Source organism: Microcoleus vaginatus FACHB-2002, assembly GCF_040004035.1.
In the GTDB taxonomy this organism is placed as follows: domain Bacteria; phylum Cyanobacteriota; class Cyanobacteriia; order Cyanobacteriales; family Microcoleaceae; genus Microcoleus; species Microcoleus vaginatus_C.
In genome coordinates, this window is sequence record NZ_JAMPLN010000003.1 from 230,687 (window position 1) to 288,357 (window position 57,671).

The window sequence follows — 57,671 nt, forward strand, 5'->3', positions numbered from 1 at the left end:
ACGCTGTTCGTCTACTGCAGGCAACTTGCGATTTTGTACAAATTGTGCTATGGTTGCGCCAGTAACTTTACCGTAAACAACGCATTCCAACAGCGAATTGCTGCCCAAACGGTTAGCGCCGTGAACCGACACGCAAGCTGCTTCCCCCGCTGCAAAGAAACCGTCTACTAAACTGTCAGGACTGCTGCGAACTTGCCCGCTAACATTAGTAGGAATTCCCCCCATTGAATAGTGAACAGTAGGGCGGACGGGCATCGGCTGATTTACGGCATCAATTCCTAACAAACGGTGGGCTTCTTCCCAAGCAAAAGGAATTTTGCTCATGATTTTTTCGCGTCCCATGTGCCGCAAATCCAGGTAGATAAAGGGGCCGCCGGCACTACCATCAACATTAATTCCTCGACCGGCGCGAATTTCTATGGAAATTGACCGCGAGGTGATATCTCTGGGCGCTAATTCCATCCGCGACGGGGCATAATTGGCCATAAATCGATCGCCCTCTGAATTAATCAAATAAGCGCCTTCGCCCCGCACAGCCTCGGAAATCAACACTCCCACAGGATACAAACCAGTCGGGTGAAACTGTACGAATTCCATATCTTCCAGCGGCAATCCAGCTAAAGCCGTCATCGCCAAACCGTCTCCCGTCGAGGCGTAATCGTTCGACGTGGTATTGTAAACTCGACCGTAACCCCCCGTAGCAAACATCACCGCCTTAGCACGGACAACCTCAATTTGACCGTCTAGAAGGCGGTACATAACTACCCCCTTGGCTTGGCCTTCTTCCAAAATCAGGCGGGTGACATACCACTCCTGATAGATGTGAACTCCGTAACGGCGCAGATTGTTGACTAATTCGTGGAGGATGGCGTGACCGGTTTTGTCGGCGGCGTAGCAGGTACGGCGGTGGGAATGTCCGCCGAAAGCGCGCTGGGCAATTCTGCCGTCTGGGAGGCGGGAGAAGAGGACTCCCATGTGTTCTAAATCTATGACTACACCGGGGGCTTCGCGGGTGAGGATTTCTACCGCGTCTTGGTCGGCTAAGTAGTCTGAACCTTTTACTGTGTCGAAGGCGTGGGCTTTCCAACTGTCATCGGGATCGACATTTTGGAGGCTGGAGGCCATGCCACCTTGGGCTGCGACGGAGTGCGATCGAATCGGGTGAGTTTTGGCGACGACAGCTACCTTTAAACTGGGGTCAGTCCGAGCAATTTCTACTGCGGCGCGGCAACCTGCTAAACCGCCGCCTACAATGATTACGTCGTGTTCTAGCATTTTTTTGAATTATTTTGAGTGTTCGGCTCAACTTATGGTGACGCAAAGAAAAACTTCCTACCAAAAGAGCAGGAAGTTTTTTAACTTTTGATTTGAATGGAAAATCAAAAGTTAAATTAAAATCTCAAATTGGACTAGCCGGCGCTTTCGGCAGGATTCTGAAGCGACTGATTTCCCGTTGCAGAAGGTTGAGGTTCCGTACCGGGTTCTACAGCAAGCACTTCAATGTTATTTAGCAGAGTTGTAACGAAAGCAAACAGCAAGAAGGGCAGAGACAGCACTAAAATCAAGCCGACGGTTGCCAAGGCGAAGATTTGGCGGGCGCTACTCCACAAGGCGAGTGCCGACGCTAGACTTAGGAAGATGACTATCAGCCAAACAATGATTTGACCGTAAATGTCGCCAAAGGTGAGGGTACATTTAAGGCGATAGTTTTGGATATTATTCATTTTGCTCCTGGCGAGATTGCTATTAAGACTTGTGCAAAAATACTTTGACAGTGCGTCAATCCCCACTGTAGATTTATCAGTTTAGCTACCCTAGCTTGGTTTGGGGGCTATTTTAAGCATTTTTACAGAAGTCGCAACAAGACTTTATAAATTGTTGCTTTCCCTCAATATAGCAACCGCCCGTGTTAGGACACAAGGCGTAAGACATCTGCGATCGCATGGAGTAAGTAATCAAACTCATCTAGCTGTTTACGAATTCGACTTTTGGGCGAAGATCGGCATTGTTCCATCCAAGTTCAAATCAAATGAATCAACTTAACTTTTCTCTTTTGGCGACAGTTAGAGTTCGATATCAGTTGCCACAACCTTCTTTAGTTTTTGTGCCATCTGGCATTGTGACATCACAGAGGTTATTTTTACTCATTTCCGCACCGCTGAGGTCTGCCCCCATTAAGTTAGCTCTACTCATGTTGATATCTACCAATCTGGCTGATTTTAAAATAGCATTTGTTAGGTTAGCATCAACAAGTTTGGACTTCACAAGATCGGCATTACTGAGGTTTGCCTTAATTAAAGTTGCTCCTTCCAGGTTGGTCAGCCTTAGAGAAGCCTTCGTTAGATCGGCTCCCGTTAATTGAGCCATTTCCAAGTTAGCATAACTAAGGCTAGCATTAGTTAAAATGGCATTATTCAAATTAGCTCTATATAAATTAGCATCATTCAGCCTAGCGTTAGTTAAAATGGCATTATTCAAATTAGCTCTATATAAATTAGCGCGATTTAACGTAGCCTTGTTAAGATTGGCGTTTCTCAAGTTAGCACCGCTGAGATAGGCAGGAGAAATATAGATTATGTTCCCCGCACGATAACGGTCAGGACTCAGATCTGCCTCGTTAAGGTTTGCATCTGCGAGATTTGCACCTATAAGCGATACTCCCTTGAGATCGGCCTTAGTTAAGTTAGCTTTTTTCAGGTTGGCATAAGTCAGTCTAGTTCGAGTTGTTTTATTACACTTTAAAATAGCTCCAGATAAGTTGGTATTTTCTAAGTTAGCGCCCGTCATATCGTTGCCTTTAAGATTGGTATCTGTCAAGTCAGCACCGCTCAGGTTAATTCCTTTCATGTTGACATCTCCTAAGTCAGCAGATCTGACATTAGCACCGCTAAGATTAGCATTGACAAGATTAGCTTTGTACAAATATACATTTTCTAAGTTAGCTCCTGCCAAATTAGCCCCCTCCAGACTCGCACCTTTTAATTTAGCGTTTGCTAAATCGCAACCTTTGCACTGTTTTGTTTCTAACAGTTGCTTGATGTGTTCCGGGTTCGCGGCCTGAGCTGGGTTTGTCAAAGTCAGGGAAGCCACAAGTAGAGCAGTAGCTACTGGCAACCAAGCTAGAAAGCTTCCTGTTTGGTCTTGTCGCTTTAGCCATAGGGCAATAATTTTTAAGCAATCGAGCTTGATTGCTGGAATGACTTTCTGGGGTAGATCGTAGCTGTAGGGTTTTGCCATGAGTGGTGCGATCGCTCTGCAACAAACAAGATCGTTCTTAGTTTACACCACAATTGTCTGAGGAGTTGCTATACCAAAGAAGCTGGGTTTTTTCGATCGGTATTCAAGGAGCGAATGCAATTTTTATTGAAAAAACTCAGTGTCTGACTATCCCATGCGTCCTGAACTATAAAGCCCAGGTAGATGGGAAAGTCTACTTTTTGAGGGAGCCCGGACTTGGTAAAGTAATGTTAAGCTGCGTGGGAATGGAATCAACCTTTATAGCGTCGCACCTGTCTTTTCGCCCATGTCTTCAGAGAGCAAATTGCTGATTTCGCGCTGTTTCCTGGCCGGTTTGGGAACGCAGACGTTTGTGTTCCGCGAAGACCGGATTCCCCAAGAGAGTCCGGTGCTGGTGGTGAGCAATCACCGCAGTTTCTTAGATCCTGTGCTGCTGACGGCGGCTTTGGGTCGATCGATCCGCTTTGCTTGTCATCATTACATGGGTCAAGTTCCGCTGATGAGGGAAGTTGTCACGACTTTCGGCGCTTTCCCCTTGGAAGCACCGGAGCACCGACAGCAGCATTTTTTCTCTCAAGCGACAGCGCTGCTGCAAAGCGGGGAGATGGTGGGGGTGTTTCCAGAGGGTGCAGAACCGATGGTGAAGCTGACTGGACCCAATACTGTGGGGAAGTTTCAGCGAGGATTTGCTCATTTGGCTTTGCGGGCTCCGGTGCGGGATTTGGCGGTTTTGCCGGTGGCGATTAGTTCTTTTGAGGAACACTCGGTAAGATCGGGTGTACCGCTCAAGTTGTTGAGTTTTTTTGATCCTTCGGAACCGCTGTTCGATCGCTCTGGGTGGCATCCTGTGATAATTTATCAGCGAGTTAATGTTTTAATCGGCCAGCCTTACTGGATTACTGCCGAGAGACAGCAGCAATATCAAGGCAAAAAAGCCAAAGCAGTTGTGGCTGAACTCACAGACCACTGTCAGGGAGAAATTGCAGAATTACTCCAACGAGGTTGTTTGTAAGTTTGTAAGTTTGTTGACTGTTGGCTGTTGACTGTTGACTGTGGGCTGGTGTCAGATTTCCAATCTAAAATCTAAAATCTAAAATCTAAAATCGATTGACTTGAATCATGGCAAATGCTAACAACAAGGTTCGTTTCCTAACCCCCAAACCGCCGAAACCAGAGCGCCCTTTATTTGTATTTCTGCCCGGTATGGATGGCAGTGGTTTGCTGCTGAGGCCCCAAATTGCTAAATTAGCAAATCATTTCGACATTCGCTGCTTAACTGTACCGGCTGACGACATGGCTAGTTGGGAGGTACTGGTTAGCGAAACAATAGCCTTAATTGAAGCAGAAAAGCAAGCCGGAAAGCCGAAGCGGCCGGTTTATCTGTGCGGCGAGTCATTTGGGGGCTGTTTAGCGATGAAAACTGTTTTAGAAGCTCCTAAATTGTGCGATCGATTAATATTAGTCAATCCAGCTTCTTCGTTTCGACAGCAGCCTTGGGTGCAGTGGGGCTCGTACCTGACTCAGTGGCTGCCAGCCAACCTTTATCCGCTGTCGGTAATAGGTTTATTGCCGATATTAGCATCACTAGGAAAGATTGGGCGCGACGATCGCCGCGCTTTGCTAGAAGCGATGCAAGCGGTACCGCAAAACACGTCTGTGTGGAGATTGGCGTTAGTGCGATCGTTTAATGTTGACGAAAATCAGTTGCGCGGCATCAAACAGCCGACGCTAGTAATTGCTAGCGGTGCCGATAGGCTGCTGCCTTCTCTAGTAGAAGCGAAGCTTTTAGTCAAGGTAATTCCCAAAGCTGAAATGGTGCTGCTGGCTAACAGCGGTCATGCTTGTTTGTTAGAAACAGATGTTAACCTTTACGGGATTATGCAAGCTCGCAATTTTTTGACAAAATCCGAAGAAAATCGGTCATTAGTCAGCAGTCAATAGTCAATAGTCATTTGGCATGGGGCATTGGGCATTGGGCATCTCCGAAAAACCATCTTATTGGCATCAGCAATTACCAATTATATTATGTCCGGTCAATCGATTACGGCTACAGTGCGAGCTTCTAGCTCGCGAGCGAGACGCTCGCACTGGACAATAATTATCAGGATTACCCAGACATGATGTTATCAATTACCAATGCCCAATTCCAGATTCGCAATTCCCAATTCCCAATTCCCAATTCCCAATTAACTAATTAAGATTTAGCCATTTTTGAGCGTTAAGCCGCTGGACGACGCCAAACACCATGAGGTCTAGTGTCACCTTGCGCTCATCTATCAAAAAAGGCTCTAAAGTGCTAGTTTTGGTATTATTTTCAGCGCAGGAAAACGCCCTTTGACTTTGAATATTTTCTTGAGGAAAATACAGGTTAAATTGGCGCTGACCTTCTTGAAATTTACCAATTACCTGCCAGCAATCGCCGGCGGAACTCATGCCGGCAATGGGGAGTTTTTGCTTTGCCAAACTCACCTCTAAATCCTTAACGCCCTGCTTAGTCAAAGCAGTTTGCAAAGCGGGCAAATAATCTTGTTGAATAAATTCCGCAAAGGGCTTGTCTTCAACAGCAGGTGCTTTTTCCTTTTTAGCTTTAGCTGGGGGCTTGTCGCCTTCGGCCTTGGCTGCGGGCTTTTTAGCAGCCGGCTCAGGCTTGTCAGTGCTGGGCAAGTCGGTTGTCTCGGCTGTGTCGGAACTCGGGGGGTTCTCGATCGCAGCACTGGGAGTTTCCGATTCGCCAGCGGTAGGATTTTTCGGTTCTTTCTTGGCTGCGGGTTTTTTAGCAGTCGGCTGAGGCTTGTCAGTGCTGGGAAAGTCGCTTGTATCAGGTTCGTCGGAACTCGGGGCGTTCTCGATCGAAGCACTGGGAGTTTCCGATTCTCCAGCGGTAGGGTTTTGCGGTTCTTCTGGCATTAAGGCTTCCTTTTAAAAGTGATCGGTAAAAGGAGTTGTGAGTGCAGGTGGGGGCGATCGACTTTTTTGATCGCCGAAAGTTTTTATCGAAAACCAACCTGAGAAAATTGCGATTCAAAAAAATTTGAACTCAACACACTCAGGGCGATCGCCCCCAAACATCACAACTCCTTTGGTTATTCTAAATCTCAGCGACAGCTCGTTCAATCAAACGGCGGGCGAGAGTTTGAACACCCGTGTGTTCGTAGTAGTTGGTAGTCATATCCAGGAATGCGCCCACGTAGTCCACCTTGTCGGCAGAAATGTCTACAAAATTCTGCAAGTGGCCGAGTACGTTTTGGGGAGTCAAACCTCGATCGCTCACAAAAGAGCTCATCCAGCCAGAAACCGAGTTAAAGCTTTCGCCAATAAAGCCGAGTTGGCCTGCAGGAGATCCCCCAGGAATCATGCTGCCGATCGCATTAAATGACGGATTGGATTGCAAATCGCTGGGGGAGAGCCTCTGAATCCAAGACTGAGTTGCCATGATAAAGTCTGGGCCCAAAGGAATCAAACCGTCAAAACAAACCAAAGCAGCCATCCGCATCAGGGATTCGCCGCCGTAGTCGCCCAAGGATGCGGCAAAATCGCCGATGCTGTCGCCGGGGATGCCATTGATTTGGCAAAACGCGAGCAACTCAGTGACTAACTTCAGAGAAAGGTCGATCGTTTGAGCTTTTTCCGGCTTGGGAGTGATATTGCCCAGCATGGACAAAAACGGCACATTTTGGGCGACTTTGTTAGCGAGGGCGGCAGTGCCCAAAGCCTTGTCGGCGTTGTCAATAGTTTGGTAGAGCCAGAGAGCGCGCTGGTAGCCCTCAGATTTATCGTTGTAGAGGTAGATGGCGCGCTCGCCAATTTGCTGAATCAGTTCTTCGTCTGTTTCGCCAGTAACGGTGCGAATGGTATTTTCAAAGCCAACTAAATTGTTCCACTCACCAGGAACCACAAAGTCAAGCGCTCGCAGGGCTTTGACAGTCATGTTGTCTTTAGGCAGTGTATCGACTAATTCAAAGACTGTTTTGCTCACAAAAAACTCCTTTTGCTGGAACGAAAATCAAAGGTATTACTTTTGGCAGATGGCAAGAACTTCACAGTCTCATGCTGGCAGACTTAGTTCTAATAGCGCCAGACTATAGTCGGGCGCGGAGTGTGACAAGAGACATTGCTACTTGACGCGGGCGAGGCCACTGAGGTTAAATTTTGACAGCCAAGCTTCGCGATCGCTCGCGGTAAAAGAGGAAGTGCGGGATTGAACTTTTACCTGATAGCGATTTGCCACTAAAACAGCGGTAGCATTAGCACCCTGATTAACGGCGGGATAGCCACTGATTTGCTTGGTACTTTGCTTAAATTTTGCACCTGCGTTGGGGTTGCCGGCGATGTCGTTAATCGAGAGCATCGCAACATTTTTTCCGTCTTTGTTCAGCTTAGCTTCCGCAAAACCGGATTTTTCTTGAGCAAAAACGCGATCGAATCCACCGCCAGAAGCCGGGAAGTATTTATTTAACTTACCGCCTGCAACTGCCTTATTGGGCAGGTTTTGATTACTAGCACTTGATTTATCAGCAGTTGTCTGCTTGGCTTTACCAGGTTTTTGGGTGCTTTCCTGCTGAGCTTTGTCCCAGCGTGATGGGGCTTGGGTTTGACCGCAGGCGGTCACTAACAGCAGTACCGAGATCAGGAATGGAGCTAAGATGCGGCGTGCGGGGAAAAATTGCATCGCTGTCTCCTCATTAGTAGGTTTCCATAACAATTGTGGCTTAGAATTTGGCAATTTGTGTGCTCTGAGCGGATGATTTGTCTTCTTTGCAAAAAAATCCTCTGTCTGCCGACAGAGGATTTTTTTGCAATTACGAGTTTTGAAGGAAGAAAACTGAAAGATTGCTCCACAGATAAATTCTGGGGATGGGGGTAAAGAAACTAAGTTTTCTGATAGCCAGCAATCTCAAAACAATTTTTGCTGATTTTCCCTAGATTTATCTAGAAATTTCAGAGCAATTGTTCGTCAATCATCTTACTTCGGCTTTCCAACTTAGGTCCTACTTTAGGGGTAAGGATCAGGCGTCGCTTTCAATGTAGATAAACAACAAACCCATTACCACAACCGGCATCAGCCAGGTAATTAGCGGAATCAAAATCCAAGGCAAGAAAGAAGCAGCGTAGGAACCTGTCATATCAAATTCTCCAAACTAAAGTTAGTGTGTTCCAACAGGGATATTTGGGAGTGAAGCCTAATTGTTGACTAAACCCCGGAAAATGGCATCGATGCCGTTAAAGTTTTCGAGTAAGAAGTAGGCAACAAAAACGCCGCCCATCCCGCCAATGAAGAAACCACCGGTAAACTGGCTCCACCCCTCAGCATTTCTGAGGGCATCAGGGGTCATGGGATTAGCGCTAGGGTAGCTGGTGTTGTCTTGTTTGAAAGAGACTAAACCGTAAGCAGACATACCTAGTGTGCCAAGCAGAACTAAGACGAGGGCTGTATATAATCCGCCGAGATTAGCTGCTTCTGGATAATCCCGCAGGGGTCCGAAGACGATTTGGGGGCCGACAAGGAAATAACCGTGTGCCAAACCGATTTCTAGGCCTCGAATTAGGGGCGAGAGTCCTTTGCGGTAGGCGGGCAAGTTCCCAATGAATGCTTTTGTGAAATCAGAAGCACTGATGGGAGTTGCTAGATGACCCGTGAACGGATCGCCGTTAAAGGGTTTAATAAGCTCTGCATCTCTGGGATCTGCCATATTCTGTTTGTCCTCGCAGTTTAAAAAGTTGAGGCGTTCAAGTCATATTTTACGCAGGGACGTGTTTCCTATTTACATAATTAACGGCGAGCTTTAGAAAAGTTCACTATTCTTTAGTTTTTGGAAGAATTTTTCTTTTGCCCCTTATACCAGAAAGCGAGTCGATCGGGCGACACTCCGAGGAAATAAGCGATGATTACTATTTGATTAATAGCGGTGGTTTTGATGACCCCAAGCTGCTGCCAGCGACGGGAGGAGGTCAGGACTGGCTGGGGTACTATTTCAATGCGGCCTTGTTTTTTCAATCGGCGCACGAATTCAAAGTCTTCCATGAGGGGCAAGTCGGGAAAACCGCCGATTTTGTCAAAGGTAACTGCGTGGAGGAAAATAGCTTGGTCGCCGTAGGGCATTTGCAGAAAGTTCGATCGCCAGTTTACCCCTGTTTCTACCAGCCGGAGGCTGAGCCTGCGGGCGTCAATCTTGAGTTGAAAGGCCCCCCCTACTGCAGACGGGTTAGCTAGTACCCGACGCGCGCAAGAGTCGTACCCGCGAGGCAACAGAGTGTCTGCGTGCAGAAACAGCAATATCTCTCCAGTAGCGACGGCGGCACCTACATTCATTTGGGTGGCGCGGCCTGGGGCGGTGGAGATAACTCGGACGCCAAAAGATTTTGCTATATCTGTAGTACCGTCGCTGCTGCCCCCGTCGGCGACAATTATTTCGACATTTTTTGCCTCAAGGGCGGTGGAGATGACTGGGGCAATTGTAGATGCTTCGTTTAAGACTGGAATGATAATGGAAATTTTGAGATAGGGATTTTCTTGCGACATAAAAAGTTAAGCACCCCGTGAGAGAGAGCGGGTTTTGTACAAAGCTTATATGTTATGGGAGCCAATTTTTTACGCTAGGAGCGCCCCTACATTCGGCCTTAAGGTGGGAGGGCGAGTTTTGTACAAACCCAATCTGTTAGTTGCTCATTTTTTACGCCGGGAGCGCCTACATTAGGCTTTCCTCTGGCAGGGGGGGGTTCCTACAAAGCTGAGCTGTTAGTTGCTAATTTATTTGCTCATTTTTGGCTTTTTCTCGCGCCTGGGACTATTGTCCCAAGCGCTGTCTAACTGCTGCTGAGATTCAGCATTTGGTTAGACAAATACAATTACTATATTATGACTTTGTGGTTTTACAATCAAGCAGTTTTATCAAAAAAAATATGATTATTTCTAATAATTCAAAAAGGTTAAATAGACTTTAGTTATTTCAACATATTAATATCTAAACCGAGGAGATCTTGTGGTCGATCAATATCTGCCAGAGTGGGAAGATAAGCAATATTGAGATGGAGCTTTTGGGCGATCGCCCGCGTACAAGCAAATACTTCACTGGTCCCCCAGTGAATGCCACCGAACAATTCCGGTATCGATCGCCGCAACCCTATCAGATAATAACCTCCGTCTTGTGCGGGGCCCAAAACTAAATCGTGTTGGCTCAGTTCATCAAAAGCTTGTGCCAAGATGTCTGCTTTCAAATCAGGACAATCAGTGCCGATAATTGCAGTTTTCTCAACCCCGGAAGTAAAAGATTTTTCAAACGCTGCTGTCATTCTTGCGCCCAAATCACCGTCTATTTGGTTTTCACAATAAATATCACTTCCCAACCACTCTTGCATCAGTTGTTGACTGCCGCCGGCTCGGTGAATTTCTACGGATAATCGGCGGGATTTTTCGAGAGAGAGAGCGCAGGCGATCGTCCGTTGGGCCATTAAGCGGTGAAGGTTCGCAGCACCTGCTTTTCCCAGCACCGGAATAAGTCGAGTTTTGGTTGTTCCCGGTTCTGGATAGCGAGTGAAAACAATCAGTTTTTCTGGCATCATTTATTGTTGATGAGTTTTAAAGGAATGAACCGCAGAGGAAGAGAAAGAGTTAACTATTACTTCACAAATTATCAATCGATCTTGGTGGGTTAGGCGATGACTTAATTTAATCGTCGCGCCCAACCCAGCATACAATAGATTTACTTAAAAATAGCCAGCGGTTAGCTCATTTCTAGCATTCGCTGGATCGGCTGCAAGGCTGCTAGTTGAATATCTAGGGGCATGGTAATTTCAGGGGTTTGATTTTTGAGGGAGAGATACAATTTTTCCAAGGTATTTAATCTCATGTGCGGGCATTCGTTGCAAGCACAGTTGTTATTGGTTGAAGGAGCGGGAATGAATCGTTTGTGCGGAGCTTGCTTTTCCATTTGGTGAATGATTCCCGGTTCAGTCGCGACAATAAAAGCTTGGCTGGAACTAGCTTGAGAATATTTGAGCAAAGCAGTAGTGGAGCCGATGTAATTGGCGTGGCGCAGCACGGGAGGTTCGCATTCTGGGTGGGCAATTATTTCGGCTTCGGGATTTTCGATTTTGAGTTGAACTATCTTTTTTTCTGAGAAGTTTTCGTGGACGATGCAAGCTCCTTGCCAGATCTCCATGTTTCTGCCGGTTTGTTCCATGACGTAGCGGCCGAGATTGCGATCGGGTCCAAAAATTATCGGCTGATTTTCGGGAATTTGGTTGACAATTTTAACCGCGTTAGAACTGGTGCAAATTATATCGCTCATTGCCTTAATTGCGGCGGTACAATTAATGTAGGAAATTACTAAATGTCCTGGTCGATCGGCTTTGAAAGCTGCAAAGGCTTCGGGAGGGCAACTGTCGGCAAGGGAACACCCAGCATTTAAGTCTGGCAACAATACTAATTTGTCGGGATTGAGAATTTTTGCGGTTTCGGCCATGAAATGAACTCCGGCAAAAACTATGACATCGGCGCTGGTGTTGGCGGCTTTGCGGGCAAGTTCTAGGGAGTCGCCAATGAAGTCTGCGATGTCTTGAATCTCGGAGTCTTGGTAATAGTGGGCGAGAATGACGGCGTTTAACTCTTGTTTGAGGGCGTTAATTGCTGCAAACAAGTCGTGGGGCAGTCGGGTTTGAGTAAAGTTCGGAGCAGGTGCGGTGGTAAACACAGTTAGAATATTCCGGGGAAGGTGGCGAAGACAGCTAAAGTGTATTTTGAATTATAGTTGAATTCACCAAAAACTGCTGGCTGTTCAGTGGAGTCCATCTAAAATCTAAAATCTAAAATCCAAAATATGCTGTGGGAGAGTGCAAAAATTGGTCGCTGTTTCTTATGCTGAGTAAGAAGGGGCTAGGGATCGATCGCAGATGACAAATCACATGAATAAAGCTAAATCTATCAAAATTGCGGTGGTGGGGGACGTTCACGATCGCTGGGAACCTGAAGACGGCGAGGCCCTGAAGCATCTGGGCGTTGATTTGGTGCTGTTTGTGGGGGATTTTGGCAATGAGTCGGTGGAGGTGGTGCGGGCGATCGCCCAATTGGACATTCCGAAAGCAGCGGTGTTTGGGAACCACGACGCTTGGTACACAGCGACTGAGTGGGGCCGCAGTCAGTGCCCTTACGATCGCACTCAAGAAAATTGGGTAAAACAGCAGTTAGATTTAATGGGAGAAGCTCACGTCGGTTACGGGAAGCGTGATTTTCCCGAATTGGGCGTAACTGTGGTGGGAAGCCGCCCGTTTACTTGGGGGGGCTCGGAGTGGAAGTACGGGGATTTTTACTCGGAGTGGTTTGGGGTAGAAAGTTTTGAGGAGTCGGCGCGGCGCATTGCAGAAGCTGCGGCGGATGCCGATTGCGAAAATGTGATTTTTTTGGGTCACACGGGGCCGACGGGGTTAGGAGAGGCTCCTGAAGACCCCTGCGGGCGAGATTGGAAGCCGCTGGGAGGGGATTGGGGCGACCCGGATTTTGCGGAGGCGATCGATCGAACTCGGAGTTCTGGGAAGCACATACCTCTGGTAACTTTTGGTCATATGCACCACAAACTGCGGCACACCAAGCAGGAGTTGCGGAAGTCGCTGGAGGTGAGTGCGGAGGGTACGGTGTATTTGAATGCCGCCAGCGTACCGCGAATTGTGGAGAGAGAGTGCTCGAAACTGCGGAATTTCTCGATCGTCCTGCTGGAAAATGGAGCAGTGTCGGAAGTCTCTCTGGTATGGGTAGGCGAAGATTTCGCGGTAGAAAGAGAACAAATTCTTTATCGGCGCACAGAATCTGCGGCTATTTGTAGTTAGAGACAATTGCTGGTATGATAAAATTTATGCGCCGGGAGAGGTGGCAGAGTGGTCGAATGCGCCTGACTTGAAATCAGGTGAACCGCAAGGTTCCGTGGGTTCAAATCCCACCCTCTCCGTTTAACAATTCTCTTGTCCGTTAAGGGTTTCAGATTCTCTATCCCCTCAAGAGTGCTCTTTTGTGCTCATCTTTGGCTCACTCTTGGTATTTCGCTACAAAAAAACACCCCCGCAGGGATGCTGTTGCTTACCAGGTAATTTTTCTAGCCAACTGAGTTAACTAAAGCCTTCTTCATCCGCCGGGTCGCCGTAGGGATCTTCGCTGGCCGGGATCACATTGCCGAACATTCCAGCATCCGCTACGTAGTCAGCAGGGTCGCCGTAGGGGTCTTCGCTGGCGGGAGTCAGGTTGCCGAACTGTCCGTAGTCGGTACCAGCGTAGTCTGCGGGGTCGCCGTAGGGGTCTTGGCTGGCAGGGGTCAGGTTGCCGTACTCTCCGTACTCAGCCGGGTCGCCGTAGGGGTCTTGGCTGGCAGGGGTCAGGTTGCCGTACTCTCCGTACTCAGCCGGGTCGCCGTAGGGGTCTTGGCTGGCAGGGGTCACGTTGCCGTACTGTCCGGGATTTGAGGGATCTTGGTAATTGCCGTCAGGATCGAATTGCTCGCTGTCGGGCCCGACGATCGCATCTTTTAACTTCCGCAAAAATCCGTCTACCATGATAAAGTTCCTCTTTTTTATGTGTTGAAAAACGACTGTTTTAGATTGGGAATCCCAGATTTAATTGAAAGTCACGGAACCTGCAATCTAAAATCTCAAATGCTTAGACTACTGTGCCGGAACAGGACTTGTAGCTTCCGGCAAGCTAGTAAGGTCACGACCGGTATTTTGGTTGTTGTACCCCTGGAATTCGCGGTAACGCACTGCCTCGGACTCCGGAACTGTAATTCCTCCCGGCGGGGGCGTTACCCAGACCGCGCGATTCTGGGCATCGCGGTAGTACACCCGACCGTTTTTGGAAAGGTAATGTTTTCCCTGCGGCCCCTTTTCTTGTTTATTTTTGTGCTGATTGTAGATGTAGTAAAGGGCTGCTGCTCCAGCTAAAGTAATCCCTACTTTTTGAGCATTGCTCAGTCCTTTTTTCGCTTGTGGGGAAGGAGTGGAGGCGCGATTAGTTTGCACTCCTCCAGCGCGAGTGTTGTCAACAGGAGGCGGGGGAGCGTAGGTTCGCTCGTCAGAACCGCAAGCACTCACAAAGGGAAAGGTCAGCAGCGTTGTCAGCAGCAGAGCCATGAAGCGCGATCTTTTGGGTTCGGGTTTGATTGTGTTCATTACCGCTCCGAATTGTCGGGATTATAGGTAGGGTGTGTTCTGGCGAGGTTGAGGAACCTGAGCTGCTGCCAACCGTTTTTAGATTAAATTAATTTCTCAAAGCAATTTTAACCAAAGTAGTTGCTGAGAACTTAACAGCGCAGGTACGGTATTGCGTTTGTATATTAATCATCCTCAAATCTCTCGAAGATTTGCTCATTCCAGGGATATAAATAAAGTTTCTTTTATTTCAGTCTGCAGGTATATGCAAATGCGCGTCTTCGGGTAAGAATAAATTCCGTTTGTGGACTACTCAAAGCAAAGTGAAGCAGACGGAGGGGGCGAGTCCGAAACTCAAAGCAGCACTGGCTAGGGAAAGGAGGCGAGATTTAGATTAGAAGGAAGAAGGAAGAATGCCTTTCGACTTCGCGAGCGGGTAAAAAGCAGGAAGAAGGAATAATAGCCAGGGTTTGAGCAATTCATATCAATTCCGGTTGCATCGGAATGATTTAACCGCTCTTGACGCAGAGAACGCAGAGGGAGAGAACAGAGAAATGAATAATTCCGATGAAGGGCGGATTTGATATAAGAACATCCTAACCGTCTTGGCGGTTGCTATCTAAGTCCGGCGGTGTTTAATTGGGTTGGGCTGCTTCTGGGAGATGCCTGCATTTTTTTGGGGGAATTCGGGAGAGGTCGATCGCACTATTGCAGAAATCTCTTAACAGCGAGAGGAAGCCGCCCAAGCTTTTCGGAGATTTATGAAAATAAATAATTTATTTACTGCGGGATTGTCGAGCGCAGTTGTATTTACTCCGAGCAAATATCTCACCTTTTCAAATCAACAAAACCAAGTCAAGGAATTGCTGCAAACAAAACAGTGTCGCGAATGCAATTTCAGCAAGACCAACCTAAAAGGATTAGACTTGCCAGGAGTCAACTTGCAGGGAGCAAACCTAGAATGTGCTAACTTATCAGGAGCAAAATTGGCCAATGCCAACCTCAAAAATGCCAACTTAAATAGAGCCAACATCACGGGAGCTGATTTGGGCTGTGCCGGCCTCACTTTCAACCTGGAGGCTAATGAAAAAGAAGCAAATATGGATTTTAATGTCACCGCTGTTCCCGAAAATAATAGCCCAGAAAATGCAGTAGTTGGTTTCAAGATGAAAGCAACGGAGCAAGGAGCGACAATGCGTTTCAACCTGATGGAATGCGCTGATTTCTCAAATGCTAGCTTGCAAGAACCTAAAATGCCAGAGCGCAAAATTCACCATTAGAGAAACTAGCCAATAAAACAACCTCTCATCATATAAAATCCGCAGTTACTAACTCCTCTCCTTCTTCTTCTCTTCTCTTTTCTTCCTTCGCGTACTTTGCGCCTTCGCGGTTCAATAAATAATTCAATATTATTCCACTGCGTTGCGATCGCAACGACATATAATTGCTTGCCAACTGTTCCGCTAAAAAAAAAAAAAACCGCCGCCTGACTGACAGGCGGCGGTTTTTTAAGCAACTAACTGCACGCCTAAAATTAGTGAGCAGAACCGTTACCGTGATACTTGTCGGTATCGTAGAATCCGTTTTTTGTACCAAAAAACAGACAGCAAACGGTGAAAACTGCTGTCAAGACTGCTAAAACTAACTTAACGTCCATAATTTACCTGCTGTTGTTGAGTGAGTGCAAATACTCAGATTGTAGAATCTTTTTGGCTGGCGCGGCCATCTACCAGCGTAGCGCCAGATTTGCTGGGCTGTACTCTGGTGCGGCAGTTTCCTGACGGCGAGACAATTCGGGGAATTATTGTCGAAACCGAAGCTTACGGCCCAGGAGATCCCGCTTGTCACGCTTACCGAAAGCGCACTTCTCGCAATGAGGTGATGTTCGGGCCTCCGGGTATGAGCTACGTTTACTTAATCTACGGGATGTATCACTGTTTTAACGTGGTGACGGATGCAGAGGGAGTTGCTAGTGCTGTGCTGATTCGAGCTTTGCAGGTAGATGTGGTTCCCCAAGAATTCGCTGCAATTCCTGAGAAGAAGCGATCGCGCCTCGCCGCCGGGCCTGGGAAACTGTGTAAGGTGCTCGATATCGATCGAACTTTAAGCGGTTTTCCCTTGGGTGCAGGCCAACCGCTACGGTTGGAACACCGGAGCGAGCACTTTCAGCAAGCTGTGGAGGAGGGTACAATAAATTTTGTGCAAACTACGCGGATCGGGATTTCTCAAGGAATGGATTTGCCTTGGCGCTGGTATGTAGGGAACTGTACGGCTGTGTCACAACTCTAGTAATGTCAAAGGTATCAGCGTAAATTTTGTAGCTTATCTTAGTGAAATTATGGCTTACTCTTCTGAAAATCCGATCGTCCAACTCAAAAAATGCCTAAGCCTGGTTCAGGATGTTAGCACTCACACCGAAGCCAACCGGGCTTTCGAGCAATTGTGTGGGATTATCGATGCTGAAAACCCAATGGCGGCGCAACTTTTGGAGATGTTGTGGGAAGAAGCAATTATGGCGAGGCGATCGGCTTTATTTTGGCAGCAAATGAGCGATGTTGAGAAAGATATGGCTAATAGAATGATGGAAAATATGACGCAAATGCGGCAGAATTATTTGCGGCTGATGCAGGAAATGTAGACAGTAATTGATAAGTCCGTGTTTGTAGTGAGGACTTTAGTCCTCTCCTTATCAATAAAGTTTTCTAAATGTAGGATGCCTCAGCGCTGATATTTGAGGAGGCTCAAATAGTTTGTTTCCGGGGCACCCTACAATAAATTCTGCTACTTCATTAAAGCAGCGCCGCGGTTGTAAAGTTCGCGCGCGTAATCAGTCCAAGTTCCCTGTCCCCAATAGCGGAAACAGCTTGTTTGTAGCAGCAAGTTGTAAAGCAAACCTTGCTGGTATTCAAACTGCTTGGTAACTGAAGCATCTTGCTGCACCAGCGGGTCGTATTTTTTGTGAAATGCAGCGCTGAGTAGATTCATCGGTTCCAAGACATTTTCGTAGCCTTTCACCCAACTCAAATCGTTAGTCCAAGAAGCGCCATCCATGTGAAAATTATGGTCTGTTTGCTTGAGTTGGGCGATCGCACTTTCCACTTTTTCCGGTGTCGCACTATCAGGATCGACTAACTGCCAGATTTTGTGCTGGTTAATCCCCTGACAAACAGGATAATCATCAGGATTAACCCCTGCCGCTTCAATTATCTCCAAATATTCAGTGCCGTTTAAACCCACAACACCGGATTTTCCGCCGCCTTGTTCGCGGTTTTCGTGCCAAGCTTTGAAAAAGGCGCTGGGAAATTCATTCATCATCACGCCGCCATTTTCGCCGTCGGCAATCTGAGTAACTAAAGAAGGAACTGTGACATTGCCAATTTGCTGTTTGTTGCGTCCTTTTGCTTCGTAATACGGCTGCATTTGACCGACCAATTTTGTATCCGAACCTTGGGTTTTAATCAAAGCAGTAATACTGATTGTTTCGCCGTGAGAATTGCGGGCAACTAAACGGTTGGGAATATATTTTTGGTCTTGCGACAATCCCGAACCGTCGGGATTTTCTACAGAATGTTCCTGCACCATCAGCCAGCGGTAGCCGCATTCTTTCAAAGCTTTGATGTATTCGTAAAGTGTATCTGGGTGATTGGGAAAGTGCATTTCTGGGGGCGAAAAACCTTTAACCCGCTTCAGGGCATCTATGCCAAAAATGGCTGCAAAATGATGTTGCCACGCTTGAATTTGAAGTTTAATGTCGGGAATGGGAGTTGAGGGAATGACGGCGTGACTCCACATTGTCCCCAGCCATTCTACGTGGGGTTGATATTGAGGAGCGCAGGTAATCCGCTTGAGATTATCAAAGATATCGTCGCGTCCCATTTGGCGCAATCCCCACAATAAATTGCCCGAATAGTCGAGCATAATTCGCGGGTTGCAGCCTTCAGCAATCAGTTGTGGGATGAATTCCCCCATGCGAGAATAGCACCAAGCAAACACTCCGGCATTGTGGTTGTCTCCTTGGTTGGGATGTTCAAACATATTCTGGAGATTGCTGATCAGTTCGCCGTTTGCACCTGCAGGAATTGTCGGTTGGTGCATATGGAGGGCGCAGGCGAATCCGGCTTGAATGTTTTCGAGGCGCAGATTTGTGGCAGGTAGAAAGACTGGTTCGTTGCTATTGGCTGCGGCATTAATTTCTGCTTCGGAGCCGCAAATATTGGGCAATCCTGAGTTGATTTCTTGTAAAATCGGTAAATTGGGAGATTGTGCGATCGCAGGCATAAATTTTTCTCAACGATTGTGGAGGGGCGTTGTCTGCTATTGCTAAGATAGCTAGATACTTTAACAGTAGCAGAGGATGTCTGCAAAAGATAAATTTCACAAGATAAGTCCGGGAGGGCGGAAGCCCCAAATCTTGGGTAAAATGTTTAACACATTTCACGTAAATAGGCGAGGTAAATTATGAAATACGAAATCAAGCTTTTGGAACCAACGGATTTGTGGTACGTTCAAAATAACATCAATCCAGAAACTAATAGATTTTACCATCCCACTAAAAATATTCCCTTGGTTCAGCAAGCGGAAATTAACTTGAACAATTCGGGAGTAATAATTCAAAAAGGTGCGCTGCATTGGTGTATGGGAAAATTGACTTCCGGTGTTTATAAAACGGATAACCGTTTGAAAGATATGTGGGTATCTTTGACAACGGAAATGGACTACAACGCTCCCGTATATCAAGGAACTGGTACGGTGAAACTGGAACCGAGACAAAAAGGGCATTTTCTGCATTATACGCCGATCGACCTTTTGGATGCCCAGCAGTGGGAGTTGGATGACGGTATATTTCAGTTTTGTTCGGACAATGTAGTTATCGGTGCTAAAAAACTGAAATTCCGACAAATGGCTGCTTCTAATGACGGTAGGTGGAGAATTGCTGTTACAGCTTTGCGCGAGCAAAAAGCTACTGTTTTAGCAGGTACAAGTTCACCGGCTAAGGTTGTCGAGCTCAAACAAGGTGAAACTTTGATAGCTGATTGCGATTTGGTTAAAGGATTTACCAAGGGGATTGAAGAAGATTATCGAAAATTAGGTCATTTTGGCAAAGGGGGTGGAGAGGGTTATGTTTGGTATTATCAGGGGAAAGGTAAATTATTAGTATGTGAAAATGATGCTATGGGTTTAGGTTGAGTTATTTCATTTTTAAAGTAGAGGTTGCTGGAGCAGGGATCGCGGAATTTTATTGGGCAAATATACTAAAAAAATTACGCGAAACTATAGACGCTAGCATAAAAAATCTGGCAACATTATTTTCAGGGTGCAGTTGGATAGAACTGAGATTTTACACCTCTCCTTGGCGGATATTTTATGAATGTAACAAAACTGCTCCTACAGCAGGCGACGCTTAATGTGCTTGTTGCTTTAACAATGGTTCAACCTGGATTGGCAGCGATGCTCGCTGATTCATCATCGGGGGAACCGAATTTGCTGCCACAGCTACTCGCCTACGATCCGCCCGCGCGCGGAGCACCGGGCGATCGCAAAGACGCAGGCAGCCGCGATCCTCACAACTTCTTAGCTTTGATTCCCGCTACAAATTTAGGGTTGACAGCGATCGCACATCCGACTTTTTGGCTGTACTTGCCGGCTCCATTGCCCGATGATATTCCCTTTGAGTTTGTGCTGCGGGACGAACAGCAAGAAGTAGTTTTCCGAACAGTTTTTGAGCTAGAAAAGGCAGCGGGACTTGCGAGTTTTTCTTTGCCGCAAAATTCACCTCCTCTGGAAACTGGCAAGAAGTATCAGTGGTGCTTTTTCTGCGGGAATATCTCCCGCCACGGGTGGGTTGAGCGGGTGGCAATGAAACCAGAAATTTTGGCTCAGCTAGAAACAGCATCTCTAAGGGAGCGCGTTTTTTTGCTTGCTAAACAGGGTTTGTGGTACGAAACTCTCACAGAATTAGTTGCACTGCGCGGCAAACTGTTGAGCCAATTACAGGCAGCTACTTTAGAGGAGAGGCTGCTAATTTATGCTGAAAATGACTTGCGGTATGAAGCGCTAGCAGAGCTATCTGGATTTGAGAAAATATCTTCTCTGGCGACTTTGGAGGCTGATTGGGAGGCTTTATTGCAGCATCCGTTTGTGCGCTTGCACGGGATAGTTTCACCACTTTAACAGGCTTTCCGGCCTGTTCCACAAAGAGTAAGTTTTTTTGTGGGCCGTTGCTCCTAGCCCGCCCATCAGGAACAGGCAAGATGCCTGTTCCACAAAAATTAAGTCAACTAAGCGATGAAATACCCGATATTAAGCGTTTACAATACTTTCAATACAGAGCCGATCGCCCGTTGGTCATTTGATGAAGCAGGCAACATAGCGAGCGATCGCCCCGTACTCCGTCCGGCACGCCTAATTGACAGCGTTCGCCGTGCTGTTGAACCATTAGAAAACGGGTCGCAGGAAAGCCTCTTGCTAACTGGAGGTTGCGTTACTTTCCCAGTCACTCCTTTACTGGAGGTACGCAAAGAAGACTTTTCTGTTTGTGCGTGGATTCGCACAGGAGATTTCCGTATTGCCAAGATTATCGATCAGCGGATTAAAAACTCCGGCCCTTTGCGGGGCTGGTCTTTCTTTATTGATAGAGGCAGAATTAACCTTCTAATAGCAGATGGCAGGATTTCGGTAAACTATTATGACGACCGCCAAGAAAAAGATCTTCCGTCTTTGCCAGTTGTCAACGATAGCGAATGGCATCACGTTGCGGTTGTTGTCGATCGCGATCGAGCGGATGGAGGGCGCTGGTATGTGGATGGCAAGGAAGTAGGTTTCCGGTTCAACCCAACATATCAACAGGGTTCTATCAGCAATAGTATCATCCCCTTAACTATTGGTGGCCAATCAGACGATTTTGGGAACACGTTTCAGGGCAATATAGGAGATGTTCGGCTCTACAAATATGCGCTATCGGCAGCAGATGTGCTGTTGATTTACCAATCGATTCAGTTTCCTATTAGTAAAAAAAATAGGGAAATTTCATCTAGTGGAAGTCCAGTTAGGTTCATAGCACCAAAACTCAAGTACGCACCTTATCAAATTAGGAGACTTACAGAAAGGCGGCACGAACCCGCCTATGCACCTTCCTTCTTAGATAGTGCTAAAAGTTCCCTGGACACCTACTCGCAGACGCTCGTATACTATCAGCAGTCGCTAGATATTCATAGAGACACCGGCAACCGCTACGGACAAGCTAACTCTCTGAACAATATAGGCAATTTTTACCGTTTGCGGGGGGACTACTCGCAAGCAATTGACTATCACCAGCAGTCGCTAAATATTCAGCGAGGCCTGGGCAACCGCAGTGGGGAAGCTGATTCTTTAAATGCTTTAGGCAATATTTACGATGCTTTGGGGGAATATTTGCAGGCAATTGAGTGCCACCAGCAATGCCTAAATATTCAGGGAGAAATCGGCAATCCTCACGGAGAAGCTAGTTCCTGGCGCGATTTGGGGAGTGCATATTATTCCCTGGGCGAATACCAGCGGGCGAGCGAGTGCCAGCAGGAGTCCCTAGATCTGGCGCGAAAAATCAACTCTCAGCATAGAGAAGCGAACTCCTTGAGCGCTTTGGGCCTTACATACATTTCCCTAGGGCAACATCAACAGGCGATCGAATGCTCTCAAGAGTCCCTGACTCTGGCGCAGAAAATCAACAACCGTTATGGGGAAGCCTATTCGTTGGTTACTCTGGGCAATGCTTACAGTAATTTGGGGAATTACTTGCGGGCGATCGAATACTACCAGCAGTCTTTAGATATTCAGCAGGAAATCGGCGATCGCTCTGGGCAAGTGGCTTCCTGGCGAAATCTGGGCAATGCTTACCGCTGTTTGGGACAATGCCAGCGGGCGATCGAATACAGTTGGAAGAGTTTAGAAATAGCGCGCGGACTCGGCGAACACGCGTCAGAAGGGGTAACTCTCAACAATTTAGGGCTTGCTTTCTTTGACTCTGGACAGTTTGCAGAAGCTGAAACATTCCTCCGCAGGGCGATTCAAAAATGGGAAGTCCTCCGGGGAAGATTGGGCAACCACGATAACTTTAAAGTATCTATTTTTGAAACCCAAGCAGCAACTTACCGCCACCTGGAAAAAGCCCTGATAGCCCAGTCAAAAACAGAACAGGCGCTGGAAATTTCCGAGCGGGGGCGGGCGCGGGGTTTTGTGGAGTTACTGACTGCTCGGTTATCTGCTAATTCAGGTGCGATACCCAATATTAAGCCGCCTACTATCGAGCAAATTAAACAAATTGCTAAAGCACAAAATGCAACTTTTGTGGAATATTCGATTTCTTTTATAGAAGAACTTTTTATTTGGGTAATTCAGCCGACGGGTGAAATTGCATTTCGCCAAGTTGACCTCAACTATCAACATACTCCGCTCAAAGAGCTGGTTGCAGACTCTCGCGAGTTGATCGGCATCAGAAATCGCGACTTCAATCCCCCCCTAAAAATTGACCCAGGCGATTTAGTTAAACTCCACGACGATGCCCCTAATTGGGCACCTTGGCAAGTCATATCTGTGGATGAAACTCACAGCATTCTCTGGCTCGGGCAATCCTCTTTTCCCGAAGGATTGACTATTCCCCGACCTGCAATTGATGTAATAGCCAAAGTGCAATCAAGCCTCACCAATCACCCGCGCTTGCAAAAACTCCATCAACTGCTAATTGAACCGATTGCTGATTTGTTGCCGACAGATCCAGAAGCTCGAATTATCTTTATTCCTCAAGGCGAAGTATTTTTCGTTCCTTTTCCGGCCCTGCAAGATGCTGGGGGGAAATTCTTAATTGAAAAACATACTATTCTAACTGCTCCTTCGATTCAAATTCTGGAATTAACCAGCCAAAAACGACAAGAGATTTCTGATTTAGTTGGAGACATTCTAGTAGTAGGAAATCCGACTATGCCCGAAGTTGCTCTAGCACCGGGAAAACTCCCGCAGCAGTTATCTGCTTTGCTGCATTCAGAAACCGAAGCCAAGGCGATCGCCCAATTGTTCCAAACTCAAGCCTTGACTGGCAAATCCGCTACCAAAGCCGCCGTACTTCAGCGGTTGCCAAACGCCCGCATTGTCCATTTTGCCACCCACGGATTGCTCGATAACATTCGCGGGCTCGGCAGCGCGATCGCCCTTGCACCCGATCGCACCGATAGCGGTTTGCTGACTGCTGAGGAAATTTTGAACCTGCACCTCAACGCGGATTTGGTAGTTTTGAGTGCGTGCAATACCGGCATGGGGCGGATTACCGGCGACGGCGTTATCGGTTTGTCTCGCGCTTTAATTTCGGCTGGTACGCCCAGTGTGATTGTGTCTTTGTGGGCGGTGCCCGATGCTCCTACAGCCGATTTGATGGTGAAATTTTATCAAAATCTCGATCGAACGGGCAACAAAGCTCAAGCCCTGCGAAACGCCATGCTGGAGACAATGCAGCAGCATCCAAATCCCAGAGATTGGGCGGCTTTCACACTGATCGGCGAAACATAATTGATTAAATTTTGTAAACAATTGCCAAAACTGCGAAAAAATTAGTTTTTTCGCTGAAAGCTCCACAGAAACTCGATCGCGCCAGGAGCGATAAGTCATGTGTCGATGTAATTTATTCAAAAAAGTCACGCTTGCGATTGAAATCGGGGCAACCACGGGGGGATTGCCCCTACTGCACAAACTTTAGTCCACTCCTAGCGGACTAAACAGTAAAGAGTGTGTTCATACACTTGCTCGCTTTCCCAACTTTGCACCATTAACAATAAAGTCAAAAATTATGACAATATCTGCCGATCAAAAAGCCAAAATTCTGATTGTAGAGGACGACGCCCCCATTCGCACTCTCATCTACCGCTTTCTGAATCAAACATATCAAGTACAATTTGCCGCAGACGGCCAAACGGCTCTCGAAATTTTTGAAGAATTTAACCCAGTCCTTGTCATTTTGGATTGGAATTTACCCGATATTAGCGGCTATCAACTTTGCCAAGAAATGCAGAAGCGCACTAATGTTTTAGTCGCGATTCTCAGCAGCCGCACCGCCAAAGAAGATCGAATTAAAATCATGAAAGCAGGTGCCGATGATTTTATGTGCAAGCCCTTCTGTCTTGAAGAATTGGCAGTTAGAGTAGAAGTCTTGTTGAGGCGGGCAAGATCCGTCAATCCGCCCAACCTTGCCTTCGGCCAATTAGCGATCGATTTAGTGAGTAGGGAGGTGAGATTGAAGGAGCAACTTCTAACGCTGACAGCCTTAGAATTTGAAATATTGTGTTTTTTGGCAACTCATTCGGGTAAAGCTTGCAGCCGCCAACAGCTAATCGAAAAAGTTTGGGGGTGGAAATCCAATTATGCAGCAGAAGAGCGAGTGGTGGACGTGCATATCGGCCAAATTCGCAAGAAAATGGCTAAAGTTGATGCCGCTGTTCCCAATTTTATTCAAACTGTTCGGGGATACGGTTACACTTTCGCTCCGATCGCTCGCAGGGACAGGGTAATTGCTAATTGAATAATCATCATAGTTACGACGGGTTCCTAGGTAGAGCGCGGGAACCAGTTAATTCGCTCTTGTCCCACCCCCTACTCCCCTTTTTAAAGGGAGTAGGGGTTGAGTAGGGGGCAAGCTAAGGGGGCATCTACGGGTAAAGAAAACACGCCATATACGGAATCGAGGGGCTAATCAAAAGACAGCATACTTACTCGATTTCCTAAAGTTTGAACCATTAACAAGAGAGCCAAAAATTATGACGATATCTACCGAGCAAATTTCCCAAATGCTGGTTGTAGAGAATGACGCACCCGTCGGCAATTTCATCTACGGCTGTCTGAATCAGACAAATCAAGTACAATCTGCCGCAGACGGAAAAACAGCTTTAGAAATCTTTGAGGAATTCAACCCAGTCCTCGTAATTGTGGATGGGAATTTGCCGGATAATATCGGCGTTAAACTTGGCCAAGAAATTCAGAAACGGAAGAATGTTTTTTTAGTCGTGATTTTCAGCAGCAGTACAGGCGAAGAAGATCGAATTAACATCATAAAAGCAGGTGTTGATGATTTAATCGACCAACCGTTCAGTCTTGAGGACTTGGCAGTTAGAATAGAAATCTTGTTGAGGGAGATGAAAACTGTCACTCCGCGCAATCTTGTCTTCGGTGAACTAGGGATCGATTTAATGAGTAGGGATGTGAGATGGAAAGAGAAAACTTTAGCTCTGACGGCCTTAGAATTTCAACTCTTGTATTTTTTGGCAACTTATCCAGGTAAAGCTTGGAGCCGCCAACAGCTAATCGAAAAAGTTTGGGGATGGAAATGCAATGACGCACGAGACGAGCAAGTGGTTGACGTGTATATCCGTATGATTCGCAGAAAACTGGCTAAAGTCGATTCCGCTGTTCCGAATTTTATTCAAGCTACTCACGGATACGGTTACACTTTCGCTCCGAGCGATCGCAATAACAAGGTAGTTTCTAAGTGAATAGTCTGGAGAGTGTGAAGCATTTGGGCATAAAATCAAAGGTGGGAAACATGAACTGTCGCCCAAATGCTCCACCTCTACATCTCTCGAATGGCTGGAGATTATTTGTTGGCGATGTCATCTAACGATTGCCAATTGATATTCTCATTTCGGCCGAAAAGTAAAAACGATCGCAATTAAACCCCCTGCTACCATTGCCAAAGCTGAGGGTACCAAAGGCACCCACCAGCCCTCGATTAGCAAAAACCAGCAAACCCCGCACAAAATCCCCCCAGATGCGATCGCCCCCAACACCGCGTGCAGCCTGCGTCGGCTGACAATCGCGATCGCGCTACCAACTGCTGCCCAACCCACAATCCACAGCATTTGGGCCCATTCAGGTGCAATTTGCAGCAGCGGGCGCCCATCCAAAGCAGCGCTGATAATTTGACTCGACATTTGCGATTGAATTAACACCCCCGGCATTTTCTGGGAAGGCGATTCTCCCGCACTGTAGGGCGTCAAAAAATAATCTGGATTGGAAATCGGAGCAGTCACGCCAATAAAGATAATTCGGTCTTTTATCAAATTGGGATTGACTTTTCCTTCTAACAGTTCTGCCAGCATGACTCGGCGAACAAAATTTTTTGGTTGTCGGTAATTGAGCATCATTTGAAAACCGCGATCGTCCAAGTTTTGATAAGCGCCTGTACTGCCGTGAATCGGTGCAAAAACTGCATTACCCAGCCTTATCTTATCTCTGGCAATATCTTCCGGTTTGATGCCTTTTGCTGCTAGGTAATGGAGGGCAGCCCTCGCGCTCAAAGAGTGCTCTGTAGTACAAGGATCGCTGCTGTGCGGCTGCATAAACAGCAAGTGGCGGCGGAGAATGCCGTCGGCATCTGCCACCACATCGCTGAACCCGAGGCGCTCTTTTGGCAGTGCGGGCGGGGGTTTGATGCCGCATTTGTTGGGTTTGCCGGTTTCTTTGACGCTGCACAAACCAATTAAACTCCGATCGCCCTGAAAGCGAGCGGCTAATGCTGCATAACCGGGCCCTAAAGGGCGATCGCGGAAGATATCCAGGGCGATCGTTTGCGCCCCATACTGTGCCAATTTTTCCACTGCTTTTGCGATCGTCGCATCCGGCAGCGGAAAGCCGTATTTGTTGATATCCGTTTCCGTCGCCTCCACCACCAGCAAACGCGAGTCTGAGCTTTCAGCAGGCCGCAGCCGCATCAGTTGGTCAAAAGCTTGCAATTCCCATATCTGGAGCAAGCCCAGCGATCGCGCTCCCATGACAGAAACAGCAGCAGTTGCGATCGCCAACAGCCCGATCTGAAAGCGGCGCAGCCGAGATAAAGATGGCGGATTGCTGACAGTTTCCGGCTCGGGTTTGTGCAGCAACTCTTGCCAAGTTGGCGGCTGGGATGCCGGATTTTGACAAATAATCGGCAGCCAATCCGCGCCGGAAATTTCTGACTCTAATTCTGCCAATCTTTGCCTCGCGAGGCGCACTGCCACATACAAAGGTTCCCCGCTGCAAAAAGCTTGGAGAAAATACTTTAAAAAATCTTGGGCAACTCGATCCGACACCGGTTCTCGCATCACGATCGTTTGCGGGATTCCCAAATCTTCCAACTGTCGCGCTATCCCCAATCCGTCGCAAGAATTGATAATCGCCAACTGCAAGCCGCTGCTCACCGCTAGCTTGAAGCCTTGTTTCAGTTCTTCTACTGTTAAACTCTCGGTTTTATTGATATAAAATCTACCCGATCGGCCGTCGCTGCAGGTGGAACTGTGTCCGGCAAAGAATAAGATATCCCAGCTTTTTTCCCAAAGCTGGTCGCCGATTTGGCGGCGACTTGGTTCTACTAAAAAAGTAACTTCTGCTGAGGGCAATCCTGCAAGTATAATTCGATCTTGCTCAATATCAATTTTTTGACTGTTACCCAAAATTGCTAAAATTTTTACGCAGCCTTTAGCAGGATTTCTGTTGGCGATCGCCGGTTTTTTAGAAGTTGCGGGGCTCAAAGCAATTTCGGCTTTCGGGTAGCGCTCAAAAATATCCCAACAGTACCAAGGCAGCCGCCGCAAATCGATGTCGTCAGTTTTGATTAAAAATCGAATCGTGTCCGACGGCATTAATTGTTCGAGCAATGTTTCTTTGAGTTCGCGAAACGGTTCGGAGTTGAGCCAGCTATTGATTTGCTGGCTTAACTTTTCCCGCAACAAGCGGCATTTTGCCAACTGTTCCGCACGAGAACCGCTAATGCTAATTTCGATCGGCTTAATGCGGAAATCTCCCAAACTGCGATAGGTTGACTGCCAGCGATCGTAGTGTTCCGCTATTTCTGGTTTCGGAGGCAGGAAGGCTTGGATTTCCACTGCAGGCCGATCTCCTTCCGCGCCGATTTCCAGAGAAACTCGCACCCCTTTTATCAAGTTATCATCTAGCTTCAAAACAACTAATTTCGGCATGGCTAACAACTGATAAGCCCAGGCGCATCTAAATTTTACAGTCACGGCGCGATGAAATTCTTGTGGGCTGGGCATCCGGCCCGCCCAAGTTCCATTTCCATGCTGAACAACTTATGACAAGTCGGCCTCTTTAGGCGGCAAAATTCTCTGCAATACAGAGTTCTTTCAGTTTTACCACAACGCTGAAACATTCTCCGCGATCGGCGGCAAATTCTAGAGTCATGTAGCCGTTACCGCTGCCGGCGCAAGCTTCCATGACAGTTTTTCCCTCGCCGTCGGTGACTTTCAGAGTCAGATTGAGCGGCAAGCTGTCTGCCCCGCCGGCGGGATGCACCTGTACTTTAATATTAGTTTCAGTATCGGTTGTTGGTTCGATCGCCACCAGCAAAGCTACCGCTGGGGCTGGTTCTATTACACCCCTCCAGAAATTAGGTTTTTCCTGAACAGAGTCCAGGGTTGCTGATGCTTTTTCCGAGATATCTGCTGTCAGATGGATTATCTTTCCCCGCACGACTGCGCTGCTGTAACGAAAAGCTAAATGAGGTTCTTTTGGCACTAAAATATCTTCTATAGACTGCCAACCAGCATCAAAAATATTGTGCAGCCACTGGCGCAGTTGTACAGTTTTCCTGCTGCGTTCCAGACAATCCAAATGTTGGAGAAACTTGTCAATACTTTGCAATTTGTCAATAGCTAAATCGCCACCCCTTGCAGTTTTCATAAAGCCCAGCAAAGTAGCTTCTTGTCGCTTTATATCGATTTCAACTGCTACTAAACCAATGCGATCGTCCGGTATTTCCAGCGGAATGTAACAAAAATTGCCAGACTTCAGAGGTCGGCATTCCAAATGACCGAGTTGAGTTAATTTCAAGTCTGCTGCATCGGTGTAAAGGCGCATGGCCGCGTTCCAACTGTCGCTGGCATTCAAGTCTGTGGGAATGTCCATCATTTCCAGGTAATCTTTCACTGCACATACAGCCAAAGTGTTGAAATAAACTTGCTCTTTTTTCTCCGGGGATGTCACTCCGTCAAGATTTGAAAACTTCTGTGCCAGCCGCAGGGCTGCGGCGGTAATGGGCAGGGGAATGGATTTTTCTCTGATATTTTCGGTGCTATTATTCATCGCGGTTTTCCTCTTTGACATATTTTTTTTAGGACAGGACTTGTCCTGCCTTTATTCCAGATATCCTTGATTTTTGGCAAAATTTCGCAAGCGGGGCAGACATTCTCTTTTATAAAAATTTGGTGCGGTTGACGGCGGCAAGTTAAATTCAAGAGCAATGTTTTTCCAGGGAGTTTCCGGGGGAAGACGCCTCAGAATTAAGGTTTGGCAAGTGACATCGGGGCGTTCTTTGATGTGAACACTTCTCAATTCCCCCTCCGGATCTGCCCGCACCCATTTTTTTGTCTCTTCTAGGATGGCTAGCGGACTGTCAGAATAAGTCGGCGGGTTTTCGATATTATTGATCAGGTTAATTTCTGCTGAGTCTTCTGAAATCAACGGTAAATCACGTCTAACTTTTTCCTGCGTTCGTTCGAGAGTGAAGTCTTTGAGTCGCATCTTGAGATATTTGTCCAGCCACGTAATGACGCTGCCCAGATTGCGATCGTAAGGTTTGTTTGCGGTGTTCGCTTCGCAAACATTGCGACAAAAATACACCCACGTTTGCTGTAAAGCATCGTTGTAATGAGGCGTGTCTTCTTGCCAAAGTTTGCCGGATTTTACAATCAGCCTCACTATCTCGCTGAGTTTTTCCCGCCGCATCAGGCTTTTGGGCGGATGCGAACAGGCTTGTGCAACTAGCTGTTGGAGTTGTTGGTTTAAATTGTTTTCCTTACCGTTGGTGTCGGGCATCGGCGATCGCCTCCTTAAGAGTCTCTGGATCAATGCTGGACACGGCATTTGCTGGTTTAAATTCCAAGATAGAATTCCTGATTTGATTAGTCCTGGACGCATTTCAAAGTAATTGTGTCATTGGCAGGTGAAAGGAATAATCTCAAACCCTTGTAACACCGCCCTTGAATGCGTAAGTCCTGTTGATGTTTAGCAGTCGAACAGGTGCTCTGTGCCAATCAGTTATCAGCATCGTGCGAGAAAATTTCGCGCAAATTAGGCAAAAATTTTAAAAATATTTAGTTGACAAATTCCCGCAAATGGGGTATTAAATCGATTTGAGATTGAACCCACGGATGCGTTCTCTGCCTCGTCTGCGGTTTAAATAATTCAGATCCAAGCGGAAACGATATCACCGATCGCCCGAATCTGCCCCAACATCCGCTAGCTGTGCGTATTTCCCTGTATTCCCAATGGCCGACTTGCTTATTTGCCGAGAACTCATATACTTTGTCAAGTTAAGAAAATATTTTTTTGATTCATCCAGGAGCGAGAAAAAAAAATGTACATAGTACAAATTGCCTCGGAGTGCGCCCCCGTCATCAAAGCAGGAGGTTTGGGCGACGTAGTTTACGGCTTGAGTCGGGAGTTACAGAATGCCGGTCACTGCGTCGAGATTATTGTACCCAAGTACGACTGCATGAGGTATGACCACATTTGGGGACTTCACGAAGCTTACCGGGATTTGGCGGTGCCCTGGTACGGGGGCGAAATCCTCTGTGATGTCTTGTGCGGCTGGGTGCACGGGCAGTTGTGTTTTTTCATCGAACCTCGCTCTCAAGATAACTTTTTTAATCGCGGCTGTTATTACGGGTGCAATGACGACAATATGCGGTTTGCATTTTTCAGCAAAGCCTCTTTGGAATTTTTGCTCAGAAGCAACAAGCGTCCCGATGTGATTCACTGTCACGATTGGCAAACTGGTTTGGTGCCAGTCCTGCTGTTTGAAATATACAAATACAATTGGATGGAATATCAGCGAGTCTGCTATACCATTCACAATTTCAAGCATCAAGGCATGGGAGGTAGCGATATTTTGCAAGCAACGGGTTTGCACAGACCGGATTATTATTTTGATTACGATCGCCTCCGAGATAACTTTAACCCTTTTGCCCTCAACTTTATGAAAGGCGGCATTGTTTACTCGAACTTTGTCACCACGGTTTCGCCACACCACGCTTGGGAAGCTCACCTCGGCGAGTTTGGCTACGGTTTGGGCCATACTTTGCACTTGTATCAAGAGAAGTTTCGCGGGGTGCTCAACGGTATTGATTATGATGTGTGGAATCCCGAGACCGATCGCTACATTCCGCACCACTACACTAAGGATGATTTGGCAGGAAAAGCCAAAACTAAAAAAGCTTTGCGCGATCGGCTGTTACTGCGCGATGCTGACAAGCCTATTATTACCTTTATCGGTCGTTTGGACGACCAAAAAGGTGTTCATCTCGTCCACCATGCAATTTATTACTCTCTGAGTAAGGGAGCGCAATTCGTGCTTTTGGGTTCCGCGACGGAAGCGGGAATTAACGCGCATTTCCAGCACGAGAAACAGTTTTTAAATGACAATCCAGACTGCCATTTAGAACTAGGTTTTAATGAGGAACTGTCGCACTTAATTTACGCGGGTGGGGATATGATTGTGGTTCCCAGCAATTACGAACCCTGCGGACTGACTCAGATGATCGGGTTGAGGTACGGTACTGTTCCTGTGGTGCGGGGAGTTGGCGGTTTGGTGAATACTGTGTTCGATCGAGATTACGACACCCGCCACCTGCCGGAAGAACGCAACGGTTACGTGTTTTACCAAACAGACTACTCGGCTTTAGAGTCGGCGCTCGATCGGGCGATCGGATTGTGGTATGACTATCATGATGAATTTGAAAAACTCATGCTTCAAGGCATGAATTGTGACAATTCGTGGAAATATCCCGCTAAAGACTATGTGGAAATTTACGAGCTAATTCGACACAAATAATTAGTAGGGGTAGCAGTGTACAAGTTACTAACTGTAGGGTGTGCACAGCTAGCCCGCGTCTTGGTGGCTGTTGAGCCTGGTCGAGAATTCCGGCAGTTGATACATGGCGTTGACGCGAATCGGTTGGGAGAGCGCTGTTGCTTTTTTTTGGGAGTGCGAGGTTGTTTAAGGAATCTTTTTAAATGTATGGGTGGGCTAAACTTAATGGGGCGTTGGTGAATTAGGGTATGATGATTTGAGAGTGCGAGCGCCAAAAAATAACACTTCACAAAACGCAGAGCTTATGCAATGTCCTGAATGTCAGTCAACTCATGTTAATAAAAATGGTCAGAAAAAAGGTAAACAGAATTATATTTGTGTCGGTTGTGGCAGACAATTTATAGAGGGCTATCAACCTCAGAAAGGTTATTCTGAAGATCTGAAACGTGAATGTCTCAAAATGTATGTAAATGGTCTGGGTTTTCGAGCAATTGGGAGAGTCAAAAATGTGCATCATACGACAATCATTAATTGGGTCAAACAAGTAGGAAAGCTCCTGCCAGATTTTTATGAGGCAGAAATAACTCCACAAGTCGGAGAATTAGATGAATTAGAAACATTTGTTGGCTCAAAAAAAACAAAATCTGGTTATGGACAGCAGTAGACCATTTTAAACCAGGTATTCTAGGATGGGTTTTAGGCGACCATAGTGCCAAAACCTTTGAACCACTATGGGAGATTGTTAATAAATGGAAATGCCATTTTTATGTGACAGATGGATGGAAAGTTTACCCTAAGTTTATTCCGGATGGAGATCAGATTATTAGTAAAACATATATGATAAGAGTTGATGGTGAAAATACAAGATTAAGGCATTATTTGGCTCGCCTAAAACGAAAAAGTCTTTGTTATTCTAAATCTGAACAAATGTTAAGATATTCAATTCAGTTACTAATTCACTATCTAAAATTTGCAGATGTTCCAGTTCCGTATCAAAATCAAAGAAATTATTTTCGCTTGTCTGCGATCACACTATAAGTTTATCATACCTTGATTCAGCAACGCCCGCAATGCCAGAGCTTGAAGGCTCAACCCGTAGACCTATTGTAGTGACCATTGCCGTGATCTTTTACCTTTGGCGATCGGTATAAACTCACATCTTGCACCATTCTCAAGAACAGGCAAGATGCCTGTTCAACAAAGAGTGAATTTTATTGTGGAACAGGCATCTTGCCTGTTCATAAAAAGCTTATGGAGAATGGTACAACATTTCAGCATAAATCAAAACTCCCCTGTCCACTGCCAACAATGAAGTTTCCAGGAATCTCCTGCAACCGCAACAGCCGCCACCATATCTGAACTCGGAATTAATTCCATTAAAGACCATCTCGAAGCTTCTTCGGGGTTTCCTTCAACATTTAACAGCGCGGCAGGTTCTCCTGGTGCGAGGCTGACATCAAACTGATTCAGGGGAATAGAAAGTCCTTTCCCGACTGCTTTGATATAGGCTTCTTTGCGAGTCCAACAGGTGAAAAAGGCTTTGGGCTGGAGATGCTCTGGGAGCGAACGCAACACAGTATTTTCTAAGGGGGAAAAAAACTTTTCAGCAATCTGCAGACAAGGAAATTTGGGATTGATACCTTCAATATCGACACCAATATCTAGACTTTTGGTAATAGCAATTAGAGCCATGTTCCCTGAGTGTGACAAATTGAAACGGAGGGTGTTTCCCCCTTGGGCGGCGATGAGGGAGGGTTTGCCGTAGGGATTGTAGTCAAAGCGCAAAAGGTGAGAATTTATGTTAAGATAACGACTCAGAATCGCTCTCAGGGCGCCACGACTTACAATAAATTGCGATCGACCTTTGGGAAAATGAAAACTCTCGGCTTTTTTCCGCTCGTCGGTAGAGAGAGTCTGTTGTAAACTCTGCAAGCAAAATTCTGTTTGAGCCAGAGACACGCGCCAAACATGAATTTCGCCCGCACCCAATGTCAAGTCTAGCGGTGGAGAATTCCACGAAGGAATGACAGCAATCATATATTTACCCTGCCTTATCCAAAGCTTCCACGTACGAAATTACCGATTTTCTTCTTGATCTTGTTTCTCTTCCTTCGCACCCTACCCTTCGGGAACGGCTTCGCCGAACGCGCCTTCGCGGTTCGTTAAATAAGTCCCAATTTCAACCGTCAATAAATCCAAGTTTGCACAACTTTTCCCGCTAATTGCTGTCCCAACCAAGGCGTATTTGCCGATCGCGACTTCAGACTTGGCCCGTCAACATTCCAACTCATTTCCGGGTCGAACAAAATCAGCTCTGCAGAGACTCCTGGTGCAACGACGGGGGGCGTTTGTCCGAGACAAACGGCAGGGCCTGCGCTCAAAACTCGCCACAGTTCTAAAGCCGAAAATTCGCCCGTTTTTACCAGCCCGTGCCACAGTAAAGGCAAAGCTAATTCCAAGCCGATCGCCCCGGGCGGACTATCAGCAAAAGCCACAGTTTTCTCCTCATAAGTATGCGGATTGTGGTCGATCGCGATCGCATCAATTACACCATCTTTCACAGCTTGAATCAGCGCTAATTGGTCGCTGAGATTGCCCAACGGCGGTTCTAGGCGTAAATTCGGATCGTAGGGCAACGAAGCAGTCAGAGCATTTTTACCGCCGGAATCTTTAGAGTTTCCTGAAATTGCCCCGACATTCAACAGCAAGTGCATCCAAGTCACACTCGCAGTCACCGGCAAACCCCGCGCCTTCGCATCTCGAATCAATTCCACGCTGCGCGCTGTAGAAACGCGCATAATGTGCACTCCTGTGTCCGCAGATGCCACCAACTCCAGAATTGTCGCCAAAGCCGAAGTTTCCGCACTAGCCGGAATTCCTGGTAAACCCAAGCGCACCGACAGCGAACCCTCCCTCACCGCGCCATTTCCTGCTAAAGTTCGATCGCACGGCCACAAAGCCACCGACTTGCCCAAAGGCTTGATATACTCCAGCAAACGCCTCACCAGAGCGGGATTAGACAGCGGCAAACCGTCTGCAAAACCCACCACTGGACAGGATGCCAGCTCGCCCAACTCGGCCATCTGCTGCCCTTTAACCCCCGCTGTCAGCGCTCCCCAAAAATACAAGCGGGGCAGCCCGGGCGGCAAATTGCGGATATGTTGCTGCAACAAAGCTAAACCGGCCAAATTGTCAACAGGTGGCGAGGTATCCGGCAAAATCGCCACTCGCGTAAAACCCCCAGCCGCCGCAGCCTGCATCAAGGATTCCAGGGTTTCTCGATCCTCAAAACCCGGTTCTCCGCTGTGACTGTAGATATCAGTTAACCCCGGCCCCAAAATCAGTCCCTGGCAATCCCGCACTTGGGTGTCAGCGGGAAACTCAGCAATTTTTTCCTCAACTGCTTTGATATTACCTTCAGCAATCAGAATATCAGCGATGCGATCGCTCCCTGAAACTGGATCTAGCACCCGTACATTTTGTAGCAGTTCGCGGCTCATAACTTAAGATTTAAATATATTGAAGATGGAATATGGAAGATGGAACCGCGAAGACGCGAAGGACACGAAGGAAGAAGGAAGAAGGAAGAAAATCAACGGTTTCAGCAATTAAGAATTTCCTAACCATCGGGGGCGGTTGTTATCAACTTTTAAACTTTTTTCAGGCGGGCGAAGGGTAGCGATGGACATTGGTGTTAACTTAATCCTAAAAGCTTTGATAAATTTCGCTTTGACACGAGTCTCGATCCCCCTAAATCCCCCTTAAAAAGGGGGACTTTGAGAAGGCTTCTTTTCCCCCCTTCTTAAGGGGGCTAGGGGGGATCGAAGGCCTAATCGTCAAACAGCAGACTGGTAATACGTCTACGGGGTCGCGCCCAGGATTTTACCGATTACAGTGCTCCGGCTGCTGTTTTGTCAAAAACGCCGCCGCTCAAATGAGTTGTGACATTCATCGCTTGTAATACCGGCAAACCATCGGGGCCGTGGGGATAATCAATCACGCTAACGGCTCCGTTTCCTTGTTTGAATTTCCAGAAATGTTCGGGTTCTAAACCGAATAGGTGGCAGAGAATTGCTTTGTTAATGGCGTCGTGAGCAACGACAATCCCCGTACCAGAAACTGATTGTACAATTTCTCGCCAAGCTGCGATCGCTCTCTGCCAAACTTGCTGCAAATTCTCTCCTTCGGGCATTTGGACTGTTTCAGGAGATGTTTTCCATTCCTGTAGCAAACCCGGATAGGATTGTTCGATTTCTGATTCAAACTTTCCTTCCCAAAGTCCGTGGCTGATTTCTCTCAACTCGTCGCGCAGTTCTAGTTGCAAACCGCCGTGATATTTGAGAATAATTTCCGCAGTTTCTTTCGGGCGCAGCATGGAACTGCTAATCGCAAAGTCTAATTTTACATCCTTGAGAAATTCTGCCGCCCGCCGGGATTGTTCGCGGCCGTTATCGTTGAGAGGTACGTCAATTTGCCCTTGAAATTTACCTGCTTTATTCCAGTCTGTTTCGCCGTGACGCACCAGCAACAAGCGCGGGCCTTGGTGCCCATCCCTCGGTTTGGGAAAAATTTCCCCGGTATGGGAAGTTAAATTTAGGGATTCTAATTGAACAGGAACTTTCTTTTTTGGCTCTCCTGGCTCGTCGGTGGTAACAGGGGAATATCCAAAATTAAGGACGCTAATGCCGCAATTTGACTGCTGAATAGATTGGTAGTAATTCGGGTTAATTTCCGACGCTGTAGCAATGAGAGCGCGGTTGATTCCGTTATGACCTACTACTAGAATTGTGCCGTCCCGGTGGCGCGATAAAAGTTCTTGCCAAAAATGACGGGCGTTAGCAAAAATTGCCAATACGGGAAAGTGTTCGATTTCTCCGTCAGCAGATGGCAGTTTCATGGAAAATTTGTCTGGCTGTTTTTGCCATTGCTGATATGCTTCGGGGAATTTGTCGATCGCATCTTGGCGCAACATTCCTTCCCACAGAGGCAAATCGATTTCCATCAAATTATCAGTTGGCTGGAGTTGTGGCGGATTTGTCAAGCGCGACAGGATGATTTCCGCTGTTTCTTTGGCTCGTTGCAGGGGACTGGTATAGATGGCATCAAAGGCGATACTGCTGAGTGTGTCGCCTACTTGCAGGGCGGCGCTGCGGCCTGCTTCTGTCAAAATTGATTTATCGAGGCGGCCTTGGATGCGGCGTTCTTGATTGTAGGTGCTTTTGCCGTGACGGACTAAGATAATGCGAGTCATTCGATTTTAGATTTTAGATTTTAGATTTTAGATTTAGCCTGCTACCCCGCTGCGGGTGCGCCGTGCGGATATTACCTCATACATCGATCGCGGGTGTTTATGCCGCACTACTCCTGTAGGGTGCGCCATAAGCACCGTTGGGCTAAGGTGTGAACCTTATGTATACATCGCGGAGCGAGGATTTTTGGCGTAAGTCTTGTTGAGGCGAGTCAAAAAGATGAGCCAGTGAAATTTTACCAGTTGTCGGGATACTCTCGTCTGCAACGACCTATGATTAAAGACGGAAAAGATTTAGCCACGGATTCGCGCGGGACGGAAAAGCAGGAATGACACTGAAGCGGGTTATTTTAGGTATTTTAACGGCGATCGCGATCGCCCTGGTAGGTTTATCTTTACTTGCTAGTTGGAACCAGCCGCAAATTCAAAGCCGGCTGGAACTCTACCAGACAAATTTGCTGCTTCACGCCTCTGAGTGGCAAGGAGAAAATAATCAGAGTGCTAATTTAAGTTCGGCGCGCAACAATATTGTCGGTGCAGATCCTTTAAATACCGCTTTGACGCAATATCAAGAAGCGCGAGACTCGACTAGCAAAACTCTCGAAACAACTCAAGCACAAGTTAAACAAATTCAGTCTGCCATCGCCTCTAAGTCTGAGGATAATACTCTGAATTTGGCTCAAAATAAGGCGGCGTCAGAGTCGATCAAGCAACAGTCAGTGCTGCTAAACGAACTTGACTTGCGATTGGGAATTTTGCAGGTAAGCAGTGGCAAAACTGAGGCTGCTCTCCAAACTTGGAAAAATTTAGTTGAGCGGTACAACACTCAAATTGATTACGACTCTTCGGCGGTAACTGCTAAAGTTTTAACGGGAATTTGGAGCAATCCGGCTCAACTGCTGCCGGATGCCGAGCCGAGCATTCAAAAGTCTTTGGATGGCTGGTTTCGCTATCGCGCTCTCGCTCAACTTTACAAGCTGCAAGAACGTTCTAAAGAACTGGCGGCGCTGCAAGCAGCAGAGCAAGTAACGGCCCAGCAAGCTGTAGAAAAGTTGGCAATTATAGTTGGCGTTCCGGCGATCGCACTTTGTATTGGTACGGTTTTGCTGGTTGGTTTGACCGTGCAGTGGCTGTTGCAGCGGAAGCAGTTAGAGAAAGCAGATCCGGGGCCGCTGTTGGCGCGCAATGCGAGCTTGACTTGGGATGTGCCTTGGGACGGTGAGATTGTTTGGCAGGTGCTTGTGGTCGGCTTTTTCTTTGTCGGGCAAATCTTGATTCCCTATTTGTTGCTGCCTGTTTCTCTGGCTGTTTTAAAACTCAACCCAGCTACTTTTGACCCGCGCGACAAGGCTTTTTATATCTTTGCTACTTATTTGTTGCTGTCGGCTGGGGGGCTTTCGGTACTGTATTTTTCGGTCAAGTCTTTTTTGCCTTTGCCGGAAGGTTGGTTTCGGATTAATTGGCGGGGAAGTTGGTTTTTGTGGGGATTTGGTGGCTATTTTGTTGCTTTGCCTTTGGTAGTTTTGGTGTCGCTGATTAATCAGCAATTGTGGCAGGGACAAGGTGGCAGTAATCCGATTTTGCCGATCGTTCTCGAAGGTAGGGACAACGTGGCTTTGGCGGTGTTTTTCGGCACTGCTGCGCTCGCGGCTCCGGTTTTTGAGGAAATCGTGTTTCGGGGCTTTCTGCTGCCTTCTCTGACTCGCTATTTGCCTGTTTGGGGGGCGATTGCAGCTTCTGCTTTCTTGTTTGCTGTGGCTCACTTGAGTGTCTCTGAGATTCTGCCTTTGGCGACTTTGGGTGCGGTTTTGGGGTTTGTGTATACGCGATCGCGCAATCTACTTGCTCCTATGCTTCTCCACAGTCTTTGGAACAGCGGTACTCTCCTGAGTCTGTTTCTTTTGGGCGGCGGCGCGAGTTAATGGGGACGGTTGTTAATAATTGTGAATTAACCGGTTTTTTTTGACAGCGATGGTCAGGGCGATCGACTCTTGCCATAAATAGCAGTAGGGTGTTCGGTGCGCCCCTGATATCTAGCCCGGTAAAATAACCCGAATTCTCATAGGGCGGGTTCACCTTAATCTGTAATATTAGCCACAGATTCAGATAGACCCGCCCCGGTTCCTTACTTTAGCGGAAAAACAGGGTTTAACATGGAAGTAATATCTTGTCGGCTGATGATTGATAGACTCACCCGGGCGATCGCACCAAACGGAAGTTGACAATCCGGCTAATTTATAGCTAAATTTTAATTTAGGATGAGGCTTAAACCCATGAGCAATTTGAACAGCCGCAACTTAGAGGGAACGCCGAGTTGGATGCGTTTCGCACCCTACGCAGCCTTGGGCGTTTTAATATTTTCTCTCAATTCAGGTAGCGAACTCAATTATTTCTTGAGAGGCTACTTGGTGATTCTACAGGCTCAAGTCGGTATAGTTCTGCTGTATTTTGCGATGTCTAAGTTTCGCAAAAACCCAAATAAATGAGTAAAAATTAGTAAGATTACTTAGGTCGATCGTTAAAGGTAGAGAGTTAAAGGTCGAGCCCGCAAGTTAAAATAAAAAACTGGGGAAAGTAAAAATGGTAAAAGATAAAACCGTAGCAGTTGTGTTAGCTTTCTTTGTGGGAGGTTTCGGAGTTCACAAATTTTATTTGGGCAATAACTTAGCAGGGGTATTATACTTGCTATTTTCTTGGACATTAATTCCGTCACTGATCGCATTTTTCGATTTTATCGGGCTGCTGCTGATGTCGGAACAAGCTTTTCAGGTTCAGTACAATGGCGGCACGTTGCCGTCGGGGTATGCCCTCAGAGCAGCAAAAGATGTAACAGGGGCGATCGGCGAATTAAAAAAACTTTACGATATGGGCGCAATTACCGCCGAAGAATATGAAGAAAAACGCCAAAAACTGTTGCGAGAATTGTAATTAAGAACGCAGAAGGAAGTTCGGCAACGGATTATGTAACGGATGTAACGGATGTCAGGAAGAAGGAAGAAGGAAGAAGGAAGAAGGAAGCCCACTATTAAAAAAGTGGGATTGAAATAAGTGTGAGATCACAGCTATTTAAGGATAAAATTAAAGTGTCTCAAGATTTATACTGGCTGCGTCAAACTCCAAACTGGGTGTGGTATGCTTTTATTCCCTACTTCGGCGGATTGGCGATCGCCTATGCAGGCCAAAAGTCAAATATTCGCAGTTGGATGGGATGGGGTGTTGCAATTACTTTAGCAGCACTAGCGGTATCTTCTTCAACTAATTTGGGTACGATCTTGTGGATTGCTCAAATTGTCACTGCTTTTAGTTTGAAAAAGCGCTATCTCATCAAAACCGCACCCAGAGGTATACTGGTTCCGGCGAGTGCGACGAATGCCGAAGAACTGGCAAGCGTGCGCGGCAAAATAGATATTAATGAGTGTACCAAAGACGATATGGTCAGAATCTTGGGTTTGCCGATCGTCTACGCCAACGATATTGAATCTTTGCAAAACGAAGGCTACATTTTTACCCACGCCGAAGAGTTATCAGAAATAGCCGGAGTTCCCGAAAGTCACGTCAGACGAATCGCCCCGATGATTTGCTTCAGCTACAATTATCAAAAAGAATTGCAGTTTACTTGGAAACGGTTAAATATTCTTTCGCCGGAAGAGTTAATTGCCAGCGGTTTAGATCGGACTGTGGCGGAAAAAATAGTTAGAGAAAGGCAGAGAAAAGGCGCTTACAAATCAGTTGTCGAAGTCAAGCGGCGGACGGGACTGCCTTTTGATTCCTATCGCCATATTTGTTAATTTACGGTTGTTAGTAGGAACAGCTTATGACAACAAAATTAGAAGTTGAACGACAAAAATTGTATGATACAGATTACCTGAGATGGATGGAAACCACTGTGGAAAAGTTGCGGGTGCGCGACTATTCAAACATTGACTGGGAAAATCTGATTGCAGAAATAGAAGACATGGGGCGAAGTGAGCGCCGAAGTTTAGAGAGTAATCTGGTGGTAATTCTCCTGCACTTGCTCAAGTGGCAATTTCAACCGGCTCAAAGAAGGGGTAGTTGGAAAGGCAGCATTATCGAACATCGCAGACGCATTCGCAAAGCTTTGAAAGATTCCCCCAGTCTCAAACCATATCTTGAAGAGGTGTTGGCTGAATGCTATGCGGATGCAGCAGAACAAGCAAGTGCTGAAACTGGATTGCTTGTAGAGACGTTTCCGAAATTATGTATCTACACTTCTGTCGAGGTTCTAGATTCTGATTTTTCTGCCAGATTTTCTGCCAGATGAGATGATTCAAGGGTAGTATGGCAAAAAAGCTCGATCGCCTCCTGGTAATTGACATTAAATGCACCTGCTGGCAAAAAATCTCCCCCAGAAGGCGGACTCAGCGAAATTATAAAAAAAAGTATTTATCCTCTTGACATTTACACAAAAAAATGATATTTCAATATATTGTGAAACTCCTACTTTTCCTTAGCATCAACTCCAAGCCAGGGTAAGTTTTCAAGAATCTACCTTAAATATCAGTGGTAAGCTATCTGAATTATTATTGAAATGCAAAACGACACAATAGTAGCAGTACCGCTAACATCAAATTATGTCTGACTCTCCTCCATCCCAAATCTCCCCAGAAGCAGCACCGGAAAGTGCTGCTACCGAAAACCGCAGTGCCAAAACTAGGCAACTGTTGGGCATGAAAGGGGCCGCTAGCGGGGAAACTTCTATCTGGAAGATTCGCTTGCAATTGATGAAACCGATTACCTGGATTCCCCTAATTTGGGGCGTGGTGTGCGGGGCGGCTTCTTCTGGAAACTATGTTTGGAACCTAGAGAATTTCTTGATCGCAGCAGCTTGTATGTTGATGTCAGGGCCGTTGCTGACCGGGTACACTCAAACTTTGAACGATTTTTACGATCGCGACATCGACGCTATTAACGAGCCCTACCGTCCAATTCCCTCCGGTATCATCTCGATTCCCCAAGTAGTAACGCAAATTTTGGTATTATTAGCCGCTGGGATTGGGGTGGCTTATGCTCTAGACTTGTGGGCGGGTCATGAATTCCCGATAATGACTGTATTGACTCTCGGCGGCGCGTTTCTAGCTTATATCTACTCTGCGCCCCCGCTGAAACTCAAGCAGAATGGCTGGTTGGGAAATTATGCCCTGGGTGCTAGCTACATTGCCCTGCCTTGGTGGGCGGGTCAAGCTTTGTTTGGTACACTAGATCCCACCATTATGATTTTGACCCTGTTTTACAGTTTGGCAGGGCTGGGAATTGCGATCGTCAATGATTTCAAAAGTGTCGAAGGCGATCGGCAATTAGGGTTAAAATCTTTGCCAGTGATGTTTGGCATCAGCACCGCAGCTTGGATTTGCGTGTTGATGATCGACATCTTTCAAGCTGGGATTGCAGGCTACCTGATCAGCATCCACCAAAACCTTTACGCTGTCATTCTGCTGCTGCTGATAATTCCCCAAATTACTTTTCAGGATATGTACTTTTTGCGTAATCCCCTGGAAAATGATGTTAAATATCAGGCAAGTGCTCAGCCTTTCCTGGTTTTGGGTATGCTAGTAGCAGCATTGGCACTGGGTCATGCGAGTTAAGCAGAGTTTTGAGGTTTGAGTTAAAAAATTTTGAATTCAAAAAATCTAATTCACTTCTCAAAAAAATACCAAGCTCTGCAGCGTTAAGAAAAGTTTTGAATTTTGAGTGGTGAATTAAAATTTTTTTAATTCAAAAAACCTAATTCAAGGCAGCGTGTTATTCAAGAAAAAATGTCGAATTAAAAATTAAGAATTTAAAAAGGCTAGCTTTTTTAATTTTTAATTTTTAATCGGACTTGATGAGGTTTGAAGGTCTGAACGTGGCAGAATTTTTCTCAAATATCAAAGATACATTGAGCAAAGTCACTAACGCAATAAGCGGTAATTCCGATCGAGAACCGCCGAAGGCTGCGAAGGGCAATAAGCTCAACTCGCCGGAATCCGAGGCGGAATTTTATACACGGACAAGGGATGAGCGAGCGGAGTATGTGGTATCAGAAGATGCTGCACCTCTAGAAGAGTCAGAATATTTAGACTCAGAATATTTAGACTCAGAATATTTAGACTTAGAATATTTAGAACCAGAATACGCTCGATATCCAGTAGTCAAGCGCGAGTGGGAAGGGTTGAAGCGCTTAATTGCTTGGTTAGAAATTGAACCTCAAGTTACCAGCTTGCAAACCAAGGGAAAAGAATTGTTGCGGCCGGGATTAAGTGTGCTGGGAACTAAATCACCCCCAAAATCGGATATTAGCGAATTGCCGGAAAATAGCGCACCGCAGAACACCGAATTGCAGAGACATACGGAACTACAGGAAAATAGCGCACCGAAGGAAAATACTAAAAAACGTATCCCCCGCCGTCCTAGATTTTGGATAAGTTTAGGTGTTGCGAGTATAGGCGGGGGCGCTTTAATCTACGGTTTATGGATTTTGTACACCTTAGACAAAGGTTTGCCGGATGTTAACGATTTGTCAGCCTTTAACCGCGACGGAACGCTGACAATTAAGGCATCAGATAATACGATTTTGTTGCAGTCGGGGCCTGCAACTAGAGATAAACTGAAACTTCAAGAAATTCCCGAACTGTTGGTTAAAGCTTTTATTGCCATAGAAGACCGCCGTTTTTACCAACATCGCGGGGTGGATTATCAAGGTATTGTGCGATCGATTGTTTCTAATTTGATAGCGAGAGATTTAGTGCAGGGTGGCAGTACAATTACGCAACAATTGGCTCGCGTTGTTTTTCTTAATCAGGAAAGAAGTATTAGGCGGAAGGTTCGGGAAGCTCTTTTAGCTCAGAAAATAGAGCGGGAGTTGAGTAAAGACCAAGTTTTAGAAAGATATTTAAATCTGGTTTATTTGGGTTCGGATGCCTACGGAGTGGCAGATGCAGCTTTGGTTTTCTTTAGCAAAACAGTCGATAAATTAACTTTGGCAGAGATGGCAACTTTGGCGGGTTTGCCACCGGCACCGAGCGAATATTCGCCTTTGGTTAATCCCGATATTGCTAAGAAACGCCGCAATCTTGTGCTGCAACAAATGCAGGAAGCGAAGGTAATTACAGAGGTTCAGGCGAAGGAGGCTATGGCGGAACCGATCGCCGTTAAACCAAGTCCGCCGAAGCGATTTAAAGTAGTCGCACCTTATTTTGCTAGTTACATTCGGAAGGAATTGCCGCGCTATGTTTCTCAGGATGCTTTGGAAGCTGGCGGTTTGACTGTTGAGACGACGGTGGATTTGAAGTGGCAGAAAATAGCGGAAGAGGTTGTTAAAAATGCGATCGAAGTTGATGGTCGCCGTCAGGGTTTTGAACAGGCCGCTTTAGTTTCTATGGACACTAAGACTGGGGAAGTTAAGGCCCTGGTAGGAGGTGGAAATTTTAAGGAAAGTGAATTTAATCGCGCTACGCAGGCTTTGCGGCAGCCCGGATCGACGTTTAAAGGGTTGGTTTATGCCGCGGCGATGGCGGCTGGTTTTTCTCCCTATGACGGTTACGAAGATGAACCAATTATTATCGACGGCTATCAACCGAATAATTATGGCAAAAAATTTAGCGGTTGGCGATCGATGTCTGATGCTTTGACGCGTTCGGTGAATGTCGTAGCTGTAAAGGTGTTGATGGATGTGGGGTTTGAACCGGCGATCAAATTAGCCAACGATATGGGGATTAAGTCGAAATTGAGTCCGATTTATTCCCTGGCTTTGGGTTCTTCAGAGGTGAATTTGCTGGAGTTAACCAATGCTTACGGTACTTTAGCCGCGCAAGGGAATTTTATTGAAGCCCACGGAATTAAGCGGGTGATTAATCAGCGGGGAGATGTGATTTATCAGGCTAATTTTAAACCGAAGCGGGTTTTGGATAAGGATAGTGCTGCGATTACTACTTGGATGTTGGAGGGCGTTGTGCAAGACGGTACGGGGGGGCCTGCTGCTTTAAACGATCGCGCTGTAGCAGGCAAAACCGGTACTTCGGAAAATGTCAGGGATTTGTGGTTTATTGGTTACATTCCACAGGTGGTGACTGGGGTTTGGCTGGGGAATGATGATAATTATCCGACTTGGGGAACTAGCGGTACGGCGGCCTACAATTGGCGCGATTTTATGAGTCAAGCTGTTAAGGGAATGCCCGTTGAGAAGTTTCCGAAGTTGCCGAAGTTGGAGGGCCGCAAGGGCAGTATTAAGGCGAAACCGGTGGAGCCTAAGAGGATTATTCGCGGGATGATTGTGAATGAGGATGGGGCGATCGTACCTTACAATCCCAATCCTCAACCGAGGTATTACCCACCGCAAGAGCCTGCTTATCAAGAGCCTGCTTATCAAGAGCCTGCTTATGAAGAACCGGGATATTATCAGGAGCCTGGATATTAAGCGGGTTTTACCAACAATTGCCATCCGTCACCCAACGGTAAATCACAATCTACAAATCTAATCTTGCTTTAGTTTCACCATAAAAAAGCCGTCCATTTGATTTCGGTGCGGCCAAACTTTCACCCATCCTTCGGGTGATGGCTGTACGGGTAAATCAATTGTTGGCGGTTCGATTTGCCAGTTAGGATTGCTGTCTAAGAACGATCGAATAACTGTTTCATTTTCCAAGGGATGAATTGTGCAAGTTGCATAAACTAATACGCCGCCGGACTTGACAAATGTCGCTGCATTTGCTAGCAATTCCGATTGCAGTTGAGATTGTTGTTGAATGTTTTCGGGCGTGTGATGCCAGCGGGCGTCGGCGCGGCGGTGGAGGGTTCCCAGGCCGGAACAAGGTGCGTCTAGTAAAACTCTGTCTGCGAGGTTAACAAACTCTGGGAAATGGCGGCTGTCTCCGGTATGAATTTTAATCGATTTCATCTGGAGTCTGTCTGCATTTTCTTTAAGTTTTTTGAGTCTGCTGGCGGTTTTGTCGCAGGCATAAATTGTGCCTTCATCCTGCATTAATTCGGCGCTGTGGGTGGTTTTTCCCCCCGGCGCGGCGCAGGCGTCGATAATAGTTTCCCCTGGCTGGGGCCCTAGTAAATGGGTGACTAATTGAGCGCTGCTGTCTTGGATTGTCCACCAACCTTCGCTGTATCCGGGGAGGTTTTGGATTGCGCCGATGCTGCCATTTAGTCTTAATGCTTGTGGCAAGTTGGGGATTCTGCTAGTTGAGATGTTGTGGGATTTGAAGGCGGTTTCAATTTGGGCGATCGAGCTTTTTAAGGGATTGATTCTTAGGTCAATTGTGGGGGATTGGTTGAACCATTCACATAGTTGTTCTGTTTCCGTTTCGCCTATTTGTTCGATCCACAATTTTACCAGCCATTCGGGGAAGCTGTGCAGAATTCCTAGGCGTTCGACGGTTGATTTATAATTAGTAACTGTTAAGGGGTTTAAGTCGTTATCTGTTAAACGGATGTATTGGCGCAACAAACCGTTGACAAAACTGCTGAGTCCTGAAAATCCGTTTTCTTTTGCTAGTTGAACGGTGGTGTTGACGGCGGCGGAGGGGGGAATCTGGTTGAGATATTCGAGTTGATATAAGCCTAAATGTAGGATGGTGCGGAGTTCGGGCGGTTGTTGGGAGGATTTCTTTGTTGCTAGTTTGTCGATGATGAAGTCGATCGATCGCATTCTCCTGACGCTACCGTAAACTAATTCTGTGACTAAACGCCGATCGAGGTCGTTGAGTTGAGAATTGCCGAAAGCGCGATCGAGTGCGGCATCTGCGAATGCACCGCGGCGGTGGACTTCGCGGAGTGCGAGAAAAGCTATTTGGCGGGGATTTTGCATAACATATTACATAAAAGGACTTACACAATGTTAAGTGTATAGGGTAAATAGCTGCTTATCTAAATTATTGCAAGTTTAGTTTTCAGCTTGTTCTGGTTTTGTTGACACCAACGGTTCTAATAAATTGCGTTCTTCTATGGGAAGTTCTAGCAAAACTCGTCTATCGCCCTTGGTTTCCTTATAGCGGACAGCCGCATTCAGCAGGCGGATGGGAATTTGGAATTCTTCGTACTTGCTGGTTAGTTCTTGCCACAATTCTAACCAAGTGCGTGCGGCTTTGTCGCTGACCATTTCTGACATAAGCGCGGGGATGTTTCGCACAATTCCCTGTCCTAAGATTGAGAGATATTTGTGTTTTTCGTAAACTGCAATCAGGCTGGCGATGCGAGGTTTCCATATCGCTACATCCTTGTTTGCGAATAGGTTGAAGAAAATCAATTTAACATCATTTAGGCTGGTAATGCGATTCTGACCGATCGCTATATTCTTCTTGGCGAATAGATTGCTGATAATTAATATTGCATTATCTTCATCAGCTTCACCGTCAAGTTTAAGGCGTTGGAAGGCATCGTCTAATGCGGTAATTCCTTCCTCCCAACGATTCAATTCTAGAAGGAAAATAGCGCGTTTGAAGAAGACAGATAAATCTCGATAACCTAGTTTTATGGCTGTGTCATAAGATGCTAATGCTTCGCTGTAGCGTTCGAGATGATCCAGAACGCAGCCTCGATCAAACCAAGCATCTGTATAATTAGGGTCAATCTCGATCGCTTTGTCAGAAGATGCTAAGGCTTCTTCATACCGATTGAGATAAAATAGCAGCCAACTTCTGTTAACCCAAACTAATTTATCATTGGGATCAAGCTCGATCGCTTTTTCGCAGGATGTTAATGCCTCTTCATAGCGTTTAAGAGAGAATAGCAACCAAACTCGGTTAACCCAAAGTAAGTTAAAGTTAGGGTCAAGCTCGATCGCCTTGTCGTAAGATGCTAAAGCTTCTTCATAGCGATCGAGGTTGTTGAGTACATCGCCTCGATTGTCCCAAACCAATGGATCGTTGGGGTCAATCTCGATCGCTTTGTCGTAGGATGCTAAAGCTTCTTCGTAACGTTTGAGGTTGCTAAGCACAATACTTCGACTGTTCCAAGCAGACAAGTTATTGGGTTCTAGTTCGATAGCTTTGTCGTAAGATGCTAAGGCTTCTTCATAGCGTTTAAGACTGTTGAGTACATCACCTCGCTTAATCCAAACAAATTTATCGTATGGGTCAAGCTCAATCGTTTTGTCCCAGGATACTAAAGCTTCTTCATAGCGTTTGAGACTGTTGAGTACATGACTGCGAATATACCAAATGCTCGCTTGATTGGGGTCAAGCTCGATTGCTTTGTCTAAGGATGCTAAGGCTTCTTCATAGCGTTCAAGATTGTCGAGTAAAATTCCTCGGTTAAACCAAAAATAGCTAGAATTGGGTTCAAGTTCGATCGCTTTGTCGTAAGATGCCACAGCTTCTTCATAGCGTTCAAGGTTGTAGAGTACATCGCCTCGCACCTCCCAAATACTCGCAAGATCGGATTCCAGCTCGATCGCTTTGTCGTAAGATGCTAAGGCTTCTTCGTAACGTTCAAGCTTGTTGAGTACACGACCTCGAAGACACCAAATACTCGCATGATTCGATTCCAGCTCGATCGCTATTTCGCAGGATGCTAAGGCTTCTTCATAGCGTTCAAGGTTGTTAAGTACATGACCTCTAAAATACCAAATACTCGCAAGATCGGATTCCAGCTCGATCGCTTTGTCACAGGATGCTAAGGCTTCTTCGTAACGTTTGAGGTTCTTAAGTACATGACCGCGACTGATCCAAACAAACGCATAATTGAGGTCAAGCTCGATTGCTTTGTCGTAAGATACTAAGGCTTCTTCATAGCGATCGAGTTTGTTGAGTACATCGCCTCGAATGTGCCAAACCAAAGCATAATTAGGGTCAAGCTCGATTGCTTTGTCGTAAGATGCTATGGCTTCTTCATAACGTCCGAGGTTGTTGAGTAGATCGCCTCGATTATTCCAAATAAACGCATAATTGGGGTCAAGCTCGATCGCTTTGTCATAGGATGCTAAAGCTTCTTCGTAGCATCCGAAGTTGTTGAGTACATCGCCTCGACTATTCCAAACCAGCCCATAATTAGGGTCAAGCTCGATTGCTTTGTTGTAAGATGCTAAGGCTTCTTCGTATCGTTCAAGGTTGTTGAGTACATAGCCTCGAATATGCCAAATGCTCGCATGATTGGAATCAAGCTCGATCGCTTTGTCATAGGATGCTAACGCTTCGTCGTAACGTTTGAGGTTGTTAAGTACATGGCCTCGACTGAGCCAAACGGACGCATAATTGAGTTGAAGCTCGATCGCTTTATCATAAGCTGCTAAAGCTTCTTCATAATGTCCGAGGTTGTTGAGTACATCACCGCGACTGTCCCAAAGAAAGGCATGATTGAACTTAAGCTCGATCGCTTTGTTGTAGGATGCTAAAGCTTCATCGTAACGTTTGAGGTTCTTAAGTACAAGACCTCGAAAATGCCAAATGCTCCCATTATTGGGTTCAAACTCGATCGCTTTTTCGTAGGGTACTAAAACTTCATCGTAACCTTTGAAGTTGTTATGTACACCGCCTTGAAGATGCCAAATGCTCGCGTTACTGGGTTCAAGCTCGATGGCTTGGTCGCAGGACGCTAAAGCTTCTTCATAGCGTTCAAGGTTGTTGAGTACAAGGGCTCGTTTAACCCAAAGCCAGTTAACATTAGGTTCGATCTCGATCGCTTTGTCGTACGATGCTACAGCTTCCTCATAACGTTCGAGGTCGTTAAGTAAACTGCCTAGACTACTCCAAGCAGACCAATAATTGGGTTCAAGTTTGATCGCTTTGTCTAAGGATGCTAAAGCTTCTTCGTAACGTTCAAGGTTATTGAGTACACTGCTTCGACTATCCCAAAGCGACGCATCATTGGGGTCAAGTTCGATCGCTTTGTCTAAGGATGCTAAAGCTTCTTCGTAACGTTCAAGGTTATTGAGTACATTGCCTCGACTATCCCAAAGCGACGCATCATTGGGGTCAAGTTCGATCGCTTTGTCGCAAGATGCTAAGGCTTCTTCATCGCGTCCGAGATACCTGAGTACATAGCCTCGAATAAGCCAAATAATCGTATGATTGGGATCGACCTCGATTGCTTTGTCGTAAGATGCTAAAGCTTCTTCATGGCGTCCGAGGTTATTCAGTACACAGCCTCGACTGTTCCAACTCCACACATTATTGGGATCGAGAGCGATCGCTTTGTCGCAGGATGCTAATGCCTCTTCATAACGTTTAAGATAGAATAGCGACCAACTTCGATTAACCCAGAGCAAGTTAAAATTAGGGTCAAGTTCTATCACTTTGTCCCAAGATGCTAAGGCTTCTTCATAACGTTCAAGGTTGTTGAGTACCTCAGCTCGAAGATACCAACTGCTCGCGCGATCGGACTCAAGCTCGATTGCTTTGTCGTAAGATGCTAAAGCTTCTTCGTAAAGTTCAAGGTTATCTAGTATCTCGCCTCGAAGATGCCAAATACTCGCACGATTGGACTCAATCTCGATCGCTTTGTCGCAGGATGCTAATGCTTCTTCATAGCGTTTAAGGTTGTTGAGTACATAGCCTCGACCATGCCAAAGACTAGCATGATTGGACTCAAGCTCGATCGCTTTGTCGCAGGATGCTAAGGCTTCTTCATAGTTTCCGAGGTGATTGAGTACAGAACCTCGAAAATGCCAAAGACTAGCATGATTGGATTCAATCTCGATTGCTTTGTCGCAGGATGCTAAGGCTTCTTCGTAGCGTTTGAGGTACTTGAGTGCATGACTTCGAGCATACCAAAGGCTCGCATTATCGAGTCCAAGCTCGATCGTTTTGTTTAAGGATGCTAAAGCTTCTTCATACCGTTCGAGCTTGTAGAATACACCGCCTTGCATCATCCAAGCTTGCCAATCGTTGGGTTCTAGATCGATCGCCCGATCGAAAGATTCTAATGCTTCATCATACCGTTCGAGATTGTCCAAGCAACTTGCTTTTTCCAACCAATCTTTTGCCTGACCGCGAATTGCCAGCAGTTTATTTGCGATATTTAAAGCAGAAAAATAGTCTTTCTTCTCTTTGAAACTTTCAATTTCTTGCACGCAAGCTGCCACGCGAAGTTTTTCATAATCATCGGCTTCTCTTGCCTGAAGCGCACGCAGCAAATATTCTCGCTCAACTAAAGCATTAGGCGGTATAGTTTCCCGACTTATCTGATACTTCAAATGACTTTCTTCCGAATTATTATTAACTAGCTCTTTCTCGATCGCAGCAAATCCTACTCCCAAGCGCTCCAATCGCTGTTTCAGCTCTTCTTTCGTGTACCACAACCGCAAAAAATCCACAATTAAACTAATCGGCTCACCCCGATGCTTCTTCACATCCATGCAAAAGCGCATCAGCACTTCTTGAAGTTCATAATACGACTCGCGCCCGATCGATTCGCTCGTCACATAACCCATTCCAGACAGTTGTTTAAGTTGGCTGGATGCTGTCTGATGCGTCATAAAACAGCGTTGGGCAATCTCTTTAACCATCACAGCCCCGCGCCGATCGCACAAAAATTCAACTATCTTTCTTTGCTGTGGCGAAAGCCACGCCATCCGCGCCTGATAGTACGGTGTCAACTCATCCAGCGTTTGCAAAAACGGTTTCACCAGTCGATCGAGCGAGTCGCGGGTCAAAAATTCCGCAAAAATCATATAAACGCGGTGGTTGCCCCCAGCCAAGTGATGGATGGCTTCAATTCGAGAACGTCCCGTTGGCGTTTCTATGAATAACTCTAGTTCTTTGTTGCCCTCTAATTTAGCGATATTTTTCAATAACCCGACAACTTGATCTAAATTTAGTTTTTCTAAATAGTGGCGATTGAAAAAGTCGTAGAATGGCGCTTTTTTATGGTCGATTCCTTTGAATAAATGCTGAGATGTCGCGAAAATCGTACAGAAAGGATAAATTTCTAAATAGTCTCGGAATTGCTGCTGCCCGCTGTCGGCCAACCCTTCAAACAAATCATCCAGATTTTCTACAAGTAAAAGGAGAGTGCGATCGCCCGCAAAATCTTTCAGCAATTCTGCTGCTGTCTGTTGAGCGCTATCGGGTAATTCACCGTAAAGCGATTCTACCCGATCGAACAATTCAGCCTTGTATTCAGCCGGATATTCTGATTGGAGCGACCGCAAAATTCGCAGGAGCAAATCGAGAAACGACGTGACGCCCCACTCTTCCTCCCGCAACCAAGCAATCAGCACTTTTTCCCGCAAATCCTCCATTGTGGAAACGCGGTGATACATTAGCGAGACTAAGTGCGTCTTCCCAATACCTCGCATCCCAATCAATAGGTGATGCTGCTTGATTGGCTTGAGGATGCTCAACCGGATTGACTCGACTAGCTCGTTTGCCAAATCGTGACGCTGCACCAACATCTCCTCTAAATCTTCGTGCTTCATCAGACTGGGCGTGAAGCGAGAGACAAGTGTACCTTTCATACTGTCAACCCCCTGGATAGTAACTGGGGACGAGAAATTCTGGTCGATCCGTTTTCCATGAAATGCTTGTTATACAAGGCTTTGAAGTTTAATAAATCTACTTTACCATATAATATAAAAATATGAGTTATTTCTATTGTATATTTTTTAAAGCAGTGTTAGACTGCCCTTAACAAGCAAATAAGCGCCCCAGCTTTTACTAGAGACGCTTTCGATCGCTTGTTTTTTTCAGAGCGACTGGGTGCCACCAGAAACGCTCGTCAATTTCCCATTTTTATGGTCTTTGTACAGACCAAGGAGTTTATATGTCTGATTTTAGCACCAACCAAGTCATTCTGGTTTCTACGGCTCCAACTGATTCGGCAACACCGCCTGAAACTGGAAATTTCATGCCTTTACTGATGTACGGAGGAGTGGCAGTAGCCGTGATTTTTGCGATGGCTTACTTTTCCCAAACTTTGCTCAACTCAATTACTCAGTTGACCAAAACCCTGAACAAAAAACACAAATAATCACTGGTTCCCTGGTTCCCGGGCTCTGCCTGGGAATCGATACCCAGAGACTCTGCCTCGCAAGTCTTAGACTCGCGGGAGGCAGAGCCTCCAAATCTGCGTCCCCAGGCAGAGCCGGGGAACAAGAAAAAATCTGAAAAATATTCCTTAAGACTTGTTAGAATACACAAAACTTCATACTTTCCCCAACTCTGGATGACCTTTTTCAACGCCTCCGAACCCCTAATCCGCTGCAAACAGGAACATCTCGACGTACAAGACATCGAGGGCCTGTTGCAACTCCGCTGGCAAATTGGAAATATTACTCTTTTCTCAGGACTTTATACCCGCATCGACCAAACTTTTCTGCTTTGGGGTTTGGTGACAGGGGGGATTTTTTTTACGGCTCAGTTTGTCCCCATCAGTTGGAGCTTTCAGGCGATTCTGTGGTCAAGTTTGACTCTAATTGGCACTGCGGCAATGGCCGTTTTGACTTTGTTTTGGGTAAGAGTCGAGCGAGTTAGCTGGATTCTTTACTCTTGGGCGATTTTGATGATAACTGGTTTGGTTCTGACCGATTGCAGTATTTTTGCCGGTTGGGGAGGTTTGTTGCTGCACCTTTGCGATTTGTGGTTGGGGTTGAGCGCGATCGGCTATTTGTTGACGGGATTAGGTTTGCGATCGCGCACTTTTCTCCTGATCGGACTAACTCATTTATTTAGCATCCCTCTATTAACTTTTGTTGCACCTTGGCAATATCTAACCACAGGAATAATTATGGCCGGCTGTTTGTTGTTATTGTCCGAATTGCAGTGGGATATGCGATCGCCGATCGACAATACTTTGCTAAGCGCAGAACAGAAAGAATTTAACAAAATTCAACAGCAACTGCGACAGAGTGGCGCGATTGTATCCAAATAAATCACAAATGTAAAGAATTCTGTACAATAGCTAACACTTTCCACAAATCGTACACAATAGAAAGATACAGCATAAATAAAAAACAAACTTTAACCAGAACAGGTGTTTTGCTGTTTTACCTGTGAATCGCCAACCTTAGGGGAACGGTGTCCGGGAGGCGACTGGCTAACAATGCTGTACTTGCGACCATAAAAGTTAATTCCGGTTGAGAGTAGTTGTTAAAACAAAAAAAGTGGTGCAGGGTTTTTACCGTTTCCCCTGCTTCGCAGTCTCTGAGGAGAGGCTAAACCCTCTACTAGAACAGCCCGACGAGATTGGCACAGGTTTTGACAGTTGCTCATACCGATTTATGAGTTCAGTGTTTAAGAAAATTGAGGAAATGCTCGCTCACGAGCATTGCAGGACTTAGGATTAAATAAGTCCTGCTTTAGTTTGGGAAATTTAAGTTCTGTTTTACTCTGACGTGCGTTTTCGCAATATTTCCCTTACTTCCATTAAAATCTGTCCCAACCTATTTTTGCCGCTGCCATCTTTACCGCAACCCCAATAGTAATCAACCGGAGAATTTTCGACTATTTCCTCATCGCCAGTAGCGAGTAAAATTTCTCTAATTTCGGGATGAGTTTCAAATTTGCGGAGTACGGCTTTTCTCATGATATCATCTTTGACTTGTTCCCAATCTTTGCGGAGGGGACGAGAGCGATCGCGCCCCATTTTTGCGGCATCTTTCGGCGTTTTTGCTTGGCGAATTTGGTCGCAATGAGCCGTTTTGGGAAACTTTTGTGCTTGAAAATAATGCTCAGTAGTTGGCCAATATTCTCCGTCTAACTCGAATCCATGACTGGAAAAATTAGAAAAACAGCCGTATTCGCTGGCAGTGGTGTAGAAGTAGATAACCATAAAGTCTGCGATTTCAATTTCGTTAATAATCTTGGTTGATCGTCAGCCTTACCTCTGTGGATTATTCACTATCTTCAACCGCAAATCAATATTTTCAAGATAGGAACCGATGTAAGATAGCAGGGCGTAGATGAATACTATCACCCCTACCATTTCCAAAATTTCCTCAACAGAAGCCAGCAGACCGTAGATCAAGTTTCGCTGACCTACCGCATCTGCATAATAGCCACAAACCATTTCCATGCCAAGTGCTCCACCGACATATATACTGCCTGCCAGTAAAAAGAAATCCCTTGTTTGCCGGGGTAAGTGCCGGAGAAACTTGAGATAAGCCAGCCCAGTAACCACAACAAAAATCGCCCCCGGAATTACCCATATGAAGTAAAAAATTCCCCCTAAATCCAGTGCTTTTCGCAAGTCGTTAATAATTAATATTTCGTGCAAACTCAAAATTTCATCTAAAGAAAAAAATACAAAGATGAACCCCAGCGCTTTCCAGTACCCAAAATACCGATCGCCCTGCTTCTTCTTAGCACTAGCAATAATACCTAGCAAAATCGCGCAAAACAGCAAAGTAAATGAGGAGTACCAGGAAGGATAATTTATTTCTCTGTCTAAGTTAAACAAACTAATCCAGCGTTGTTGATAGTTGAAACCGTACCGCAGAACTTGTACGATGCAACCAGCAACAGCAAAGAAGAGCACCCAAATGCTGAGAGAGAAAGCAACTCTCTTCGGCGAAACAGAAATCAGGAATTTCATCAAGTTTTTGATAAACTAGAACAAGGAAAATCAAACTATAAAGTAAAAAGTAAAAAATGGCAATAGCGGCGCAATCCGCCACCTCGGATTTTTATCTACAAAAAATAACCAATCACTGACAATGCACGTTCAAATTGAAACTTTCACTGTCCGCAAGCGGTTTGCGCTTACCATCAGCCGCGGTACAACAGCCCAAAGTACCAATTTATGGGTAAAATTAGCACACGAAGGAATCGAAGGCTGGGGAGAAGCATCGCCCTTTTCCACAGGTTCTCGGCCCCAAACTACCGAAATTCTGCTAGCTGCATTGCAGGAAGTTGCACCGCTGCTAGAAAAGTTGACTCCCTTCGATTGCCAAAAAATCGAACAAGTATTAACAGAGGTCAACTTACCCTCAGCCGCCCGCGCCGGCATCGACATGGCAATGCACGACTGGCTGGGCAAAAAAGCAGGCTTGCCGCTGTGGAAAATGTGGGGATTAGATCGATCGCGCATCGTCCCCACCTCCGTCACAATCGGCATTAATTCGCCCTCTGGTGCAAGAGAAAGAGTGCGCGATTGGTTTGGCAAAGATCCAGCAGGTATCAAATACCGCGCCGTCAAGGTCAAATTAGGAAATCCCGCAGGAATAGAAGCCGACCAAGCTATGTTAATAGCAGTGGTAGACGAAGCACCCCCTAACCTTAAAATCAGTGTAGATGCTAACGGCGGTTGGAGTTTAAAAGATGCTGCGGAGATGTGTCACTGGCTAGAAAAATATAAGATAAATTATGTCGAACAGCCGCTTTCACCCGTCGCCGATATGGATGAATTCTCAGAACTGTACCGTCAATCGCCCTTGCCAATTTTTGCTGATGAAAGTTGCTTTAATAGTTCCGATATACCCAAGTTAGCGCACTGCGTCCACGGCATCAATATCAAAATGATGAAGTCAGGGGGATTGACCGAAGCAATGCGGATGATTCACACAGCAAAAGCCTGCAATTTGCAAGTAATGTTCGGCTGCTATTCAGATAGCGCGATCGCAAATACAGCAGCAGCACAACTTTCACCGCTAGCTGACTATTTGGATTTGGACAGTCACTTAAATTTATTAGACGATCCTTTCACCGGTGCGATCGTCGAAAATGGGTGTTTGCTGCCAAACGAGCGATCGGGATTGGGAGTGCGGCGAGTTGAGATTGTAGAATAGAAGTAAGTAGGTAGCCGCCAATAAACTTTACCATGTAACAGAAAATCAAGCTAGCATAAACTTTGCGATTGCTTTCCGTCGGCTCGCGAAAGCTAAAGTTTCACTCACTGCGTCTAGGGCTTATATACTTTCTAGCTTCATCTACTTACAGTGAACCAATGACTAAAAACTATCCCATCAAAAATGGCAAAGTTGCTATCTTGCTGCACGAGGGAATTCTCGGCCCTTCCGGGAAAACAGGTTTAGCATTTTTGCGCTACAGCGAAGCACAAATTGTAGCAGTAATAGACCGCCAATGTGTAGGACAATCTTTACCTGAATTAACGGGCATTCCTCAACAAGTACCGATTGTTGCTTCCGTTGCAGAAGCACTGCAATTTGCGCCGGATATTCTGTTAATTGGTATCGCTCCTTCCGGCGGTATTTTGCCTGCGGAATGGCTGCCAGAAATTAATCAAGCGGTAGCAGCAGGTTTGTCTGTTGTCAACGGTTTGCACGCTAAACTAGCACCTTTGATAACAGTTCCTTTAACCGAAAATCAATGGATTTGGGACGTGCGTCAGGAACCGAAATCTGTC

49 protein-coding genes and 1 tRNA gene (2 of these 50 running past the window's edge) are annotated in these 57,671 nt (G+C 46.3%); 25 read left to right on the forward strand and 25 right to left on the reverse strand.

From position 1 onward, the window contains the following. From NDI35_RS03990 to NDI35_RS04000, 3 genes are all read right to left on the reverse strand, one after another. Window positions 1-1,275: the 5' portion of a succinate dehydrogenase/fumarate reductase flavoprotein subunit gene (locus NDI35_RS03990; RefSeq protein WP_445311581.1), read on the reverse strand. The gene continues 453 nt to the left of window position 1, outside the view; only the first 1,275 of its 1,728 coding nucleotides appear in the window; its start codon is at window positions 1,273-1,275; its stop codon lies beyond the left edge, outside the window. 134 nt (window positions 1,276-1,409) lie between these two features. Further along, complete coding sequence (locus tag NDI35_RS03995) at window positions 1,410-1,724, reverse strand: hypothetical protein (RefSeq protein ID WP_006633212.1); 315 nt, start codon at window positions 1,722-1,724, stop codon at window positions 1,410-1,412. Window positions 1,725-2,076: 352 nt separating this feature from the next. Then, window positions 2,077-3,237, reverse strand: coding sequence for a pentapeptide repeat-containing protein (locus NDI35_RS04000; protein WP_445311582.1), 1,161 nt, complete (start codon window positions 3,235-3,237; stop codon window positions 2,077-2,079). A 286-nt stretch (window positions 3,238-3,523) separates the two neighbouring features. Between NDI35_RS04000 and NDI35_RS04005 the strand changes: the two genes are divergently transcribed. Both NDI35_RS04005 and NDI35_RS04010 read left to right on the forward strand, forming a co-directional pair. Continuing rightward, complete coding sequence (locus tag NDI35_RS04005; protein WP_445311583.1) at window positions 3,524-4,249, forward strand: lysophospholipid acyltransferase family protein; 726 nt, start codon at window positions 3,524-3,526, stop codon at window positions 4,247-4,249. 107 nt (window positions 4,250-4,356) lie between these two features. After that, window positions 4,357-5,178: an alpha/beta fold hydrolase gene (locus NDI35_RS04010; protein WP_445311584.1), complete on the forward strand. Its 822-nt coding sequence runs from the start codon at window positions 4,357-4,359 to the stop codon at window positions 5,176-5,178. 249 nt (window positions 5,179-5,427) lie between these two features. Here NDI35_RS04010 and NDI35_RS04015 read toward each other — a convergent pair whose 3' ends face one another. From NDI35_RS04015 to nadA, 8 genes are all read right to left on the reverse strand, one after another. Then, window positions 5,428-6,144, reverse strand: a complete 717-nt coding sequence (locus NDI35_RS04015; protein WP_445311585.1) for a DUF2996 domain-containing protein — start codon at window positions 6,142-6,144, stop codon at window positions 5,428-5,430. Window positions 6,145-6,325: 181 nt separating this feature from the next. After that, window positions 6,326-7,213, reverse strand: coding sequence for a hypothetical protein (locus NDI35_RS04020; protein ID WP_445311586.1), 888 nt, complete (start codon window positions 7,211-7,213; stop codon window positions 6,326-6,328). Between the two features lie 138 nt (window positions 7,214-7,351). After that, window positions 7,352-7,906 (reverse strand): hypothetical protein, encoded by a 555-nt coding sequence (locus NDI35_RS04025; RefSeq protein ID WP_445311587.1) that lies wholly within the window; start codon window positions 7,904-7,906, stop codon window positions 7,352-7,354. A gap of 337 nt (window positions 7,907-8,243) precedes the next feature. After that, window positions 8,244-8,360, reverse strand: coding sequence for a photosystem I reaction center subunit VIII (locus tag NDI35_RS04030; protein ID WP_293127047.1), 117 nt, complete (start codon window positions 8,358-8,360; stop codon window positions 8,244-8,246). 57 nt (window positions 8,361-8,417) lie between these two features. Continuing rightward, window positions 8,418-8,927, reverse strand: coding sequence for a photosystem I reaction center protein subunit XI (locus NDI35_RS04035; RefSeq protein ID WP_333050145.1), 510 nt, complete (start codon window positions 8,925-8,927; stop codon window positions 8,418-8,420). Window positions 8,928-9,040: 113 nt separating this feature from the next. Beyond that, a complete protein-coding gene (locus NDI35_RS04040) occupies window positions 9,041-9,757 on the reverse strand; it encodes a TIGR04283 family arsenosugar biosynthesis glycosyltransferase (protein ID WP_445311588.1) in 717 nt (238 codons plus the stop codon). 422 nt (window positions 9,758-10,179) lie between these two features. Beyond that, a complete protein-coding gene (locus NDI35_RS04045; RefSeq protein WP_445311589.1) occupies window positions 10,180-10,797 on the reverse strand; it encodes a TIGR04282 family arsenosugar biosynthesis glycosyltransferase in 618 nt (205 codons plus the stop codon). A gap of 161 nt (window positions 10,798-10,958) precedes the next feature. After that, window positions 10,959-11,927 (reverse strand): quinolinate synthase NadA, encoded by a 969-nt coding sequence (gene nadA / locus NDI35_RS04050; RefSeq protein ID WP_445311590.1) that lies wholly within the window; start codon window positions 11,925-11,927, stop codon window positions 10,959-10,961. A gap of 199 nt (window positions 11,928-12,126) precedes the next feature. On the opposite strand from nadA, the gene NDI35_RS04055 reads away from it, so the two are divergent. After that, window positions 12,127-13,056, forward strand: a complete 930-nt coding sequence (locus tag NDI35_RS04055; RefSeq protein ID WP_445311591.1) for a TIGR04168 family protein — start codon at window positions 12,127-12,129, stop codon at window positions 13,054-13,056. Between the two features lie 34 nt (window positions 13,057-13,090). Next, window positions 13,091-13,175, forward strand: a tRNA-Ser gene (locus NDI35_RS04060). Between the two features lie 157 nt (window positions 13,176-13,332). Here the strand turns inward: NDI35_RS04060 and NDI35_RS04065 are convergent. Together NDI35_RS04065 and NDI35_RS04070 are read right to left on the reverse strand one after the other, a co-directional pair. Next, window positions 13,333-13,773 carry a translation initiation factor gene (locus tag NDI35_RS04065; RefSeq protein ID WP_445311592.1) on the reverse strand — a complete coding sequence of 147 codons (441 nt, stop codon included), beginning with the start codon at window positions 13,771-13,773 and terminating at the stop codon, window positions 13,333-13,335. Window positions 13,774-13,881: 108 nt separating this feature from the next. Beyond that, window positions 13,882-14,385, reverse strand: a complete 504-nt coding sequence (locus NDI35_RS04070; protein ID WP_445311593.1) for a hypothetical protein — start codon at window positions 14,383-14,385, stop codon at window positions 13,882-13,884. Window positions 14,386-15,125: 740 nt separating this feature from the next. Between NDI35_RS04070 and NDI35_RS04075 the strand changes: the two genes are divergently transcribed. Beyond that, window positions 15,126-15,644, forward strand: coding sequence for a pentapeptide repeat-containing protein (locus tag NDI35_RS04075; RefSeq protein ID WP_445311594.1), 519 nt, complete (start codon window positions 15,126-15,128; stop codon window positions 15,642-15,644). A 254-nt stretch (window positions 15,645-15,898) separates the two neighbouring features. Here NDI35_RS04075 and NDI35_RS04080 read toward each other — a convergent pair whose 3' ends face one another. After that, a complete protein-coding gene (locus NDI35_RS04080) occupies window positions 15,899-16,021 on the reverse strand; it encodes a DUF8629 family protein (RefSeq protein WP_006633228.1) in 123 nt (40 codons plus the stop codon). Window positions 16,022-16,041: 20 nt separating this feature from the next. Between NDI35_RS04080 and NDI35_RS04085 the strand changes: the two genes are divergently transcribed. Both NDI35_RS04085 and NDI35_RS04090 read left to right on the forward strand, forming a co-directional pair. Further along, window positions 16,042-16,653: a DNA-3-methyladenine glycosylase gene (locus tag NDI35_RS04085; RefSeq protein WP_445311595.1), complete on the forward strand. Its 612-nt coding sequence runs from the start codon at window positions 16,042-16,044 to the stop codon at window positions 16,651-16,653. 49 nt (window positions 16,654-16,702) lie between these two features. After that, window positions 16,703-17,002 (forward strand): hypothetical protein, encoded by a 300-nt coding sequence (locus NDI35_RS04090; RefSeq protein ID WP_006633230.1) that lies wholly within the window; start codon window positions 16,703-16,705, stop codon window positions 17,000-17,002. Between the two features lie 143 nt (window positions 17,003-17,145). Here the strand turns inward: NDI35_RS04090 and NDI35_RS04095 are convergent, their stop codons facing one another. After that, a complete protein-coding gene (locus NDI35_RS04095; protein ID WP_445311596.1) occupies window positions 17,146-18,642 on the reverse strand; it encodes a polysaccharide deacetylase family protein in 1,497 nt (498 codons plus the stop codon). A gap of 180 nt (window positions 18,643-18,822) precedes the next feature. Between NDI35_RS04095 and NDI35_RS04100 the strand changes: the two genes are divergently transcribed. The 5 genes from NDI35_RS04100 to NDI35_RS04120 all read left to right on the forward strand — a co-directional run bounded on the left by NDI35_RS04100 (window position 18,823) and on the right by NDI35_RS04120 (window position 25,871). Next, window positions 18,823-19,551: an AIM24 family protein gene (locus NDI35_RS04100; RefSeq protein ID WP_445311597.1), complete on the forward strand. Its 729-nt coding sequence runs from the start codon at window positions 18,823-18,825 to the stop codon at window positions 19,549-19,551. 177 nt (window positions 19,552-19,728) lie between these two features. After that, a complete protein-coding gene (locus NDI35_RS04105) occupies window positions 19,729-20,535 on the forward strand; it encodes a DUF928 domain-containing protein (protein WP_445311598.1) in 807 nt (268 codons plus the stop codon). 114 nt (window positions 20,536-20,649) lie between these two features. Beyond that, the gene (locus NDI35_RS04110; RefSeq protein WP_445311599.1) at window positions 20,650-23,898 is read left to right on the forward strand and encodes a CHAT domain-containing protein; all 3,249 of its coding nucleotides are present in this window, start codon (window positions 20,650-20,652) and stop codon (window positions 23,896-23,898) included. Between the two features lie 277 nt (window positions 23,899-24,175). Next, the gene (locus NDI35_RS04115; RefSeq protein ID WP_445311600.1) at window positions 24,176-24,904 is read left to right on the forward strand and encodes a response regulator transcription factor; all 729 of its coding nucleotides are present in this window, start codon (window positions 24,176-24,178) and stop codon (window positions 24,902-24,904) included. A gap of 235 nt (window positions 24,905-25,139) precedes the next feature. Then, window positions 25,140-25,871 (forward strand): response regulator transcription factor, encoded by a 732-nt coding sequence (locus NDI35_RS04120; RefSeq protein WP_445311601.1) that lies wholly within the window; start codon window positions 25,140-25,142, stop codon window positions 25,869-25,871. A gap of 144 nt (window positions 25,872-26,015) precedes the next feature. On the opposite strand, the gene NDI35_RS04125 is transcribed toward NDI35_RS04120, so the two are convergent. From NDI35_RS04125 to NDI35_RS04135, 3 genes are read right to left on the reverse strand one after another with little or no spacing between them, the layout of a single operon-like run. Next, window positions 26,016-28,406, reverse strand: coding sequence for a CHASE2 domain-containing protein (locus NDI35_RS04125; protein ID WP_445311602.1), 2,391 nt, complete (start codon window positions 28,404-28,406; stop codon window positions 26,016-26,018). A gap of 55 nt (window positions 28,407-28,461) precedes the next feature. Further along, on the reverse strand, window positions 28,462-29,454 hold the full coding sequence (locus NDI35_RS04130; protein WP_445311603.1) for a DUF1822 family protein: 993 nt from the start codon (window positions 29,452-29,454) through the stop codon (window positions 28,462-28,464). 51 nt (window positions 29,455-29,505) lie between these two features. Continuing rightward, window positions 29,506-30,288, reverse strand: a complete 783-nt coding sequence (locus NDI35_RS04135; RefSeq protein ID WP_445311604.1) for a sigma-70 family RNA polymerase sigma factor — start codon at window positions 30,286-30,288, stop codon at window positions 29,506-29,508. Window positions 30,289-30,727: 439 nt separating this feature from the next. On the opposite strand from NDI35_RS04135, the gene glgA reads away from it, so the two are divergent. Both glgA and NDI35_RS04145 read left to right on the forward strand, forming a co-directional pair. Further along, entirely contained in the window at window positions 30,728-32,203 is a 1,476-nt protein-coding gene (gene glgA, locus NDI35_RS04140) for a glycogen synthase GlgA (protein ID WP_445311605.1), read from the forward strand. A 283-nt stretch (window positions 32,204-32,486) separates the two neighbouring features. After that, a protein-coding gene (locus NDI35_RS04145; RefSeq protein WP_445311606.1) for an IS1 family transposase occupies window positions 32,487-33,220 on the forward strand; the annotation gives its coding sequence in 2 pieces (ribosomal slippage) (window positions 32,487-32,826 and window positions 32,826-33,220; 735 coding nt in all). 243 nt (window positions 33,221-33,463) lie between these two features. Here NDI35_RS04145 and NDI35_RS04150 read toward each other — a convergent pair. From NDI35_RS04150 to NDI35_RS04160, 3 genes are all read right to left on the reverse strand, one after another. Continuing rightward, window positions 33,464-34,219 carry a 4'-phosphopantetheinyl transferase family protein gene (locus tag NDI35_RS04150; protein ID WP_445311607.1) on the reverse strand — a complete coding sequence of 252 codons (756 nt, stop codon included), beginning with the start codon at window positions 34,217-34,219 and terminating at the stop codon, window positions 33,464-33,466. Between the two features lie 149 nt (window positions 34,220-34,368). Beyond that, window positions 34,369-35,682, reverse strand: a complete 1,314-nt coding sequence (locus tag NDI35_RS04155; protein WP_445311608.1) for a dihydroorotase — start codon at window positions 35,680-35,682, stop codon at window positions 34,369-34,371. 389 nt (window positions 35,683-36,071) lie between these two features. Further along, window positions 36,072-37,433, reverse strand: coding sequence for a histidine phosphatase family protein (locus NDI35_RS04160; RefSeq protein WP_333310148.1), 1,362 nt, complete (start codon window positions 37,431-37,433; stop codon window positions 36,072-36,074). Between the two features lie 326 nt (window positions 37,434-37,759). Here NDI35_RS04160 and NDI35_RS04165 point away from each other — a divergent pair, with 326 nt between their 5' ends. The 7 genes from NDI35_RS04165 (at window position 37,760) to NDI35_RS04195 (ending at window position 45,843) form a co-directional block, all read left to right on the forward strand. Then, window positions 37,760-39,352 (forward strand): CPBP family intramembrane glutamic endopeptidase, encoded by a 1,593-nt coding sequence (locus NDI35_RS04165; RefSeq protein ID WP_445311609.1) that lies wholly within the window; start codon window positions 37,760-37,762, stop codon window positions 39,350-39,352. Between the two features lie 351 nt (window positions 39,353-39,703). Continuing rightward, window positions 39,704-39,916, forward strand: a complete 213-nt coding sequence (locus NDI35_RS04170) for a hypothetical protein (RefSeq protein WP_445311610.1) — start codon at window positions 39,704-39,706, stop codon at window positions 39,914-39,916. Window positions 39,917-40,010: 94 nt separating this feature from the next. Then, on the forward strand, window positions 40,011-40,358 hold the full coding sequence (locus tag NDI35_RS04175) for an NINE protein (RefSeq protein ID WP_333045272.1): 348 nt from the start codon (window positions 40,011-40,013) through the stop codon (window positions 40,356-40,358). Between the two features lie 155 nt (window positions 40,359-40,513). Continuing rightward, the gene (locus NDI35_RS04180) at window positions 40,514-41,218 is read left to right on the forward strand and encodes a helix-hairpin-helix domain-containing protein (protein WP_445311611.1); all 705 of its coding nucleotides are present in this window, start codon (window positions 40,514-40,516) and stop codon (window positions 41,216-41,218) included. Between the two features lie 26 nt (window positions 41,219-41,244). Then, window positions 41,245-41,712 (forward strand): DUF29 domain-containing protein, encoded by a 468-nt coding sequence (locus NDI35_RS04185; protein ID WP_445311612.1) that lies wholly within the window; start codon window positions 41,245-41,247, stop codon window positions 41,710-41,712. A gap of 310 nt (window positions 41,713-42,022) precedes the next feature. Next, window positions 42,023-43,033, forward strand: a complete 1,011-nt coding sequence (chlG, locus tag NDI35_RS04190; RefSeq protein ID WP_333035306.1) for a chlorophyll synthase ChlG — start codon at window positions 42,023-42,025, stop codon at window positions 43,031-43,033. 239 nt (window positions 43,034-43,272) lie between these two features. Further along, complete coding sequence (locus tag NDI35_RS04195; RefSeq protein ID WP_445311613.1) at window positions 43,273-45,843, forward strand: transglycosylase domain-containing protein; 2,571 nt, start codon at window positions 43,273-43,275, stop codon at window positions 45,841-45,843. Between the two features lie 57 nt (window positions 45,844-45,900). On the opposite strand, the gene NDI35_RS04200 is transcribed toward NDI35_RS04195, so the two are convergent. Together NDI35_RS04200 and NDI35_RS04205 are read right to left on the reverse strand one after the other, a co-directional pair. Then, the gene (locus NDI35_RS04200) at window positions 45,901-47,241 is read right to left on the reverse strand and encodes a 16S rRNA (cytosine(967)-C(5))-methyltransferase (RefSeq protein WP_445311614.1); all 1,341 of its coding nucleotides are present in this window, start codon (window positions 47,239-47,241) and stop codon (window positions 45,901-45,903) included. A 75-nt stretch (window positions 47,242-47,316) separates the two neighbouring features. Beyond that, entirely contained in the window at window positions 47,317-52,827 is a 5,511-nt protein-coding gene (locus NDI35_RS04205) for a tetratricopeptide repeat protein (protein ID WP_445311615.1), read from the reverse strand. A gap of 305 nt (window positions 52,828-53,132) precedes the next feature. Between NDI35_RS04205 and NDI35_RS04210 the strand changes: the two genes are divergently transcribed. After that, window positions 53,133-53,339 carry a hypothetical protein gene (locus NDI35_RS04210; RefSeq protein WP_445311616.1) on the forward strand — a complete coding sequence of 69 codons (207 nt, stop codon included), beginning with the start codon at window positions 53,133-53,135 and terminating at the stop codon, window positions 53,337-53,339. A gap of 195 nt (window positions 53,340-53,534) precedes the next feature. Next, complete coding sequence (locus tag NDI35_RS04215) at window positions 53,535-54,239, forward strand: hypothetical protein (protein WP_445311617.1); 705 nt, start codon at window positions 53,535-53,537, stop codon at window positions 54,237-54,239. A 453-nt stretch (window positions 54,240-54,692) separates the two neighbouring features. Here NDI35_RS04215 and ybiA read toward each other — a convergent pair whose 3' ends face one another. Further along, window positions 54,693-55,139, reverse strand: a complete 447-nt coding sequence (gene ybiA / locus NDI35_RS04220; RefSeq protein WP_445311618.1) for a riboflavin biosynthesis intermediates N-glycosidase — start codon at window positions 55,137-55,139, stop codon at window positions 54,693-54,695. A gap of 48 nt (window positions 55,140-55,187) precedes the next feature. After that, a complete protein-coding gene (locus tag NDI35_RS04225; RefSeq protein ID WP_445311619.1) occupies window positions 55,188-55,901 on the reverse strand; it encodes a DUF8692 domain-containing protein in 714 nt (237 codons plus the stop codon). A gap of 121 nt (window positions 55,902-56,022) precedes the next feature. Here NDI35_RS04225 and NDI35_RS04230 point away from each other — a divergent pair, with 121 nt between their 5' ends. Both NDI35_RS04230 and NDI35_RS04235 read left to right on the forward strand, forming a co-directional pair. Continuing rightward, window positions 56,023-57,093 (forward strand): mandelate racemase/muconate lactonizing enzyme family protein, encoded by a 1,071-nt coding sequence (locus NDI35_RS04230; protein ID WP_445311620.1) that lies wholly within the window; start codon window positions 56,023-56,025, stop codon window positions 57,091-57,093. 158 nt (window positions 57,094-57,251) lie between these two features. Next, window positions 57,252-57,671, forward strand: the 5' end (the start) of a protein-coding gene (locus NDI35_RS04235) for an N-acetyltransferase DgcN family protein (RefSeq protein ID WP_445311621.1). 630 nt of this gene lie beyond the right edge of the window; 420 of the gene's 1,050 nt are visible here — the first part of the coding sequence; its start codon is at window positions 57,252-57,254; its stop codon lies off the right edge, out of view.

Excerpts from the sequence above, each read along its gene's own strand:
- NDI35_RS04105 (WP_445311598.1), top strand. The coding sequence starts at position 19,729 with ATGAATGTAACAAAACTGCTCCTACAGCAGGCGACGCTTAATGTGCTT.
- NDI35_RS04205 (WP_445311615.1), bottom strand. The coding sequence starts at position 52,827 with ATGAAAGGTACACTTGTCTCTCGCTTCACGCCCAGTCTGATGAAGCAC.
- NDI35_RS04070 (WP_445311593.1), bottom strand. The coding sequence starts at position 14,385 with ATGAACACAATCAAACCCGAACCCAAAAGATCGCGCTTCATGGCTCTG.
- NDI35_RS04045 (WP_445311589.1), bottom strand. The coding sequence starts at position 10,797 with ATGATGCCAGAAAAACTGATTGTTTTCACTCGCTATCCAGAACCGGGA.
- NDI35_RS04165 (WP_445311609.1), top strand. The coding sequence starts at position 37,760 with ATGACACTGAAGCGGGTTATTTTAGGTATTTTAACGGCGATCGCGATC.
- NDI35_RS03995 (WP_006633212.1), bottom strand. The coding sequence starts at position 1,724 with ATGAATAATATCCAAAACTATCGCCTTAAATGTACCCTCACCTTTGGC.
- NDI35_RS04110 (WP_445311599.1), top strand. The coding sequence starts at position 20,650 with ATGAAATACCCGATATTAAGCGTTTACAATACTTTCAATACAGAGCCG.
- NDI35_RS04030 (WP_293127047.1), bottom strand. The coding sequence starts at position 8,360 with ATGACAGGTTCCTACGCTGCTTCTTTCTTGCCTTGGATTTTGATTCCG.
- ybiA (WP_445311618.1), bottom strand. The coding sequence starts at position 55,139 with ATGGTTATCTACTTCTACACCACTGCCAGCGAATACGGCTGTTTTTCT.
- NDI35_RS04120 (WP_445311601.1), top strand. The coding sequence starts at position 25,140 with ATGACGATATCTACCGAGCAAATTTCCCAAATGCTGGTTGTAGAGAAT.
- NDI35_RS04010 (WP_445311584.1), top strand. The coding sequence starts at position 4,357 with ATGGCAAATGCTAACAACAAGGTTCGTTTCCTAACCCCCAAACCGCCG.
- NDI35_RS04150 (WP_445311607.1), bottom strand. The coding sequence starts at position 34,219 with ATGATTGCTGTCATTCCTTCGTGGAATTCTCCACCGCTAGACTTGACA.
- NDI35_RS04100 (WP_445311597.1), top strand. The coding sequence starts at position 18,823 with ATGAAATACGAAATCAAGCTTTTGGAACCAACGGATTTGTGGTACGTT.
- NDI35_RS04210 (WP_445311616.1), top strand. The coding sequence starts at position 53,133 with ATGTCTGATTTTAGCACCAACCAAGTCATTCTGGTTTCTACGGCTCCA.
- NDI35_RS04015 (WP_445311585.1), bottom strand. The coding sequence starts at position 6,144 with ATGCCAGAAGAACCGCAAAACCCTACCGCTGGAGAATCGGAAACTCCC.
- NDI35_RS04035 (WP_333050145.1), bottom strand. The coding sequence starts at position 8,927 with ATGGCAGATCCCAGAGATGCAGAGCTTATTAAACCCTTTAACGGCGAT.
- NDI35_RS04115 (WP_445311600.1), top strand. The coding sequence starts at position 24,176 with ATGACAATATCTGCCGATCAAAAAGCCAAAATTCTGATTGTAGAGGAC.
- NDI35_RS04040 (WP_445311588.1), bottom strand. The coding sequence starts at position 9,757 with ATGTCGCAAGAAAATCCCTATCTCAAAATTTCCATTATCATTCCAGTC.
- NDI35_RS04175 (WP_333045272.1), top strand. The coding sequence starts at position 40,011 with ATGGTAAAAGATAAAACCGTAGCAGTTGTGTTAGCTTTCTTTGTGGGA.
- NDI35_RS04160 (WP_333310148.1), bottom strand. The coding sequence starts at position 37,433 with ATGACTCGCATTATCTTAGTCCGTCACGGCAAAAGCACCTACAATCAA.
- NDI35_RS04005 (WP_445311583.1), top strand. The coding sequence starts at position 3,524 with ATGTCTTCAGAGAGCAAATTGCTGATTTCGCGCTGTTTCCTGGCCGGT.
- NDI35_RS04225 (WP_445311619.1), bottom strand. The coding sequence starts at position 55,901 with ATGAAATTCCTGATTTCTGTTTCGCCGAAGAGAGTTGCTTTCTCTCTC.
- NDI35_RS04000 (WP_445311582.1), bottom strand. The coding sequence starts at position 3,237 with ATGGCAAAACCCTACAGCTACGATCTACCCCAGAAAGTCATTCCAGCA.
- NDI35_RS04230 (WP_445311620.1), top strand. The coding sequence starts at position 56,023 with ATGCACGTTCAAATTGAAACTTTCACTGTCCGCAAGCGGTTTGCGCTT.
- NDI35_RS04090 (WP_006633230.1), top strand. The coding sequence starts at position 16,703 with ATGGCTTACTCTTCTGAAAATCCGATCGTCCAACTCAAAAAATGCCTA.
- NDI35_RS04080 (WP_006633228.1), bottom strand. The coding sequence starts at position 16,021 with ATGGACGTTAAGTTAGTTTTAGCAGTCTTGACAGCAGTTTTCACCGTT.
- NDI35_RS04130 (WP_445311603.1), bottom strand. The coding sequence starts at position 29,454 with ATGAATAATAGCACCGAAAATATCAGAGAAAAATCCATTCCCCTGCCC.
- NDI35_RS04025 (WP_445311587.1), bottom strand. The coding sequence starts at position 7,906 with ATGCAATTTTTCCCCGCACGCCGCATCTTAGCTCCATTCCTGATCTCG.
- NDI35_RS04155 (WP_445311608.1), bottom strand. The coding sequence starts at position 35,682 with ATGAGCCGCGAACTGCTACAAAATGTACGGGTGCTAGATCCAGTTTCA.
- NDI35_RS04075 (WP_445311594.1), top strand. The coding sequence starts at position 15,126 with ATGAAAATAAATAATTTATTTACTGCGGGATTGTCGAGCGCAGTTGTA.
- NDI35_RS04195 (WP_445311613.1), top strand. The coding sequence starts at position 43,273 with ATGAGGTTTGAAGGTCTGAACGTGGCAGAATTTTTCTCAAATATCAAA.
- NDI35_RS04135 (WP_445311604.1), bottom strand. The coding sequence starts at position 30,288 with ATGCGTCCAGGACTAATCAAATCAGGAATTCTATCTTGGAATTTAAAC.
- NDI35_RS04215 (WP_445311617.1), top strand. The coding sequence starts at position 53,535 with ATGACCTTTTTCAACGCCTCCGAACCCCTAATCCGCTGCAAACAGGAA.
- NDI35_RS04065 (WP_445311592.1), bottom strand. The coding sequence starts at position 13,773 with ATGGTAGACGGATTTTTGCGGAAGTTAAAAGATGCGATCGTCGGGCCC.
- chlG (WP_333035306.1), top strand. The coding sequence starts at position 42,023 with ATGTCTGACTCTCCTCCATCCCAAATCTCCCCAGAAGCAGCACCGGAA.
- NDI35_RS04095 (WP_445311596.1), bottom strand. The coding sequence starts at position 18,642 with ATGCCTGCGATCGCACAATCTCCCAATTTACCGATTTTACAAGAAATC.
- NDI35_RS04055 (WP_445311591.1), top strand. The coding sequence starts at position 12,127 with ATGACAAATCACATGAATAAAGCTAAATCTATCAAAATTGCGGTGGTG.
- NDI35_RS04125 (WP_445311602.1), bottom strand. The coding sequence starts at position 28,406 with ATGCCCAGCCCACAAGAATTTCATCGCGCCGTGACTGTAAAATTTAGA.
- NDI35_RS04185 (WP_445311612.1), top strand. The coding sequence starts at position 41,245 with ATGACAACAAAATTAGAAGTTGAACGACAAAAATTGTATGATACAGAT.
- NDI35_RS04200 (WP_445311614.1), bottom strand. The coding sequence starts at position 47,241 with ATGCAAAATCCCCGCCAAATAGCTTTTCTCGCACTCCGCGAAGTCCAC.
- NDI35_RS04170 (WP_445311610.1), top strand. The coding sequence starts at position 39,704 with ATGAGCAATTTGAACAGCCGCAACTTAGAGGGAACGCCGAGTTGGATG.
- glgA (WP_445311605.1), top strand. The coding sequence starts at position 30,728 with ATGTACATAGTACAAATTGCCTCGGAGTGCGCCCCCGTCATCAAAGCA.